Consider the following 57,671-nt stretch of genomic DNA (forward strand, 5'->3'; position numbering starts at 1 on the left):
CGTCCGAGGATTATACGCGTTACGAGGATCTGGTGAAAAAGGGGGCGGCCAGCCGCCAGAAATTCGATTACGCCAAGGCCGACCGTCAAACAGCACAGGCACAGGTGGCTGCTGCCAATGCGACCCTTGCGGTCGAGCAGGGGCGGATCGGCGTTCTGCGTGCGCAGAAGGTCGAAGCCGAACGCGCCGTATCACAGGCAGAGGCCGCGCGCGATATCGCGCAGCAGGCCCTTGATGACACGCGCATCTACGCACCCTTTGACGGTGTGATTGGTAATCGGTCGGTTCAGACCGGCGCACTGGTTCAGCCCGGCGAACAGTTGCTCGTGCTTGTGCCGCTTCCGGGTGTTTATGTTGTGGCCAATTTCAAGGAAACCCAGATCGGCCATATGGCACCGGGCCAGAAGGTCCGGATAGAAGTCGATGCCTTTCCCAATGCTGATATCACCGGCCGGATCGAAAGCTTTGCCCCTGCCACCGGCGCGCAGTTCAGTTTGCTGCCGCCCGAAAATGCCACCGGCAACTTCACCAAAATCACCCAGCGTGTCCCGGTGCGTATTGCCCTTGATAACAGTGACCTTGCCAAGGCCCTACGCCCGGGCCTGTCGGTTGTTGTGAATGTCGATGTGCGTGATGGTGACGGTGCTGAGCATGCGGCGGGTTCCGGCCTTGCCAGTGTTGTAACGCCGACCCCGGAACTCTCGGAGCGCAACTGAAATGAGCAGTGCCGCCACCAGCCCCGGTTCCATAGCCTTTCCCGATGATCCGGTGCAGCATGTCGATACCACCAAGTTTATTGGCTGGGTTGCGATGGTGGTTGGCATGTTTCTGGCGATCCTTGACATCCAGATCGTCGCAAGCTCGCTTGAAAACATTCAGGCCGGTCTGTCAGCAAGCCCCGATGAAATCGGCTGGGTCCAGACCAGTTACCTGATTGCCGAAGTCGTCATGATCCCGCTTTCGGGTTTCCTGTCACGCCTGATCTCAACCCGCTGGCTTTTTGTTGCCTCTGCAATCGGTTTTACGATTTTCAGCATCGCCTCGGCCTGTGCCTGGTCAATCGAAAGCATGATCTGGTTCCGTGCCGCGCAGGGTTTCCTTGGCGGGGCGATGATCCCGACCGTGTTTGCCACGACCTATATCATTTTCCCGGCGGATAAACGTAATACCGCCTCGGTGATGATTGGTCTGATTGCCACTATGGCGCCGACTGTGGGGCCGACTTTGGGCGGTTATCTGACGCAGTCATTTTCGTGGCACTGGCTGTTTCTGATCAATGTTGTGCCGGGCATGCTGATCGCGCTTGTCGTCGCGGTAACGCTTGATGTTGATCGTGGCGATCGGTCGCTGCTCCGTGGCTTTGATCTGCGCGGATTGCTTGCGATGGCAGCCTTTCTCGGCAGTCTGGAATATGTGCTGGACGAGGGCCCAAAAGATGACTGGTTTGATGAACGCGCCATTGTTTATGGTGCCGTGATCTGCGTGATTTCGGGACTCTACTTCTTCCGGCGGATGTTCACCTATGATCATCCGATTGTCGATCTGCGCTCGTTCAGGGATCGCAACTTTGCCATGGGCTGTATCTTCAGTTTCACCCTTGGCATCGGGCTTTATGGCAGTGTCTATATCCTGCCGCTGTTGCTAAGCCGTGTGCGCGGCTATGACAGTCTGGAAATCGGCACCATCATGGCGGTCACCGGCATTTGCCAGTTCATTTCTGCCCCGATTGCCGGGAAACTGACGGCCAGATTGCCTGCGCGTGTCGTGCTGGGCTTTGGTCTGGCGTTGTTTGCGGTGGGGGTTGCCCTGAACGGTTTTCAGAACAGTCAGGTATCGTTTCACGAACTGATCCTGCCGCAGGCTGTGCGTGGTTTTGCCCTGATGTTCTGCATGCTGCCGATCACCAATCTGGCACTTGGCACCTTGCCACCGGAAAAGATCAAAAACGCCAGCGGCCTTTATAACCTGATGCGCAACCTTGGCGGGGCGATTGGCTTGGCTGCGATCAACACCATGCTTGATAAACGCACCGACCTGCATTTCGCCCATCTGGCCGAACATATCAATACATCAAGCACGGCCTTCCAGAATTATCTGGCGACCATGACGGCACGATACGGTGCCATGGGGCTGCCCGACCCACAGGCTAGTGCGATGAAATCCATCGTCAATATCGTCACGCGCGAAGCCAGCATGATTTCGTTCAACGACGTGCAGCTTGCCATGGCCGGCATCTTCATTCTGGCTTTGCTGCTTCTGCCGCTCGCACGTCCGGCAGGATCGGGCAAACCATCCGTCGACGCACACTGAAAACAGGATATTCCCCAACCAGACAGAAAAGGCCGCACATCGTTCCCCCGACCCCGCAAGCGAAAGCTTGAGTGCGGCCTGACCGGTCCCCGTTCCCCCGGGGACCGGTTTTTTTTAGCCAACCAGCTTGATCACCTTCTGTGTGACACTTTCCGATCCGGGTTCGGCCCAGTAAAGGGTGGCGCTTATTTTGAGGTCACCATCCCGGCAATCGGCATTGATCAGCGCGAAATTGTTTTCCCCGGCAAAACGGAACATCTGTTCAAACCGACCGCCATCGAACCCGTCTATATCGGCCGATTTTTGCATGGCGGCGGTGGCAATGCCCGGTGCCGGTTTGCGTGAAATCGCACTTGACGTTACATTGAACAACCTTGCCCCGGGATAGGTTTTGCCATGCGTGATCTGAAACGCGCTGGCGCAATGGACATCCCCGCTCAGGATCACAATCGGGATGCTGCTTTCAGCGGATCGCGCCAGCAGCAATTCAAGCATCGCATTTCGTTCCTTGTGGTTGGTTTCATGGCCCCATTCATCCATGAAATCATCCTTTTGACCGCCAAAATCGAGCGTGTTTACGGCACTTTCCGTCCAGTGCACGACGGGCACGGGCGAACAGATAAAGATCGCCTTTTTCTTTTTGGTTGCGGCCGAATTGATCCAGCTTTTGAAGCGTTCGAACTGTTCCGCCCCCAATAATCGCTGTCCGTCGGGTAATTCACAATCGTGATGGCCGCGCACGTCAAGCATGTAAAAGCCATAGGCTCCCTGATCGAATTTATAATCCCAGTGGCTGGCATCGGGATCGCCATTGACGATCATGCTGTCAGGGTTATGCGCATGCTGATATTCAAGATAGGCCCGCGCTGCGGCCTTGAACATCAGCATTACAAGCGCGTAATTGGCGTCCTCGTCATCATCCTGAAAGAAATTGGCGAGCTTGGCCTTGCGCTCATCCGCGGTCAGCGAGCCCCAGCCGTCCATGATCTCGTGATCGTCCCATATCATGTATTGCGGGAAACGCCGGTAAACAGACAGCAGATGTTCGAACTGCCAGTAAATCCGGTAATAGGTGCGATAAAGCTTGGTGAAATAATCAATGATCGCGGGTTCGTCGAGGTTGTCATCAGGTGTGCTATAGGCGGCCAGCAAGGCGTTTTTGTTATTCTTTAGCCACACCCAGACGTCCTGCATGCGCGATGCGTGATTGGTATCACAATAAACCTGATCGCCGCCGCCAATGACAAAATCCGCACGGCGTTCGTTCAGGACATCATAAAACTTGTCCCATGCGCCTTCGCTGTTGGGTTTGACGCTAAACGGGTCGTGGCAGGAATAAAACCCGAACTGCAATGACTGCGGGTTTTTGGGCAATGTCCGGAACCAGTAATCATGTTCGCCGCCCATCTCGATGCAGCGCTCAAGATCAAGCTTGTCCGATGCAAGGTAATAGTAATAGCGGGTATCTGGTTCAAGGTTGTCTACCTCGAACGTCATGGTCAGGTCGGTTTCACGGGTGAATTCGCGTTCTTCCATAAAAACGATATCACTGTTTGCGGCCTTCATAGCAGCAAGGCTTTTGCCTGACAGATCATAGGCATCCTCGGGTAGTTTTTGCACAGTGACAATCAGTGTCCAGCGCCCGGTCATATAGGCCCTTACCCAGATTTTCGCCGTGTTGTCGGTGGTATGGCCGACGATGGCGGCTGTATCGATTTTGGATTTGAGTGTTTCGTAATTGTCCGGTTGTTGCAGACTTGCCATTGGAAATCCCCGCTCTGTTTGCGCCCCTTTTTTCGGGTGCTTGCTTGGCCCGTTATTGCCAGGTCTTGTTGCAGACAGTTTAGGCCAATTTACGGCGGTATCAATTTCAAGTTTCAGATGCTTGTTTGGGGCAATCTTATCGGGAAGTATCCGTTGCCATTAAACAGGAAACGCCCAGGCGGGGAACCCGGGCGTTTCGGTCCATCCGGAAGGGAGACCACCGGATGGAAACAGGGTCGGACGGCCAATTTTTTGGGAGGCTGGCCGTTTGGGGATGCGGTCAGAAGAAAGGGGCTCCTGACCGCCGGGCGACCCTGCATTGGTGGCGCAAGGGGGGCTTATTGTTCTTTTCGTTCTCAGGCCGGGGCAGTGGGGGCTGCCCCGGCCGGGGTGGTTGCACCAAGCGCCTTCAGGCGTCTGGAATGGAGACGTTTCGAATAGGTGATCTGAATAATGCCCAGCATCACCAGAAGGGCCGAAATCCAGAAAACGCTGTTATGGGTGGGGGCTGGCGTCAGTTCAAATTGCGCGGCCAGCATTTCAAGGCCCAGAAGGATGAAAGGCAGGATACTGGTCGCAAGGATGTATTTCTCCATCCCGGCTGTCTTGATCGACCGCAATGTCAGGACCATGGCAGGACCGCGCAATAGTGTGCCAAGGATCAGACCGGCCAATATGGTCTCGATCCCGAAGAACCCGTCAAGCGAGGTATAGGGGATCGGAACCGGGCTGATAAAACCGATCAGCGGCGGGAAGATCAAAAATACCGATGCGGTAATCAGCAACAAAACCCCGGTAAATCGCAGATGCGACCACGCATCTTTGATCTGGTTGTCAGGGTGTTTTTCCGCCAGAACGGATGATAAAATCGCCGTAACCTCGGACGCCAGCATCAACCACACCGCAGGGTTGGCAAGGCCGTCGGGCAGATGCCACGCCAGAAAACCGGCACCGGCAAGCAGGATCGTGTGCCCGAACCATTCCGCCTTGCCCGGTGCGCGACCAAGGATAAAGGCCGCGGCAAGGGCCGCCATCGGCATGCCGGTTTGTGATAAAATTCCGCTTTCAGGCGCGCTGATATAGACCAGTGCCGCGGTCCAGTTGACCCCGGTCAGAACGCGCAAAACCCCATATGCCCAGTTGATCGGCAAGGTGAATTGCCGCCACGGAATGAGCCTTCCAGGCGCCATCAGCACAAGTGCCAGCCCGCCGAAAACCAGCTGCCAGCAGGTCATGGCATAAACATCGACATCAAACGCTGTCAATGCAATCCGGTTGCACACCAGAAGCATCGCCCAGACGACTGTTGTGCTGACAAGCAGGATCAGAACCGGCATATGAAAAAACTTCAAAAGTTATGAACGTTGCCAGTCTGTTGGATTCAGGAATGAATAGCCATGCCCGATATTTAAGTGGCGTTATTCAAATTTGTATCGCCGGGTCAACGGGACAGCTTGCGGTTCATCTGATCCCGGCACGCAGAAATGCCTGAATGAACTGGCGCTGGAAAATCAGGAAGGCGATCAGAAGCGGCAAAATGGTCAGGATGGTGGCAGCACTGATCACCGAAATATCAACACCGGTTTCCGGCGCACCGAACAATGAAAGCCCCACGGTCAAGGGCCGGGTTTCCTGTGAATTTGTCACGATAAGCGGCCACAGGAAATTGTTCCAGTGGGTCGCCACCGACACCAGCGCATACGCCAGATAAACCGGCTTGGCCGCAGGGACATAAACCTTCCACAAAACGCCCATCCAGCTGCATCCCTCGATACGTGCGGCTTCTTCAAGTTCAAGCGGTACGGATTTGAAGGCCTGACGCAGCAGGAAAATGCCAAATGCGCTGGCCATATAGGGCAGGCCGATGCCAAGGGCGGTATCAAACAGGCCCAGTTTGGCAACTATGGCATAGTTTTCGACAATCAGAACTTCTGGCAGGATGAACAACTGCAACAGCACCAGAATGAAAAGGGCATCACGGCCGCGGAACGCAAACCGGGCAAAGGCAAAACCGGCCAATGTGCACAAAACAAGCTGACCCATCAGGATCAGGGACACAAGCGTAAGCGTATTGACGAAATAGCCGATCCAAGGCACGGCATTCCAGACATCAATGAAATTCTGCAAGGTCAGTGGTGCACTGAAATCAAGTTCCAGTGCACTGCCCGACGGTTGCAGTGCCGCCCAAAGGGCAAATAACAGCGGCGCAATCCAGACAAGAGCAAGAACCCATGCGCCCAGCGTATCGAGAATCCTGGCAAGATCGGGGAACCGAATATGTGGTTGGGCGATGTGTGATGGGCGGGTGCCGAGATGTACGTTCATCGGTAATGGGTCCGTTTTTCAACCAGTCGGAATTGCACGATTGCGACGATACCAAGTACTAGCAAAACCATCATGGTCATTGCCGCGGCATGCGGGCGGTCGAAATAGGCGAATGCCATTTCCCAGATCCAGTAAAGGATCAGTTTTGACGCATTGTTCGGCCCGCCTTTGGTGAGGATGAACAGATGATCGATCAGTTTGATCGAATTGATTAGCGCATTGACAAAGACGAATATCGTGGTTGGCATCAAAAGCGGCAAAAGCACCCGTCGTGTATAGGTCCAGCGACCGGCCCCTTCAATGCGGGCCGCTTCGCGGAGGTCCGGCGGAATGGTCTGAAGGGCTGCCAGATAGAAGATCATGAAGAACCCGGCTTCTTTCCAGATCGTCACGATGATGACCGCGGCCAGTGCCGTTTCGGGCTGCCCTAGCCAGTTGGTCGGTTCCGCGCCGAAAAATCCGGTAATACGATCAATGATGCCAAGATCGGGGGTATAGAAAAACAACCATAAATTCGCCGCGGCAATCATCGGCAGGATTGTCGGCGTGAAATAGGCGCTGCGCACAAAGCTTCGTGCGGGAATATGCGCGTTGGCCCAAAGCGCCATGATCAGGGCAAAGATGATCGAAACCGGAATTGTAACCCCGGCATAAATCAGATTGTTGCCTGCCACGGTCCAGAATGTCGGATCGGCAAACAGATCAAGATAGTTTTCAAATCCCGCAAAGCTGCTGGGGCGGCGTGTTGTGCCACGGGTAAAAAGACTGCCAAAGAAGGTCGCGATGGCCGGGTAAAATGCAAACAGGCTAAGCAACGCCAACGACGGTGCCATCAGCATCCAACCGTAAAGAGCAAGTTTGCGTCTTTGTATTGCTGCCAGATCGTTTCGAGGCTGATCACCCATCGAGGCCACGTCCTGAATTCAAAAGGATTTCAAATGAAGAAAGCAAAAGGGCCGGGACGGGGGGAAACCGTCCCGGCAGCAGATCGGCTTAGTTGAACGCCTTAAGAAGACGGTTGGCATCTTCCTGGGCGTCGATCAGGGCCTGTTTCGGCGATTTTTCTCCGGTCAGGGCCGCCTGAATGGCGTTGTTAAGAGATTCACGAACACGGGCCGTTTCATAGGTCGAGAATTCCGGGATCGCGACGTTAAGCTGATCGCGGGCAACCACAGCCTGCGGGAATTCGCTGGCATAGGATTTCAGCGCGTCGGTTTCGTAGGATGCCGGGGTAACGCCGACATAACCGGTTGCAATTGACCATTCTGCGGCACGTTCCGGCGCGGTCATGTATTTGATCAGGTCAAGCGACGCGGCCTGCTGTTCCGGGCTGGAACCCTTGAACATATAGAAGTTGCCGCCCCCGGTCGGTGAACCGGGCTTTTTGTGCGCCGGAAGCATGGCAACACCGAAGTCAAACTTGGCTTCTTTTTTGACAGCAGACAGGTTGCCTGTCGAATGCCACATCATGCCGGTCTGACCCTGCACGAAAGCCTGACGAAGTGTGCCCCACTCAATCGTGCCCTCAGGCATGATCTTTTCTTTTGTGGCGAGGCCGCGCCAATATTCAAGAGCCTCGATAACGGCAGGATCATCGAAATAGGTTTCCGTTCCGTCGGCATTCATCAGTTCCTTGCCATTCTGAATGGCGAAGCACTGGAACATCCAATAAGGATATCCGGTGGACGGAACCATCAGACCCCATTTGCCGTCTTTGGAAAGGGCCTTGCCCGCGGCAACCATTTCTTCCCAGGTCTGGGGTGGAGTTTCAGGATCAAGACCGGCTTCGCGGAACATGTCCTTGTTGTAGTACATGACGATGGTTGAACGCTGGAACGGGATGCCCCAGGTTTTGTTGTCGACTTTGCCATTGGCCATCAGCGCCGGATAGAAGCCGTTAAGCCATTCCTTGTCTTCTGCGGTTTTGACAACATCATCAAACGGAATGATCAAATCCTGTTCGATCAGGTCATAGACATCGATCGAAAACATCACCGAAAGCTGCGCCGGATCGCCGCTTTTGATTGCAGAAACCGCACGCAGTCGGGTGTCGTCATAGTTTCCGGCATAAATCGCATTGACCTTGACGTCGGGATGTTCGGCTTCAAAACCGTCAATCATGCCGTCGATTACTTCGGTCAACGCACCGCCAACGGCGATGGGGTAATACATTGTCAGTTCGGTTGCGGCAAAGGCCGGGGTTGCCGCCGAAGCAAGCAGACCGGCAGCAAAAGCGGCACTGGTAATGGAATTACGCATCGGTTTCTGTCCTTTTACGATGTCGGAATTGCTGAGTGATTGGTCGTCGTAACAAAAGATTTTTGCGTTGCATGGTCGTTCATCGCCGCCGAAAGACGATGACCGTGTTCGCGATCAAACCAGTGGGCAGCAACGCCAGCCCAACTGAGCGAGACTTGTGTCCCGGGCGAAAGATGCACACGACCGGGCAGGCGGGCCGTTGTCCCGTCGGTTCCGTCTATTGACAGATAGACAAAGGTTTCCGGTCCCAGGAACTCGCTGGATATGACCGTCGCGGAGAGGCCCGAAGCACTGTTTTGCTGGTCGGTATCAAGTTTGATGTCTTCGGGTCTGATGCCGACAATCAGATTGTCGGGTCGTGCACCGCTTGGTAGGGCGTCGGACGGGATTGCGGTTGCTGGCAATAGCCCCATTGGCGGGCTGCCGACAAAGCTTGCAGCAAAGGCGGTGGCGGGTTTCAGATAAAGGTCTGCCGGGGTTCCAGCCTGCTCGATACGGCCATTCTTCATCAGGATGACGATATCTGCCATGCTCATCGCTTCGGTTTGATCGTGGGTGACATACACCACCGTGATGCCAAGGCGTTGCTGCAGGTCGCGAATATCCTTGCGCACGGAATGCCTCAGTTTTGCGTCCAGATTGGATAGTGGTTCATCCATCAGGCACAGCGGATGCCCGGCAACGATGGCGCGTGCCAGTGCAACCCGTTGACGTTGTCCGCCCGAAAGTTCGGCAGGCTTGCGTTTCTCCAACCCTTCCAGTCCGGTCACACCGAGCGCATCGGCTAGGCGTTTCGCCATTTCAGCCTTGGCGCATTTGCGAACCTTCAGGCCAAAAACAATGTTTTCTGCGACGCTAAGGTGAGGAAACAGCGCATAGGATTGAAACACCATGGATAGCTGTCGTTTTGACGGCGGGACTGCGGTGACGTCCTGATCGTCAATCAGAATGCGACCCTGATCGGCGGTTTCAAGACCTGCAATCAGACGCAGCGTGGTTGACTTTCCGCAGCCGGAGGGCCCCAGCAGAACAACAAAGCTGCCGCGCGGTATATCAACGGAAAGGTCATGAACACCGTTTCCACCGTCAAAAATGCGTGAAACATTTTCGATCCTGATAAAGGGTCTTTGGGTGTCGGGGGTCTGAGACGTCATTTGAGAGTTTCGCCTTTTGCTATTTGCAGCCGGTCGAGGATGTCCTGGCGCTGGAACAGGGCGTTAAAATCACCACCGGGTTTTTGATCAATGACGATCATGTCGGGATCGGTGAGGTGCCCGCCCTTGGCCGGGGCCGGGCGACCGAATTTCGATTGATCGGCAACCAGAATGGAATTTCGGCAGTTTCCAATGATCGCCTGACGCAAGGCGACTTCGCGATGGTCGAAGTCGGTCAACGTTCCGTCGGTTTCAATTCCACCAACACCGAAAATACCGAAATCAGCTTTGTAGTTATGGAACATCTCTTCGGCGTCCGGTGTGATCAGGTCACGATCGGGCAGACGCACAGTGCCGCCAGGAATAACGATCCGGTTGCTGGTATTTGTGCCCAGCGCCATCGCGACATTCAGATTGTTGGTGATGACGGTCAGGTTGCGATGATCCGCCAGATTAAGCGCCAGCAATTCAAGTGTGCTGCCGATCCCGATCAGGATTGATGCCCCGTCGGGAATTTTCCCGGCAACATGCAGCGAAATGGCGTGCTTGGCGGCAATGTTGGTCACCTGGCGATTGTCATATGACAGGTTCATGCCCGGCTCGCCGGCGTATTCGGCCCCACCATGGCGTCGGCGCACCAGATTGGCGTCGCTTAAAATATTGACGTCGCGACGCACGGTTTGTGGTGTGACTTCAAACTGGTCCGCCAATGCATCAATGGATGCAAAGCCATCACGGCGCAGAATATCGATAATATGGCGTTGCCGGATTGAGATGTTCATCTGATCGCTTGATTTGTTGTTTTGAACATAACCGCGATCATATAGAGCTTCGTTGTCACTAAGATTTCAGAAGAGTGACATTCGTATGAATGTTGTTTTCGGTCCTTCTCCAGTATGATTGCGGCCACCGGGATGCCCCGATGGCCGGGTGAAAATCATGTCGCGAGATTGCTGTGATTGCGTTTCAACTATGTAAAAATCAACGACTGATGCACCCCAACCCCGGCCAGAACGCCCGCGGCCGAGGCCAGTGTGGCATTGTGGCGCGCGGTGGCGGCATCACCAGCGGCAAAGACGCCGGGGATGCTGGTTTCCTGTGATGCGTCGACCTTGATGAACGGTCCGGCAAGGCCTTCTTCGAACCTGCAACCCAGCATTTCCGCAAGTGGATTGGTCATTGAAACAGTTGGCCCGGCAAACAGGGCCTGAATGGGTTTGGTGCGCCCGTCGGCCAGTTTAACGGCATCAAGTTCGGGGGCGGTGCCGATCAGTTCGACTATCGGGCTTTGTTCAATCGTGATGCCGCGCGTATCCATCTGTGTGCGGATTTCAGGTTCCGGTTCGTATTTCCCTTGGGTGAAGAAGGTCGTTGGGCCCCAGTCCGGGATCATCATTGCCTGATGGGTGGACATCGGGCCGGTTGCCAGCACGCCAAGTTCCCGGTCACGAACTTCGTAACCATGGCAATAGGGACAATGCAGCACGGTTTTGCCCCAACGCGGCATCAGACCGGGAATGTCGGGCAGGGTGTCAACCACGCCGGTGGCAAGGATCAGGCGGCGGGCCTGAAAGCGGCGGCCATCTTCCAGCGACACCTTGAAACGGTTGCTGTCTTCGTCCCCGGTTCCGGCGGTATCCGGTTCCAGTCGGGTCGCGGTTTTTGCCATGCCATGCGCAATGCTGACGGTGGGATAGGCGCGAATTTGCCCCATCGCCAGACGGGTAATTTCGTCCGGGCTTTTGCCATCCAGCCCGAAAAAGCCATGCGATGCCGTGGCAAAACGGTTGCGCGGCAATCCGGCATCAATGATGCAAATCTCTTTGCGGGCGCGGGCCAACTGCATGGCAGCGGATAAACCGGCAAAACCGGCACCGATGATGATCGCATCATAAAGTTTTTGCGGGTCCCGCATCGAAACTGGATTGCCAGATGATGAGGGTGCGGATGTATCAGACATATCGGGGCTCCGTGCGGTAACTGAAAATGAATCATGTAACTTTATAAGTATCGTGATTTTGCAGTGTCAAGCGTCTTGAAACTTTTGGTGTTGCGAATATGCGCCAAAGCCCGATAGTCTGGCCGCAATATTGCCAGACCAAGGAAACCATCAATGCGCCGTGACAGTCGCCTTTCCCGCATGTTGCACGTCCTGATCCATATGGATCGGTTTGGCGGGGCGATGACGTCCGACATGATTGCCCGGATGCTTGATACCAATCCGGTTGTGGTTCGGCGCACGATGGCAGGGTTGCGCGATGCCGGTTATGTGCGATCCGAAAAGGGACATGGCGGCGGATGGGTGATTATTCGTCCGCTTTCGGAAATCACGTTTCTTGATATCCATAACGCGCTTGGCAACCCGTCGATCTTTGCCATGGGGGTTGCGGTCGAACATCCCGAATGTCTGGTTGAACAGGCGGTAAATGCCGCCCTTGGCAGTTCGTTTGACGCCGCCGAGAAACTTTTGCTTGAACGGTTTGCGTCGGTCACGCTGGCCGATCTTGCCGCTGACGTCGATCAGCGCTGGCCGACCGAGCCCGATGGCAAATGGACCGGACCGGGCAGCATTTTTGAACATCTGCCTCAGTCCGGCGATCCCGAATAATCATACCTTGCAAATACTTGTGGCTCTATGTCTGTACCCGCGCAACCATGGCTTGCGGGATTGGTGGTGATCCAATAATGAATAACAACGGGATTTTTTGATGATCCGTTATTCAATCCTGTATCGCGCCCCAACCACCAACCGAGGCCCCCGATGACAACCAAAAAACCGGACTGGGATCACATACGCGTGTTTCTTGCACTTGCGCGCACCGGCAGCCTCAGGGCGGCCTCTCAGGAGCTTGGCGTCAGCCAGCCGACATTGGGGCGGCATTTGTCCGCCCTTGAAGATGTCGTCGGCGTGGTGCTGTTTGATCGCCTGCCAGAAGGATTGCGCATGACCGAAGCCGGGCGCGATTTACGCCCGCGCGCCGAGGCGATGGAAGAAGCCGCCTTTGCCTTCCATCGGCAGGGCGATGCGATATCGGGCATTCGCGACCGGCAGGTTCGCCTGACCGCCAGTGCGTGGTCGGCCCTGTTTCTGGCAGGTCAGATTGATAGCAAACCCGATGGGCTTTATCTTGAAATCCGGCAATCCGATGATACGCAATTGCTGACCAAGCGCGAGGCGGACTTTGCCGTCCGGCATGGTTTGCCTTTGACCGGGGATTTCATTACCAAGCGGCTTGGCACGATTTCATGTGCGGTCTATGCGACCGAAAGATTGGCGTACGATATGCGGGGTATGGGACCGGATCGGGTATTTGCCAATGCGCCGTGGATCTGTTTTTCGGAAGAATTCGACCTTTATGAAAGCCAGCGCTGGTTGTTGGCCCATATTGACGGCAATAAACCGTTATTTCGCGCGGGCAATACCGCGATGCTGCAAAATGCATTGCGCACCGGGATCGGGGCGGGAATTTTGCCGTGCTTTCTGGGCGACAGCGACCCGGCACTGGCCCGGGTTTCGCGCCCGATCGAGACGCTGGATTCTGATATCTGGCTGATTGTTCATCGCGATCTGCGGGCCGCCGAAGGTATCAAGCAGGCGACCAACTGGGTTGCCGATATGTATAAACGCCGGGTGATGCAGTTATCAGGTGCACGGGCCTCTGGCGGTGAGGGAATGGAACTGAAATAGGCAAAAGAAATGCCGCCCGGGTTGTGTCGGGCGGCAGGTTCGCAAAGAGCGTGTCGGGGTTCGCACCTTTGCGGCTACTTTCTGCTTTTCCACACCCCTGTGGGATCAGTTTGCGACCATTGCGGCCGGTTTGGGTGTGGTTTTGCTGCTGACCGGCAGGATTGGATATTCCACCCGCGGCGCTTCCCCGGTCAGGGTCATGAGGAAGGCGGTAATCGCCTTGATCTGGCTGTTGTCAAGTTCAGCACCAAGCTGGCTTGATCCCATGATCGCAACCGCCTGCTCCAGGTCCCAGACCTTGCCGGAATGGAAATAGGGTGCGGTCAGTTCGATATTGCGGAGCGGTCCGGCGCGGAACACATAGTCATCCGTTGCCGTCTGGGTCACGGCAAAGCGGCCCTTGTCATCGGGCGGCAGGATTTCCGCACCCGGCTGTTCGACAACACCGAACGGATAATAACCGGTGCCACCGACATTCACCCCGTTATGGCAGGATGCACAACCGGTATCGATGAACAGTTCAAGTCCGGCCATTTCGGTTTTGGTCAGGATGGCATCGTTTCCTTCGAGGAACTGGTCAAACCGTGATGCCGGGGTGATCAGGGTTGCTTCGAACGCCTCGATCGCCTTGGCCATGTTATCAAACGTTACCGGGTCGCTTTCACCCGGGAAGGCGTGGACGAATTTCTGGACGTAATCGCCCATGCTTTTCAGTACCTCGACAACGCGTTCGGGGGTGCTCGCCATTTCAACTCCGGCCTGAACCGGGCCCTTGGCCTGTGCCTTCAGGTCTTCCGCACGTCCGTCCCAGAACTGTGCCTCGTTAAACACGGCATTCAGAACGGTCGGGGCGTTACGCGGGCCTTTCTGCCAGCCATGACCGATGGATGTTTCAAGGTTGTCATCCCCACCCATGCCCAGATTGTGGCATGTATTGCACGAAATCAGCGCACTGGCCGACAGACGCGGATCAAAGAACAGCATCTTGCCCAGTTCGACCTTTTCGCGTGTGACCGCGTTGCCTTTGACGGCAGGTACCATTGACGGAATGACTTCGAAATGCTCAAGGGCCGTCTTGCGCAAGTCAGAAGGTGATAGTGGTTCTGCTGCAAGGACGTTCCCGGCGACCCCCAGCATGGCAGCAATGGAAACAAGGCTGCCGACCAGACCACGATACGATTTCATTTGCTCTCTCCCAAATGATGGTGGTTCGGGAAGTAAAACAGGCGGCAAATGCAATCACGATGATATATGTCAAGTTACTAAAATAAATGTAATATCAGTATGTTGATTAGAATTTTACAAAGAAAAATCCGCAAGAATCGATATCTTGCGGATTGGATATCCTGGCCGTTAAATCGGGCTTAAAGAAGCTTTTCACGCGGATCGAATTTTGGGGCGGGTTCGGCTTCAAGCTGTTCAAACACTTCATCCAGCGTTTCGGCCACCGTAAACAGGTTGCGGTTGCTTTCACGTGCAAAGCCGTCTTCGATAATGCCATCAATCATATCAAGGCATTTGTCCCAATATCCAAGGGCGTTCATGAACACCAGCGGCTTGTCATGGATGCCAAGCTGGCGCAGCGTTAGCGCTTCGAAGGCTTCGTCAAGGCTGCCAAGGCCACCGGCAAGGGTGACGAACGCATCCGAACGTTTGAACATTTCGACCTTGCGTTCATACATGGATTTGCAGACGATCAGTTCGCTAAGCCCCTTATGGCCGACTTCGATGTCATCCAGATGGGCCGGGATGATGCCGACCACCTTGCCACCATTTTTCATGACCGCATCGGCAACTGCGCCCATCAATCCGATACGGCCGCCACCGTAAACCAGAGTGATGCCGCGTTCGGCCATCATTTTGCCAAACGCAATCGCGTTTTCCATGTGCTGGGGGTTTTTGCCGTTCGAAGCGCCGCAAAAAACACAGATCGATTTAACTCTTGTCATGGCAACCTGCCTCTTTGTTGTTATCTCGCAGGTAACTCTCGCCTGAACATCGCGCCATGTGGATGGTGCGTTTGTCGTCTGGCGACGTGGCCCGTCTATCTGCCGAGCATAGCCTATTGCGCGGTCACCCGGTCAATAGTTTCCTTTGCGAAGTTCCCGTGACATCGGGTTATCGATATCATGTGATCCTTGCCGCATTTTTGCCTTGGCAATCGCCATGATCGGGCGCGATAAGCCGAGGTGATTTTTTCGCCGATGGTTAACAGGTTCTGAACCTGATTGTGGGATGGCTATTCGCATCTGCGCGCAGGCCATGTTCGCGCAGGTTGAAATGAAACAACAAGAAGGCAGGATCGCCCAACGTGTTTGTCGACAGTCCCTTTTGGCTCGCCATTCTGGTGTCCGGTGTTATTACCACGGTCTTGATGCTTGCCCTTTGGTTGGGCCTTGACCGGGCCCTTGCGCGGCGCATGGTGCTGGCTGCGGTTATTCCGGCGGTGGTGGTTGCCGTCCCGGCGGCCATCGGTTTGCCTGCAACCGCCCGGGGCGGTGTGGGGGCAGCACTTCTGATGCTGGTGCTGGGCGGCGTTTGCGGCGCTATCCTTGATTTCGCACATTTGCGTGCGCGCGCTTGCGCGATTGTCGCAATTTTGTTGATGCTGCTTGGCGGCTGGCTGGTTCTGGCGGCCCCGGTTACCGGGCTTTTGTATCATCCGGGCGGCTTGGTGACGCTGGTGTGGATCACCTATATCCTGATCGGTGCGTCCTTTTTGTGGGTGACGCGCCCCAATTTTGAAGAGGACGAAGACCCGGCTGTGACCAAGGGCAGGGGCAAAAAGAACGGCAAATCGGCAAAATCCGCCAAAACATCGACAAAATCTGTTGTTACAAGCGACGAGGATGCGGCGAAACCGGCCCCGGTTGCGACCTTTGTCGCGCTTGCCATCGGGCAGGGGATTATCGCCGCCCAGTTTGGTCTGCACGATCATGTGGTGTTTCAGGCCGGTCTTTCGGTGGCCCTGTTGGTGGCGCTGATTTCCGAAAAGGCCGCCCCGCAATATCGCGCCGCCTTGTGGTTGGCGATCAGTACCGCCCTGATGGCAAGCGCATCGGGTGTGATGCTGGCGGCCCCGGGGGCGACATTTGCAATGGCGGTTCTGGTTCTGGTGGTGTTTGCCGGGTCGGGGGCGGCGCGGATTGCCGCCCATTTGCCTGCCGATATGGGCGCTAATGCTGGTGCGGGCGGTGCGGTTCTGGCGATGCTGGTGCGGGTATCGGTTCTGGCGCTACCAGTGCTTGTGGCGGCACTTGTGGCCTATATCGGGGCGACAATGCAGGCCATTCCGTAAGGAATTCGGCACAAGGCTTGACCAACAGCGCTGATTCTATTCATCTTTGCCTAACTGTTGCACTGTAATCTCGGTTTGTTACGTTATGGAAACTGTGTGCTGAAAGTAGTACAAGGTTCTAATTAACGCGTCGGGCGGGGCGTTTGGGGGACTTAATGACTGATAGTTATAAGGTTTCGACGCCGCCCGTAATAATCATAACCACCGTTCAAGGATATTACCGGTGAAAAGACCTTATATCCTCGTCATCATTGGCGTCCTGCTGATTGTCGCTGCGATCTCGTTGAATTATATGCTGACACAGTCGGCAGATGAAGCCGATACACCGGCAAGAACAACAGCACCGCCCGCCGTGACACCGGATGCCGCAAATACGCCGCAGGTCGCGCCGGAACAAACCGAAGCCGCACCCGAAGTTCGCACGCCGAGCTTTGACGTTGTGCGCATTGGACCGGATGGCAATGCCGTGATTGCCGGTCGCGCCGCTCCCAACAGCACCGTGCGCATCCGCGAGGGTGATGAAGTCATCGGGCAGGCAACCGCTGATGAACGCGGGGAATGGGTGGTTTTGCCTGATAAGCCGCTGGCAAGTGGTGACCGGGAATTGTCGCTTGAATCCGAAGACAGCACTGGCGAAGTCTATAAGGGCGATGACAATGTCGTGGTTCTGATCCCTGAAAAACAGGCATCAGGCGAAGCCACAACGGCCGAACAGTCCGGTGACGCGGCAAAAGACGATGACAAGGCAGAACAGCCGATCATCGCCATGCGCGTCCCCAAGAAAGGTGGTGCCGCGAGCGTCATGCAGGGCCCGGCCCCCGAAGATATGAGCGAAGAAACCGCGCGCGAACTGGCCCAGGCGATGCCGGAAGGGTCTGAAGTTCCCGCAGCAGCGATGCCGCGCCTGTCGATTGATGTTGTCGATTATGACGAACAGGGCCGGGTTGCCATGTCTGGCAAGGCCGATGACGACACCAGCATTCGCGTTTACCTTGACAACAAATTTGTCGGCAGTGCCTCGACTGGGGATGACGGCAACTGGGCCCTGACAATTGGCGAACCGATTGAGCCGGGCCAGTATCAGTTGCGCGCCGATCAGCTTGATGCGTCCGACAAGGTGACGGCACGTGTTGAACTGCCGTTTGAACGTGCCCGCCCGGATCAGATTCTGGAGCCGGGGACACGTTATGTCGTTCAACCGGGCAACAGCCTGTGGCGGATCGCGCGCCGGACCTATGGTGATGGCCTGCAATACTGGGTGATTTACAACCAGAACCGCAAACAGATCCGTGATCCCGACCTGATTTATCCGGGCCAGATTTTTGCGCTTCCGGAAAATGGAACCGCCCAGCAGTAATTGCTGTTCTTTGCGAGGGGCAAAACACATGATAATGGTGTTTTGCCCCTTTTTTTATTCAGGGCCTTTCGGGTTGCGTTGCCCTTTGTCATCACTAGATGCTAAGAACGCGACCAATCGGTAGTATCGATACCGTCATTGTTATGCCCATACCCATGGCAACCAGGGAATAAAGACTTTGAAATCCGTTCTTGTGCCGATCAATCCCGAAGGCTGGAAATTCGTTGCGATTTTTGCTGCGATCACCGTGGTTCTGTTTCTGATTGCCGAACCGCTGGGCTGGATCGGTGTGATCCTGACACTCTGGTGTGCTTATTTCTTCCGCGACCCTGACCGTATTACCCCGGTTGACGAAAATCTTGTCATTTCCCCGGCGGATGGCCGCGTCTGCATGATTTCCAAGGCACCACTGCCCAAGGAACTTGAACTGGACGACAAAACACCGCGTACCCGCGTTTCGATTTTCATGAATGTGTTCAACGTTCATGTGAACCGTTGCCCGGTCAATGGTGAAGTCGTTGGCGAGGCCTATGTGCCCGGCAAATTCGTTAATGCCGAACTCGACAAGGCATCGGAAAACAACGAACGCCAGATCCTTCTGGTGCGTGACAGGGAAGGTCGCGAGTTCGGTGTTGTCCAGATCGCGGGTCTGGTAGCACGTCGTATCCTTTGCGATGTCGGTCGTGGTTCGCAGCTTAAGGCGGGCGAACGTTTCGGCCTGATCCGTTTCGGATCGCGGGTTGACGTTTATCTGCCCGAAGGTGTCGAACCCAAGGTCATCGTTGGCCAGACCACGATTGCGGGTGAAACCATCCTTGCCGATATTGCGGCCAAGGGGGTTGAAGCGGCCGTCGGGGAGATTCGCTAATGGCAGGCGGCATCCGGCAAGATCATCGCCCCCGTCGGTTCAAGGCATTATCGCTCAGCCGTCTGGCGCCGAATGTCGCGACCCTGATGGGGATGTGTGCGGGGCTGACGTCGATCCGTTTTGCGATGCAGGATCGATGGGAAGCCGCGGTTGCCGCCATCCTGATCGCCGGGATCATTGATGGCCTTGACGGTCGTCTGGCCCGGATGCTGAACGCGTCAAGCCGTTTTGGGGCCGAACTTGACAGTCTTTCGGACTTTGTCTGCTTTGGCGTTGCGCCTGCGATGATGCTGTATTTCTGGTCGCTGCATGAATTCGGACCGGTCGGCTGGGCCTTGTCGCTTCTGTTTGCGGTGTGCATGGCGTTGCGTCTGGCACGGTTTAATACCCAGATGCTGGGTGAACCGGAATTACCGACATGGGCTTATCGCTTTTTCACCGGCGTTCCGGCCCCGGCGGCAGCCGCCCTTGCGATGTGGCCGATTGTTCTGACCTTCCAGTTCGGGCAGGGCGTGTTTGACAGCCCCTATATCGTCGCACCATATGGTGTTCTGATTGCCGGACTGATGGTTTCGCGCATGCCGACCTTTTCGTTCAAAAAGGTCAAAATTCCGCGGGCGTGGGTTTTGCCACTGATGCTGGCATTCGGGGCGTCTGTGGCGTTTCTGGTGTCCTCGCCTTGGTTGACCCTGTCGGTGATTGCCGCGGTCTATTTCGCAACCTTCCCGCTGTCCTATCGGTCCTATCGCCGGATGGGCGTTGAAAATCAGCAGGAAGAAGTCCGAGCCGAGGAAGAAGACGATGACGGTGAACCCGACGACGATCCCGACGAGGGACTTAACAGGGTCCACCAGAACTGATCACACCCGATCAAGACTTTCCCAGGCACCGTTTTTACGGTGCCTGTTTTGTTTTGCGGATGTTATTGCATCGCGGATGCAGGGACATCACGCGTTGTTTTGAAATCACGCAGTGTTTCGTTGAAACGGGCACGGTCGGCGTGACCGAGATAATCGACATAATATTCAAGCCACGGCATGTCAGGATTGCTGGCAAGGATGTCATTGATCTTGGTGATCGCACCGATTCCGGTTGATGACCGGTTGCACGCAATGGCAAGATCAAGCAATCGCGGCATTCCCCCGATAGGCAGTGCAACCGTATCGGATGCTTTGCCCTGTGCCCGGCGATGGAATTCGATTTCCGCCGGAAAGGCCAGCATCCAGTCGATCCGCCCCATTTCCATCATCAGAGGAAAACTTGATTGATTGTCGGTGCGCAGAACATTGGGGGAATCAATAGCCTCTGCCAGGATGCGATCAATATCGGGACCATAAGACCGCGATTTTGCCAGTGCGGTATAGCGCGACGTGTCTCCCAGCAGGGCTTCAAGGTCAATCGTGCCGTCCCCGAACATATAGGGCGTGAATGACACCAGCGCGCTGTCGGGGACGACAACCGACAACGGCAGAAGGGGGGCGACGGTGTTGCTCAGGATGAATTCGCGCGCCCTTTCCGGGGTATTTTGCGTTCCGGGAATACAGACCGTCTGGCCGGTATCGTCGGTCATGCGCATGGCGTCATATGCACTGCGGCGTGGCAGGATTTTCATCAAATGATGATATTCGGGCATACGCACGATAAACCAGTCCAGCATCTGCGCGCCATAACCATTCAAGCGGTCTTCGACCTTGATGAAGCCCGGCATGTCTGCATCAATCGCCCAAACGATATCGGTTTTGGTTTCAGGGCGTGATGGCCGCACGTCCTGCGCCATCACGCCCGATGGCTTCAAGGCCAGCAATGCCAATAATCCTGCAATCATCAGAGAACTGAAAAGCCGTCTGCCCATGCCAAGTCTTCCGATCGCCAAGATGCGCGGTTCGATGTTTCAATTTGTACTTATACAAAGGTGGTGGGTCGGCGGTGAGGATCAATAGCCACGCGACAGAAAATTGCGCCATAAATCCCGTTGTTGTGGAATAATTACCTGTTTTTAAAGAGTTTTGATGATCAGAATGCGCATGGTTTTTCCAGCCCCATTCATGTCATGTCGGTCACTTTAGGATAGGATGTGTGCGCATTCTGTCACCGGCTAACGCGACGCTGATGCTATTTGGTTGGTTGCAGTAACGCTTCGAACTGTTTGGTATCAATGTATTGCGCGCGGGCCGAAAGGAACCATTCGCGGTCCTGGGGGGAAAGCCACGCGGCATAGAAATTTGTCCAAGGCATATCAGGATTGGCATCGACAATCTGGTTGATCCGGGTGATGGCCTGTTGTCCGACTGGTGTTTTGGCGCAACCGATTGTGGCTTCCAGCAGATTGGTGTTACCGCGGATTGGCAATGATTTGATCTGCTGGTGTGGTGTGACATCGCGGCGGTAAAATTCGGCTTCGGACGGAAAATAGAATATCCAGTCGATCCGCCCCATTGCCAGCAACCTTAAAAGTTTGCTGTCGTCGGCCACCGGCATGATTTGCGGGGCTTTGCGATATCGTTCGACATAATTGTCAATCAGCGCCCCGTAGGAGCGCCCGATCCGAAGGGCGGTGGCCATCTCCCGGTTTGCCATCAACTGTGCAAGCTGAATATGACCATCTTCATCCATGAACGGTTTGAAATTCTGCTCGTCCCCGGCGCGGATAACGACTGAAATCGGCAAGTGCAAAAGAATGGTTTTGGCAAAGCTGATATAGTTGCGGCGTTCGTCATTCGGGATCAGGGTGGTACTGCATCGGGCATTGTTGTGCTCGTTTTCCGGGTTGCTGCTATCACGCATTTCTGCCAGAAGCCGTGCCAGAGGGACTTCCTGAATTCTGTGCTGATAATCCCCCAGTCGCGCAATAAACCAGTTCTGGGTATCGGCGGCATATCCCGTCAGTTTACCATCTTCGGAGATGAAGGCGGGCGCAAATGGCGGCACTGTCCAGATCAGTGTGCCTGGCACATCGGCATTGGCCGTTGCTGCCATAAAGGGCAGGGCTAAAAGCCCAGTCAGGCCGGAAATTGCACCACATCCAAGCCGGAACTTCATCCGCAATCCCATGTTCAGTTCCCGAGTTTACAAGGATCGTTATTGTTTTGTCGTCAGGATAGTACCCAACTCATTATCAAATTATGTAAGGAGTCCTATCCGAACGAAGGATTTATCCTATCACTTGGGGCGGTCTTGAAATGCGGTGAGTGCTCCATCGAACTATGCCCTGACGCTCTGGATTTTATGGTGTACCCCCCAAAAAAAAGCGACCGGCCCCCGGTGCGTAGCTGGGGGCCGGTCAAACCGCGCGGCGGGGTCGGGGGGAATGTCGCGCGGTTTTTACTGTTATGTCTGGCGTGGTCGGGATTATGACCTATGGTCGGCAGATTGTGGCGTGCCGCCCTTGCCAAATCTATCCGCCATCCGTGCCTTTAGCTTCCGCCAGCCGATCCCCGCCTTGTGGCGCATCATCAGTGCGCAGGGGGTAAAGACCAGTGTCAGCACGGTGGCAAAGGCCAGACCAAACGCGATGGATGTCGAAAGTTGCACCCACCACTGGGTCGAAGGGGCTCCAATCGACATGGAACGTTCGGCGAAGTCGATATTGATCTGTAACACCATCGGTACCAGACCAAGGATCGTGGTAACTGTGGTCAACATCACAGGTCGCAAACGCTGTGCCCCGGTTTGCAGAATCGCGGTTTCGATACTGTCCGCACTGTGTTTTAGCCGGTCGAAAGTATCGATCAGAACGATATTGTTGTTCACCACGATCCCGGCCAGTGCCACAACCCCGATCCCGTTCATAACGATGGAGAACGCTTGTCCGGTGATCATCAGCCCCAGGAAAACACCCGCCGTTGACATGATGATGGCCACCATGATCAGAAGCGAACTTGAGATGCTGTTGAACTGGGTGACCAGAATGACAAACATGATGAACAGCGCAACCGAGAAGGCATTTTTCAGGAAGTCCGCCGACTTTTGCTGCTCTTCATCCTGCCCCTTGAATTCGACCGAAACGCGCGGATCGATATCAAGGTTTTTCATCCATGCCTTGACCTCCTGCACCTTGGTGTCGACCAGGATGCCTTCGGCAACGTCGGCCTTGACGGTCAGGGCGCGGCGGCTGTCAACGCGTGACAATGTCCCTGTTTTGGGTTTTGCGGTGCGTTTGACGAAGTTGGCCAGCGGCACCAGCCCCTTGTCGGTCACGATCTGAAGGCTTTGCAATTCTTCAAGGGACCTGTGTTCGGCCGGGTAACGACCGACAATGTCGATTTCCTCGGTCGAATCATCCGGGCGATAGGTTGAAAAATTGATCCCGTTGGTCACCAGCTTGATCACATTGCCGATCTGGTTGATGTCCGCCCCGAATTTCAAGGCCTGCGCACGGTCAACCGTGTATTCCCAATCAATTCCCGGAGGCGATTTGCCGTCTTCGAAATTGTAAAGACCGCCCATCTCCTGCAATCCGGTCATGATTTTGGTCGCGGTTTCATCAAGTGCATCGGGATAAAGCGACCGCAACTGAATCTGGACATCCTTGCCTTGCGGGGGGCCTGCTTCGGCGGCACGAATTTCGATCTGCAAGCCGGCCAGATCGGCGGTTTCTTCAAGGATGCGATGTTCGATCTCGGTCGCCTTCGGGCGTTTCTGCCAGTCGGCATATTCAAGCTGGATGACACCGATCACGTCTTCGGGGGTGTCGTTGCCGCCGCTGCTTGCACTGCGGCCCGAACGGGCATAGACGGTATCGAACCAGTGTTCGCCTTCATGCTTGGCGTCAAGGCCAAGAATGCGATCCTCAACTTCCTTTAACAACGCATCCTGTTCATAGTAGGACATATTGCCGCGTGCGCGGACCTGAACGGCGGCGACTTCGGGCTCTACTGCCGGGAAGAACTCCACACCGCGACCAAATATACCAAATGCCGCCCAAACCCCGATCAGGATGACAAATGCCATCGGTACAACCAGCCAGTGGAACCGCAACGAGCCTTTAAGCAGACGGACATAAAAACCTGTTCCGCCCTTAAGATCGCGCAAACGATCCATCCGGCCCGCGGCAACCGCATCCAATGCCTCGCTTGAGGCAGAGCCGGGCTTGCCAAACCATGCGCCAACCGTGGGCACAAAGATCAGCGCCATTACAAGCGACGCGGACAGGGTAAACAAAACCGTGATCGGCAGGAATTTCATGAATTCGCCGACGATATCGGGCCAGAATGCCAGTGGCAGGAAGGCGGCAAGGGTTGTTGCCGTTGATGCAATGATCGGCATTGCCATGCGTTTGGCTGCCAGCGGATAGGCCTGCTTGCGCGGCAATCCGTCAAGCATTTTGCGATCGGCATATTCGGTAACCACAATCGCGCCATCCACCAGCATCCCGACCGCCAGGATCAGACTGAACAGAACCACGATATTGACCGTCATGCCCAGTGCCCAAAGCACAAGGATTGCTGTCAGGAAGGAACCCGGAATGGCAAGGCCCACCAGAAGCCCCGACCGCCAGCCCAGCGACCAGATCACCACCACCATGACTAGCAGGATCGCAAGGATAACACTGTTTTGAAGGTCGGTCAGCATGGTGCGGATATCGGATGATTTATCCTGCGAGTAGCTGACCGTGATATTGGGTGGGAAGGATTGAGCCGCTTCGGCGGTGACCGACTTTATGTGGTCAATCACATCAATGATGTTTTCGCCAACACGTTTGGAAACCTCGATCGCGATGGCCGATTGGCCGTTCAGACGGGCAAAGCTTTCGGCATCCTTGAAGGTCCGGCGGACTTCGCCGATATCGCGGAAATGGATCACCGAATCCCCGTCAACGATAAGCGGCATGTCAAGGATGTCATTGACTGTTTCAAACAGGCCGGGAACCTTGATGTTGAAGCGGCCCGATCCGGTATCGATGGCACCCGCGGCCACCAGCGCGTTCGAATTGCGCACCAGCGATACGATATCAACCCCGTTCAGGCGATAGCTTTCCACTTTCATCGGATCGATGACAAACTCGACCAGTTCTTCGCGGTTGCCGGCAAGATTGGCTTCGAGAACCGCGGGTATACCTTCGATATTGTCTTTCAGGTCGCGTGCCAGACGCAGCAAGGTCCGTTCAGGCACATCACCGGCAAGGGTGACAACCAGAACCGGAAACAGCGACAGGTTGACCTCGTGAACTTCGGGATCGTCGGTATCGGTGGGCAATTCTGACTTGGCAATGTCGACGCGTTCGCGCACATCGGCAAGGGCGTCGTCGATATCAACATCGGAATAGAATTCAAGCGTGACCGAGGCACCGTCCTGATAGGATTGTGACGTCATTTCCTTCACACCTTCGATGGTGCGAAGTTCCTGTTCCATCGGACGTAGCAAAAGCCGTTCGGCATCTTCGGGCGAAATGCCGTCATGATGCATCGACACATAAAGGACCGGGATCTGCACATCCGGGTCGGCTTCCTTGGGGATCGCGTTGTAACCCACCCAACCGGTTGCCAACAGCAGGATCAGGGTCAGGATAACGGTGCGCGAACGGTCAAGCGCAATATCAATGAGGGACATGTTTCTGTCTCCGGTTCCTCATGCCACGCTTAACGCGCGACCGTTTCCTTGGGGGCGGGGGCCATGTTTTGTAAACCTTCGGGGGTATCGCCGGTTTCAATCCGGCTGACTTCGACCGTTGCGCCTTCCTTGACCCAGTCATGGCCGACCACGATCAGGTCGATCTTTTCCGGAAGGCCGCCAATCCAGATGCCATCTCGGTTTCCTCCCTGAAGTTCGATCGGGTAAAACGCAACCTTGTTGTCATCGACAATGACGCGCACGCCGACCTGACCTTCGTCATTCAGCGTCAGGACCGACGGGGCAACGCGATGCGCCATTTTGGTGCCGATTGGAATTTGCAATTCGGATGTCATGCCATCGGGGATGCCAAGGTCGGTATTATCTATTTCGACTTCGACCCGATAGGTACGTGTCGAATTGTCCGATGCCTGCGACACATAGCGCACGACACCATCGGCCTCGCGCCCATCAAACAGGGTGATATGCGCCAACTGGCCAGTTTGGACGCTGCCGATCGAATGTTCAGGGACATGGGCAACCACCAGCATCGGGTCGGCCTGGATCAGGGTTGCGACCGGATCGTTTACCGACAGAAGATCACCGATTTCAGCCGGGCGGTTTTCCACCACGCCGTCAAAAGGGGCGCGAATTTCGGTATGGTTCAGTTCGATCTGTGCCAGTTTCAGGTCCGCCCGCGCTTCTTCCAGCAGGGCCTTGGTTTCTGCGACACCGGTTTTCGAACGGTAATTCTTTTCGGCAAGGCTTTTGGCCGCACTATTTTCAAGTTCGCGCTGGGCTACAAGGGCACGCGCCTTTTCCACGCGCGCAGCACGGTCTTCAACCGCCAGCTTGACCAGAAGATCACCCTTTTTCACGCGCTGGCCCTTGATTGCGCCGATTTCTTCGACCATGGCATCGACCTGGGCACGGATTTCAACGGAAACCACGGCTTCGGTGCGTCCGGAAATGCGCAGGACATCGACATGTTCGACGGCTTCGCTGGTTCTGACACGGACCGATGCATGTGGGGCATGCCCGGCCGAAGGTGACGCGGTCGTCACAGGCGCATCGCCATTTTTCGCGACTTGCGCACCGTCTGCGTTCTCGACCACTGACGTCGGCCCTGTTTCGGCGGAATCGTCCCCGCTTAGTAATCCGGACCCAACCCAAAGTACCGCCCCGACGGCAAGTACGATGGCGATAAGGCGTGAAGCATTCATGGTTCTATTCCCTCAGATATGCCCAAACGGAATGCGTATGGCACTTGATAAAGTGGCGCTTTGTGGTGAACCTTGCGGTTCTTGTTATTCTTGGTTCTGTTGTTATTGTTGTCGGCGGATCAGGCTTTCCTGTCTTTGCGGGTTCGCAATTCCTCGATCAAACCTGATTTGTTTTCGCGGATGAATTTCAGTGTCGCCTCGCACATTGCCTGCCCAAGTCCGGCGACGAAACGGCAACCCGGGGTCGGCTGTCCGTCTTCATCGCGGCCATGGGTAAGCGGACATTTATCCTTTTGCGGATTGTCCGGATCGATATCGAATTTCATCATTTCGTGGCGAGCAGCGAATTCATCGATCAATGCCTCGGTCAGCTCGATGGGCAGTTCCTCGGCAAAGGTCAGCATGAACAGAATATCGGACCGGTAACGATCCTCGCCCGGGCGGGTTTGCAACAATGTGCGCAGAAACGTTCGGCGGCCTTCGCTGGTCAGTTGGTAAACCTTTTTATCGGGGCGATTTTCCTGTTCGCGTTCAACAAAGGTCACCATCCCGTCCTGGGTCAGCTTGGTCAGTGCCGGATAGATCGAACCCAGAGACGCGATCTGGAAATGGCTGAAAGTGCCATCTTCAAACATTTTGCGTATCTCGTATCCGGTTGCTTCACCACCCATCAGGGCACCAAGGCACAATGTGCGTACATCCATATTCTGTTCGGTATCCATCCTGTTATGCGTCTCGATCCGATCATCGTTCCGGCGGGGGAAGATGCCAGAAAAACTATATCATTTCGATATATATCGATTCTTAGTATATCAGACTGATATAGTCAATTTATTGCACGTTTCGGTTTAATGACGACTGATAAGGGTGGTTTGTTACAAAATCGGGCGAGTGTTTTGATTCGGTTGGGGTTAACCGCGCTTATCGTTGAAACAAACTGGCTTAATTTGTCCGGCCGGGCGTCCGGTTGTGCATCGTCGGACGCCGATTGTGTTTGTTCGTGCATATTGAAACGATATAGGACGACATTTCTTCACCCCGGTAAGGGGGCACTGCCGGGCACCGATCAAACGGGATAAAGCGCGTTTATGAACGATATATATGACTATCTTGATCTGTTTGTGGCTGTCGCTGGCATCGCGCAGGCAGCATTCCTTTGTCTGCTGTTGCGTTCCGAAGGTGCGCGTGCGCTTCGCGCCAATCGCTGGATGATGCTTTTCCTTGCCGCTGTGGCGTTCAACCTGTTCGAAGATGTCGCAGAGGTTTTCTTTTCGCAGCAAGGCTATCAGGTTGTCGAAATGATATTTATTCCGGCCAATTTCCTGATTGCCCCTGCTGTTTATCTTTACTTCCGCGAAGTTTCGGGCGTGCCGTCACGTCAGCCTTGGGTGCATTTTGTGTTGGCTGGGGTGGTCCTGAATCTCATGGCATGGTCGATCACCAATGGCATGCCCATTTCCGATGATTTTCAACATAGTTTTACTGTTCCTGCCGCCATCAGCAGTTTCTGCTGGTTTGCGATTTTCGCGCAGGCGGGAACTTATGTTTTGCTGATCTGGAAGGTGGCGCATCGGTATTTCCGTCAGGCACAGGAACAGCTCGGCGTGGATCGCAACGCGATGCGCCGCTGGATGGGCGTCATTCTTGGTGGTGTCAGCCTGATCTTCCTGACGGCCCTGATCGGTAAGATTGCCGCATTTTTCTTTGTTGAAGACCTGGCGATGTCGGGAACCGGGATGGCATTTGTGCTGCTGCTGTTCGCTCTCAGTTATGAAATCGCGACCCAGCCGGTTTTGTTTGTCATGCCCGATTGGCCGGGCGAAGGTGAGGTGGATGAAGAGGACCTGACCCAGCCAGTACAAGGTTCGGCAAACAGTGCTGTTGTTTCGGTGGCTCCTGCTGCGTCTTCTGCAAGGGGGGGCGACGCGGAGCCGATCTCGCGGCCGCTGCTTGACGGTGACGGTGTGGCATCCGCGCTCAGGCGGCTTGACGATATCCGTAAACGCGGTGACTTGCTGCTGGATCCTTTGGTTTCGCTGCCAAAACTCGCCCGTGCGGTGGGGCTTTCGCCCAATCAGTTATCCTATGTTTTAAACCATCATGTCGGGCAGAATTTCTTTGATTATGTCAATGGGGCCAGGATTGAGGAAGCGCGTGCGGTGCTGATTGCCGAGCCGGAGCGGACCATCCTTGATGTGGCGCTCAGTGTTGGTTTCAATTCGAAATCGACCTTCAATCTGGCGTTCAAGAAACTGACCGGGGATACGCCAAGTGCGGTGCGGGCAAATGCGCGAGCAGCGGCAGAAAATAGGCCGTCCGGAGCGACACCTGGTGGGCCGGATGGGCAGGGCCGGACGCCGGACGTCGCACAATAGGGCAGGGTCGGCAGGATTTCACAACAGGAACCTGCCGACATGATCCGCCCCAGAAACCATCAAAGCAACCATCAAAGAAACCTTTTCAAGCCCAGCACGAAGACCAGCCATAATACCAGTACCAAACCCAGCGATAGTAATAATGGCCGAAGCACGGTTGCCCGAAAGGGTATCGTCACAAACGCCATCGATGGCCATGATGATGGCCTTCGGAATGTGCAGCATATCCGCAAGCGGACCTTTCGGATCGGCGGCCTTATGATGCTTTTTCTGGTGATGACCGGACCCTAGCCCAGAATGGTCCAGAACAGGAATACCGTCACGGTCAGAAATGAAAGCGACCCGGCGGCCATTTTCATAAACTCGATCATCTTGAAGGACATTGATGGCTCCTTTTTTTGGGGCGCGCGGGATCAGGCGATATCAAAGGGGCTATCTTGGATTGGTCGGGGTGAAACGGGCCTGATAAAGCTCGTTCCCCAAATCATCAAACAGGGCAAAGGCATCTGGTTTTTGCGGCATGCCCGCCCCTTTCAAAAGGTCTTCGGCCTGCGCAATCGCGGCCTCGATATCGGAGGTGACGCAGTCCATCCGGTTTAACCGTGCACGGGCGTCAGAGCCGTCATGCACGCGGAAAAACTCGATCCTGATCTGCATGATTTCATGGCGTCCTGTGATCGGGCTGGGAGGGACGGAAGGCAGGGCCGGGACCGGTGGTCGCGTGGCCGGGGTGATCGTCTTCTCCTGCGTCATCTGCGTCGCCGTGGTCGTCATCTTTGCCAGTTGTGCCGATCATCCGGGCGCGTTCTTCCTCGCGCAGGGGATCGGCATCCAGAACCAGGGCGCTATCAAGAATGACGGGATCAAGAACCAGCAGGCGTGCAACGGTCGTTTTGCCATCGCGTGACCAGACATGCAGGTTGCTCTGAACCTTTTTATAGCTGCGCGTCGCGGCCATCAGATCAAGTTCTTCAAGGGTTTCGACCTCGTAAGTGCCGGCCTGAAACAGCTCGTCATATCCTTCCAGCCGGAACGGATGGAAAAAGGTGACGGTCCGATGCGTGTTGCGGGTGATGGTCATGATCAAGCTCCTTGCGCCTTCGACACAGGAACCAAAACCGACGGAGGGGGCAATCCCCCCGCCTGTTTGTGAAACCGGTTATTGCGGTGGCGCGGATGGCGCGGGGTTAGCGACCGGATTTTCTGCCTGTTTGACGGTTGGCGGACCTTCAAGCGGCGAATGTTCCGGCAGGGCCACCGGCGTATCGACCGGGCGGCCTTCCAGCGGTTCTGCGGGCTTTTGCTTCCCGGACTTCACATGGTTCAGTGAAAAGCTGCGAAAAGACATTTTGTCCTGCTTTCTGTTCAGGAGGGCAAAATAGACCTCCCTATTAGAAATGGTCAGAATGGCGCGCAAAAGCAAATCGCGGGCGGCCGCAACGCCTCGGAAAACCGGCTAATTATCTGATATTGCTTGTCGTCTGCAGGATGATTTATTTTCAATTTATGGTTTATTTTTCATAAATATATGCCCGCATAACGAATGTGGCGCGGGCTTTGCCGTGCAAGGGGCAGCGGAGAATCACACCCCGCGCAGGTTGCCCCAGACATGGACGTGCCATTGCGGCAGGACGCGGATGTTAAACCAGCCGCGTTCTGACACCTGATCAACCAGCCAGCGGTAGCGTTCCGTAAGGCCGTCTATATCAACGCCGTTAAGGCCGTCCGGGTGCGGTTCGGCGGGGGTGATGTTGACCGGTTGCAGGCAGACCGGGATATCGGGATGGCGTTTGCGGACATGGTCGGCAAACATCAGATCGGCATCGTCGCGGATCGGGAATTTAAGCGTAATCGCCGGGCCGTCAAGCACGCCATTGGCTTGCGCCGCGGTGATGCAGGCGGCAAGGGCATCGGGGTCGAAATCGGTGCTGCTGCTTGGCGGTTTAGGGCTGAGTGTCAGGTAATCAAGATCGGCAAACCAGTCACGCGCGATGCTGCCCTGTGTTTCGATGGCAAAGGTAAAACCATTGCGTTTGCCAAGCGCGATCAGGCCGCCTAGGGGCTGGATCGCCGGGTTACCGCCCGAAAGGGTGACAAGGATCGGCTTGCCACCCGAAAGGGTGCGAACCCGATCCATGACCTCGGCCGCCGTATTCGGTTTCCAGTCGGCGCGAAAGGCCGGATCGACGGCGTAAAGCGTGTCACACCATGAACAGCGAAAATCACATCCTCCGGTGCGGACAAACACCGTCGGCATGCCGATCAGCGCACCTTCGCCCTGTACGGTCGGCCCGAAAATTTCCGATATGCGGATTTTGTCAGGTGCCAGAGCCAGTTCCGTCCCGCTCATGGTCGGTATTCCGCCCATGTTTTCGGGGTCTCGGACACCCGCACCGCACTGACTTCGGGCCAGCGGTCATGCGCCCAGTCGTAAAAGAACAGCGCCAGCCGTTCGGCAGTGGCGTGATCATGGCCAAGGACCTCGTTCAGATGGCGGTGATCAAACTCTTCATCGATCATTTGTTTAAGCGGTGCCAGTTCGCGGTAATCGCGGACAAAGCCGCGCGCATCAAGCTCCGCATCGCGGAGCTCTACCTCGACAATGTAATTATGCCCGTGCAGGCGCGCGCAAGGGTGATCGGCATCAAGCCCGGCCAACTGATGGCTGGCGGAAAAGGTGAATTGTTTGGTGATGGTGAACATCATAATGGCTTTCGATACGGCGCGCCCGTGCCCGCGATGCGGCGGAGGGCTTGCGGCCGGTTGGTTTTGTCTGGCTAAGTCGGTTGTGTGGGGGGGGGATATGGACTCCCGCACAGTCGGGCATCCACTTAGTTCCCGGAAGCGCCAAGGCTACGCGCCATATGTTCGGCCCGTGCCTGTTTCCAGTAATCGCGATCCACATAAACCGTTGGATCGGGCACACGGGCAAGTTCAAGCGCCTCGCGCCGCTCGACACAGGTGCCGCACCGCCCGCAATGGGTTTCACCACCCTTGTAACACGACCATGTGCGATCAATTGGCACGCCAAGCCGCCCGGCCTCTGCGGCGATATCGGCCTTCGACCCGTGGAGGAACGGCGTATAAAGCGACACGTCGCGCACACCCTCAAGGGCATGGTTCTGCATGATCTGGAACGATTTGATAAAGTCGGGGCGGCAATCGGGATAGATGAAATGATCCCCACCATGAACAGCGGCCGCCACCGCATCCGCCCCGGCCGATGCCGCAGCCCCGAATGCCACGGCAAGCATGATGGCATTGCGGTTGGGAACCACGGTGATGCGCATGGTTTCCTCGGCATAATGGCCGTCGGGTACAGCGATATCATCGCTTGTCAATGACGACCCGGTCAGCAATGCGCCAACCGGCGTCAGATCGACAATGTGATGTTTGACGCCAAGATCGCGTGCGGCACGCGCGGCGTAATCAAGTTCCTTTTTATGGCGTTGGCCATAATCGAACGAAATCAGGGAATGCAGGTTGTGCTCGGCCGCAACCTTATGGGCCAGCGTGACGGAATCCAGCCCGCCAGAACAGACGACAATCGTCTTCATATGTCATGTCTTTCGTGTTTTTAACCTGGTGCTACGACAGGGGAAGGAAACATCCCTTCCAAGGCGCGCGGTTTGACACGAAGGTTTGCGGAAATCAAGGGAAAAACGCCGCTTTTGGGGGCGGTCTTACCCCTTCACCCCGGCAAGTACATGAAAACAAATCGGAACCTGAAAATGCCCGTCCGTCACATAGGGACGCAGTGCTTCGAACATCGCGGCATCAATCGCCCCGCGTTCCGCATCCGTGGCGGCACGCAATTGCGGACCAAACAGCATTTCCATCTGCGGCTTCCAGAATGCTGCACGTTCCGGGATGCGCCCGGCGGGGCTGTGGGTGGTGAGGGTGACATCACCAAACCCGGCGCGTGCCATGTGCGCGGTGGCGGACGTGGGATCGGCAAAGCCAAACAGATCAAGCCCGGCATCGGCAAACCCGGTCCCCAGCATATTACCCAGAACCCCATCCATGGCGCTAAATAGCGGATTATCGACCAGCGGTGCCCACAACATGAAAGCCGCCCGGCCCCCAAAGCGCAACACCCGGTTGGCCTCGCCAAGGGCGGCATCGGGATCATGGCAGAACATCACGCCAAACCGGCACGAAACCGCATCCATCGTGCCCGTTCCAAAGGGCAGCTTTTCCATGTCGGCCGCAACCACCGACAGATTGCCAATCCCTTCCGCCCCGGCGCGTTCGGCCAGTCCGGCACACATGCCCGGCACGATATCAGATGCGATCACTTGGCCGTGCAGGGCGGGATCACCATCACCATTATCTCCGGCATCGGCTAGCATCTGCGCAATCCCGAATGCCGGTTCCCCAACCCCGGACGCCAGATCAAGCACGGCCAAGTCCCGCCCGTCGGCGGCACGCGTCAAAGCCGGCAGATCGAGTGCGTCGATCAGATGCCGGTTGATCTTCTGTGCTGCGGGGGCGAGTTGATCAGCCCAGTTCAGCCAGTCTGGGGAGAGGTGGTGCCATGTTTGCATACTCTTGTCTCTTTAGAGGAGGTGTCGCCTATCCTTATGAGGAGTGTTCATGTTGTAAATGCTAATATAGATTGAGCAAGCAGGCAGAATTTTAAGGATTTGGGGTGGCGGTATGGACTTCTCGTTCGATCTTACAAGCCTAATTTTAGGGGTATTAGGTGGTGGAGCAGCAGGTTGCTCTATCAGCTATTTCAAATTGAAGAAACGATTTAGCGCAAAAAGCGAAGGAAGCAATGTAGACCAATCTGGTGCCCAATCGGGTGGTGATATTGTGGGCAGAGATAAGACGACGAAGGCATGAGCAACCACACCGATCAGCGGAGAGCATCATCTGCCAGAGATATGGCTGGTAGAGATATAAACAAGAGTTATGTAGTAAATACCTATCCTCAAAGTGCAATTGAGAAATTGCTGAAGCATCTGGATGAGCAAATAAATCAGAATGATACAGTAAGTGAGACGATGGATGAGCTCGTTAGATATTATTCTAGGAGGTCGGTTGATGGAATTGATGGTCTTGAGAATAAATTGAATGCTGCTGGTATGTCTCATGTTTATCTAGATGCAATTGAGAAAAAAGAGATGTTCTCAAAATTACTTTATAGATTCTCCATGTACTCTACAGCTCAACAGATATTTGTTCGATTTTTGGCGAAGGCAGAGAATGAGTTTAACTCTGTTATATACCCAGAAATAAATAATATTAGTGAATCTGAAATTAACAGATTGGTTCTGGATCGCATTGTCAATCCAATAGTTGGAGATTGTGTCTCGGACAATTTCTATGTTTCTCACAATCATGTGATTGGAATGGTCTATTGGCTTGCCGAGCAATGCTTTATCAGGTGGCATCGATAAAATGCATATCACTTATGAAGAAGCATATGACAGTTATCACACAATGTTTCGGATGTTCCGGCAGAGGGAAATATTCCGGAATGAAGAAAATATCCGTGTTGAATATTTTCAAATTAGAGATTTCTATATTTTGTTTCCATTCTTTGTCTCGGATATAAGACTAAGGAATGAAGATAAATGGTTGAGGGCTTTAGCGAAAAAATGGAGAAGGCCTTATGGTTGTACTCCGAGTCCATATACTATTTTTAGTAAAATGATTGCTATACAAAGGGCTGCGCTCACGACGCTTGCGGCGAATGAGTATTTGAACTCATCGGCTCTAGAAAATGGAGTGGTAGAGTTTTCCGAAAAGGAGCCGCCAAGAGAAATTCATGAATTATGTTCCAAGGTAAACTTGGAGAATGAAGAGCAGGTTTCTGCAGTAAAATATATATATGATCACTATAAATTAAATGGTGAAAACGGAATAAAATCGCGATCCGGTCTTATGGAGTACAAGTATGACCTTATTTAAGCCGACGCTTATTTTGAAAAGGCTTGCTATTTATTCTGGAAGCTATGTTGCATACGATGAAAATTTCCATTCAGGGGTTAATGTCATTAGAGGAGCTAACTCCTCTGGAAAATCTACGATTCTGAATTTCATTTTTTTTGCGCTTGGTGGCAGCCTTGTTCATTGGAGTGAGGCTGCTTTGAGATGTAGTCATTGTGTTGCCGAAGTTGAGGTCAATGGAAAGGCGGTTACGTTAAGGCGTTATGTTGACGAGGGTTCGAATGCACCGGTAGATATGTTTGGTGGCTCGTTTGCTGACGCGATGTCTGCGCCGCCAGATGATTGGAAGAGGTATCCATACAGGCGTAGTCAAGGCAAAGAGAGTTTCTCTCAAGTAATGTTCCGTTTGCTCGAGATGCCAGATGTTGCCCTTGAGTCAACTGGGAGCGTTACAATGCATCAAGTTTTGCGGTTGCTATACGCTGATCAGCTAAGTCCAGTAGATGATTTATTTTATCAGGATGGGATAGACTTTCCGCAAAATAGAGAGGCGGTAGGCAACCTTATCTGCGGTGCCTTTGATGAGAAAATATATGATCTTCAGCTTACACTAAAAAGGAAAGAAAAAGAATATCAGTTAGCGAGCGCAGAACTTAGAAGTATCATTCTTCTGTTGGGGGGCGCTGGGCAGAGCTTTAGTTTGGAAACAGTGATGGCTCAAGCCACTGCTCTTGAGGAGAAGCGCGATAAGATTTCTGCTGAAATCAATGTTGCGGAAGAGGCTCTTTATAATAGCGAAAACGAAGATAAAATCACTCTTAGTGCTTACCAAAAAGAATTCAAAATCGTGACAGGTCTGCAATCTGAGTTGAAGAATGTGGATGATAGTATCTCAAGTGTTGAATTGGATTATGCTGATTCTCAGCAATACATCAATTTTTTGAAAGATAAAATTAGTGCTCTACAGCAGTCTGGAGAAGTTGCGAAATATATCACGGAGGTGAAATTTGGAAGTTGCCCTGCGTGTCATGCGGAGATTCACGAGAATGATGGTATCGCATGCTGCAGCTTGTGTAAGGCGCCTTTTGATAAAGAAAGGGCGCAAGAGAGAATTGTTGGTATAATAAACGAAACCGCAATTCAGTTGAGGCAATCTGAAATACTTCAATCAAAAAGATTGACTAAAATTGAAGAGTTAAAAGAATCTCGTGATATTCTTAGAAATAAGTGGAGAACTTCTTCTAAACGTTTGCAGTCATTGCAGGTTCTTCCATCTTCAGAGAAACGTGACCATCTTAGAGAACTGCACAAGAAAATTGGCTATGTAGATCACCAGATTGATGACGTAGCTAACAAACGAAAATTAGCAGAGAAAGTAACGTCACTTACTGAAGCGAAAGAGCGCCTTCGTGGTGAAGTTGAATCTCTGACGACTTCAATCGAAAAAATTAAGGCAGAACAGGCTGCTAGGCTGCAGAAATCCTACAAGGATGTTGCTGATGAGGTGATTGATCTTCTCAAAAAAGATTTGTTGAGAGAAGACGCATTTGAAAATCCTCAATCCGTATATTTTTCTTTCGCTAAGAACGAATTGACAGTTGATGGAAAGCAATATTTTTCGGCAAGTTCTAGGGTGATACTGAAGAGTAGTTTTTTAGTTGGAATGATGGCTGCAGCATTGAAGAAATCTTACTTCCGACATCTCAGATTTCTGTTGATTGATATTACAGAGGATAAAGGAATGGAGGTTGTAAGAACCTATAATTTCCAAAATCAGGTGGTTAATATTTCGAATGAATCAGAAGTTGATCACCAGTTTATTTTAGCAACCTCGATGCCTTCTCCTGAGCTTAACGAAGAATTGTTTGTTGGGAAATATTCCTCAAGGGATGAGCAGAGCCTCAGGTTGATTTAGTAGGTTGAAAATAATTTTCTCAGTATGCGATGATTTACTTGTGCACTTACCGAAGATTAACTGAAATTGTTATTTTCCAGGCCAGACAAGATTAATCTCTATCTGACCAAAGGGGGTTCATTCAATCACCGCACAAGCAATCCGATCCCCGGCATCACCTGAGGGCTGGGATTTATAGTCGTCGGCGCCGGCATGGATGATGACGGCCTTGCCGTGAATGTCGGTTTCGCCGGTGCCATCAAAGCGCACGGCGTTATTGAGAATCTGGGCGTAAAGTTCGCCCTTGTCATTGACATACTGGTTCATCATGTCGCCCGCATGCGGGCCGTCGGCAAATTCGTGGCCGTGGGATTTGTTGGTTGGGTTGAAATGGCCGCCAGCGGATTTAAAGCCTCCTTTCGCATCGCATTCCCCGTTTTCATGGATATGAAACGCCACCCACTGTCCGGGAGGAAGGTCGCGAAGCTCGATCTTCAGGATCGCGGCATCCGGCACGCCATTGACCGTCAACGTCCCGATTTCCTCGCCGTTTGTATTGATAAAGCTTGATTGGGCTTCCTCGCCCGCCCTCGCATGGCCGGGCACAAGTGCCATCGCCGCACCAAGGGCGAGAAGTGCTGCCGTGGCGGCAGTCGCCAGTGCCATGTGGCGGGCATCATTGGCATTGGTGGTGGTGGGAATGGCGGTGGCATTTGATTTCTGGCGGCAGATGTTTTCGCGATGGAACATGGGAAATCCTCTGCTGTTGCGGGCGGGTCAGTGGGCGGCATGGTGCAGGTTTGGCCGTTCTTTGAAAACCTGTCTTTGTAAAACCGGTGGGACCGGGTTTTGTTCCGTAAATCTTTGACCTGTTGGTTGAATTGCGGCCGGAGTATTGGCGGGGTTTGAGGCTATTTTGTGGGACGATGGGGTCGATCCCGCGTGGGAGCGCGGGGCGGCATGGACTCCCGCCTTCGCGGGAGTGACGAAAGGGGAGCGGGGAGTTCGGGAGTGATTGTGACGACGGCAAGTGCATGAGGGAAAGGCCGCCGTCACAAGGGCGGGTCTGGGAGCGTCAGGTTTGAGGCGGCGCGGGCCGCCGTATCACGGCATAACCAGACGGAGTGCAGGCGCAGACCATGGCAGAGGAGAATGACCGGCAATCTTCGGGGGCTCCGGCACGGCCGCCGTTATCTGGTGCATCTGGCAGCGGCGTAGGCGCAAAAGGATTGGGAGATCTGATCCGGCGTGTTCTGTTTGGCCGGGTTTTATATGTTCGCGGGGCGGCGATTTTGGGCTCTGTCATGCTGATCGGGTTGGTGGTGGTTCTGTATGTCGGGTTTGTCGTGACCCTGTTCGCCGGATTTACTGCCGATATCCAGCGCGAGCTTCTGAGCCGCGAGCTTGAGCTAAGCTCGCCCGGCGATCTGGAGCGGCTGGTGTTTCAGGGCTATCACGAGGCGCAGCTTAAGGGCGACATTCATGCGATGCGCACCGAAATCAGGATGCTTGACGCAAGCGGCCTTGCCGCCGCCCGGCACGGATTGGCCCTGCGCCAGGATGCGATTGCCGCGTGGCGGGTGGCGTTTGATCTTTATGCCGGATTGGGGGCGGTGGTGGCCGAACAACCGGGCAGGTTCGACCCGGACTTTCGCACGGCTTATCTTGGGGCGCTTAATCAGGCGTTCGCCTTTCTGGCGCAAAGCGATTTCAGTGCCGAGGACGGGCGACCATCGCCCGACAATGCCCGCACCGACGAGGGCAAGGAGGTGATTGCCAACCTGGATAATGCCCTGTCGCAGATGGCATTGGCCCCGGGGGTAAACGAGGGCTTTGCGACCGATATCCGCAGCCGGATTGAGGCGATCAAAAATGCGGTGATGAGCTTTGGCGAGAAGGCGGCGCGCGCCCAGGTGACCTGGGCCAATATCACCGCCGAACAGGAGCAGGCCGACCGGCTGCGCGCCAGCCTGAGTGCGGAGCTTGCCGACCTTAGAGAAGAACATGCCGCCCTTTGGGCGGACGAGGATGCGACAGATGAGGGCGGGCGACGGTCGCTGGTCGCCCTGTTTCAGCAGCCGCTTGGCGGGGTATTGTCGCTTCTGCTTCAGATGCCTGGCATTGTCCTGACGCTTTTGGTCACGGTGGCGGCGGGCGGCCTTGGCTCCGTCGTAAGCTTTACGCGTCGCTATCGCCGGGTTGGGGGGGCGAATGTGGCGGACAGGGATGAGGATGGGGCAGAGGTAGCAGAGGTGGCGGTGGTGGCACCCGAAACCGGCTTTGCCGCCGCAGGCCACCTGATGGTGATGACGGGGGAGGGGATTGCGGCCGCCATCGCGATTTTCCTGTTTACCGAGGCCGGGATGCTGATGGTCACCCAAGGAGGCCCGGACGGATCAGGCAATATCGAAATCAGCGCGTTCCTTGTGACCTTCATGGCGTTTGTGTCGGGCTTCATGGCCGAGGATGCGTTTAACAAGATACAGGATGCCGGCCGGAAGCTGTTTCGCGTTGGCGGCGATGACGGGCCGGGGGCGGCGGGGATGTGAGGGCGCAAAACAAAACCGGCAGGGGATGTGCCTGCCGGTTTGGATGGGTGAGGCTATGATCGCGAAGATCAGATCGCGGAAGTGCCGTAACGCGGGGCGTTACGCTGCGCATTGGTGCCAGCCTCGGCATAGGCCTGACTTGCCTGTGCGGTCTGGGTGATCTGCGACTGGAGCACCTGCTCATCGCGTTCCGGCGTTGTATCGGCCGCTTCCTTGGCCGGGCTGCTTTCAAACAGTTCGGTCAGGCGGGCTTCGATGGATTTCAAGCCTTCATTCAGGCGGTCTTCGGTTTCGTTGATATTGCCATTGATCGTGTCATTGAGCGCGCCAAGGCCGTCAAGGAAGTCGCGGGCCTGTTCCAGACCCTTGGCGATGCCCTCGCTGGCCTGATCAAAAATCTCGCGGGCTTCTTCGGGGCTGGTGGCGTTCGAGGCGATCAGATCGCCGACACGGGCCAGAATGCGATCAGCAACTGCTTCGGGGGTGTAATCGGTGGGATCGACGCCCTGGATCGACAGGCCGGTCGAAGACAGGCTTTCATTGATCGCCGAAACGATCTGATCGGCCGAAAGAAGATTGCCTGACTCAGAGGACAGCGAAACCGAGGTCGCGCTGGCGAAGGCGGAGGCAATAGAATTGTTCGACCCGGATTTCGAGTCGTCATTACCGGGCAGGTAAGACTGCGCGCTGCGGCTTGAGCCGTTTGCTGCCTGCGATGTCAGTCCGCCGATGGTGATATCCATGCCGTCCTCCCTGGACGCGGGTTGTGGGTGTATAAGTCCTTGATCGGGCTTGATACACGGTGATTTCCTGATGGCCTGCGCGGGCACCTTCTTGGTGCGGATCGCGCGCCGGAAGTCTTTACGTGCGGATAATATCGCACAATCAGGGCGAAAAGGCCATAGCCAGTTATATTAGGTTCGGTTGGGCGATGTGCAAACCCGCCATGCGTGATACGCGGGTTTTCGGGCTTGCATCCGGGCCGGTTGTGGCGGTTATCCTGCACTCTGATATTGCAACAGGGGCCAAGCCCGATTATTGAACAGGGTTTGGTTAATCAGAATTGATGATCCGGATCGTGTCGAGGTTTACTCCGCATCCGGTATTTTGAGCTTAGGAGCTGTTTGACGGTGGCGAACTATCAGGAAAGTGCGCGCGAATTTGAAAAGCGCTGGCAGGATTACTGGCGGGAAAACGATACCTATCGTACCCCCAATCCGGGCGATGCCGATTTCGACGCCGCCAAAAAGAAAAAAGTCATCCTCGATATGTTCCCCTATCCAAGCGGGGTCGGTCTTCATATCGGTCATCCGCTGGGCTATATCGCCACCGACGTCAAGGCACGGTTCGAACGCATGCGCGGCTTTAACGTGCTGCATTCCATGGGATTTGATGCGTTTGGCCTGCCGGCCGAACAGTTCGCGATCCAGACCGGCCAGCATCCGCGCATCACCACCGAAGCCAATATCGAAAACATGCTGCGCCAGTTGCAGGTGATCGGCCTTGGCCATGATCCGCATCGTCGCTTTGCATCGACCGATGTCGATTATTACAAATGGACGCAGTGGATTTTCCTTCAGCTTTTCAATAGCTTCTATGATCCGACCGTCGAATGGAAAGGCCCGCAGGGGCAGACCATCACCGGGCGGGCCCGCCCGATTGCCGAGCTTCGCGGGCTGCTTGAAAGCGGGGAATGGCTGTTGGACGAGGACGGTGTGCCACAGCCAAAATCCGTCATTGGTGAGGGCACGAAGGCAGAAGGCAAAGAGATCGACCGCGCGATTGATCGTGGGCGTCTGGCCTATGTCGATGAGGTTCCGGTCAACTGGTGCCCGATGCTGGGTACGGTCCTGTCGAACGAGGAAGTCACCAACGAAGGCAAGTCCGAACGCGGTGATTACCCGGTTTACAAGCGCCCGCTGAAACAGTGGATGTTGCGGATTACCGATTATGCCGATCGTCTGGTGGGCGACCTTGAAGGGCTTGACTGGCCCAACGGCGTTGTCGAGATGCAGAAAGGCTGGATCGGCCGTTCGGTCGGCGCGCGGGTCAATTTCCCGGTGGCACTTGCCGGTGGCGGCAAGAACAAGATCGCGGTTTATACCACGCGTCCCGATACGATTTTTGGCGCGACCTATATGGTGCTCGCCCCCGAACATCCATTGGTCGATGCGCTGACCTCAGCCGATCAGAAGGATGCGGTTGCTGCCTATCGGGCCGAGGTCAAATTGGCCGGTCCGGTATCGTCCAAGGACGAAGCCAACCGGGAAAAGACCGGCGTGTTTATCGGGGCCTATGCCACCAACCCGGCCAATGGGCAGCAAATCCCCGTCTGGATTGCCGATTATGTCCTGATGGGCTATGGCACCGGCGCGATCATGGCGGTGCCGGCCGGTGATCAGCGCGATTTTGAATTTGCCCATAAATTCGGCCTGCCGATTGTCGCCACCACCAAACCGTCGGAAAGCTGGCTTCGGGCCAATGCACCGGATGATGCGACCGATCTTGACGATGCGGCATTGCTGGCGCGCTATGAAACCGCACCGGGCGATTTCAAAATCGCGCAGACCGATATCGGCGATACGATCAATTCCGCCAATGACGAGGTCAGCCTGAACGGGCTTTCGACCCCGGATGCCAAGGCGAAAATCATTGAATGGTTGGAAACCAAGAACATTGGCCGTGGTCGGGTGCAGTATAAACTGCGCGACTGGCTGTTCTCGCGCCAGCGTTATTGGGGCGAACCGTTCCCCGTGCTGTTTGATCAGGAAACCGGACAGGTGCATGGCGTGGCCGAGGCGGCATTGCCCGTCGTCCTGCCGGAAATGACCGATTTCAAACCGCAATCAAACGAAGACCCGAATTCGGAGCCCGAACCGCCGCTGGCACGCGCCAAGGAATGGATGGAAGTCACCGGGATCGTGCTTGCCGATGGTTCGGTCCTGCCGGTGGATGCGGCGGTGGGCTCGACCTACAGCCATGCCGGTGCGGATTACGAAGTGCGTTCGTTCCGTCGTGATGCGAACTCGATGCCGAACTGGGCCGGGTCGTGCTGGTATTATCTGCGTTATTTCGACGCACAAAACGATCAGGCCTTTGCATCGGATGCGGCAGCGGCCTATTGGGCCAATACTACCGACGAGAATGGTAATGCCAAGCCCGGTGCGGTCGACCTTTATGTCGGCGGGGCGGAACATGCGGTGCTGCATCTGTTGTATTCGCGTTTCTGGCACAAGGTGCTCTTTGACCTTGGCTATGTTGCAACGCCCGAACCGTTCCAGAAGCTGTTTAACCAAGGCATGATCACAGCCGATGCCTACACCGACGCGCGCGGCGTTTATGTCGACATCCATGATGTTGAAATGCGCGATGTTGACGGCAAAAAGCAGCCGTTCAATGCCAAGACGGACGAGGCACTGATCACCGTTCCGGGCAAGATGGGCAAGCGCTATAAAAACGGCATCCCGCCGGAAGAAATTTGCGATCAGTATACGATTGATACCTTCCGGACGTATGAGATGTATATGGGGCCGCTTGACAGCTCCAAACCGTGGCAGTCTGACGCGATTGTTGGCATGATGCGCTTCCTGTCGAACGTCTGGAAGGTCGCAACCCAGATGGAACGCACAAGCGACGTCGATGGCAAGATCGAAACGCTTTTGCATAAAACCATCGCCAAGGTGACCAACGACATCGCTGAATTGCGGCTGAATACTGCGATTGCGGCATTGATCGAGCTGACCAATGCCATGACCCGCCAGAATGCGGTGCATGACGATCATGTTCGTGCGCTTGCCCTGATGGTCGCGCCCTTTGCGCCGCATCTGGGCGAAGAGCTTATGAGCCGTATGGCAGAGGCCGAATTTGGTTCCAAAAAATCGGTGATCAAGTTTGACTGGCCGGTATTTGATGCAGAAAAGGCCAAGGACGACGAATTTGAAGTCCCGGTTCAGGTCAATGGCAAAAAACGCGGCTCGATCATGGTGGCGGCGGATGCCGATCAGGCAACGGTCGAGGCAATGGCAAAGACCGATGAAAATGTTGCCCGCCATCTTGAAGGCATGCAGATCGTCAAGGTGATCTATATCGCCAAGCCGACCCCGAAACTGATCAATATCGTGGTCAAGGGGTAAGCCCAGCCTTAACCGACAATGATGATGAAACGGGGTGCGTCAGATATGGCGCACCCCGTTTTGCATACTGGATCGTTGGTTGTTTAGCGGGTGTAACCCGAAAGGGAGGGGAGGCAATCGTTACGCCAGCTTTCAGGTGGCAGATCACGTTCGAGCAAGGAAATATCGGGTAAAACGTCGCTTCGTCCGAAAATTCCCGCCAGCGTTCCGTCACACAGCATGTCGTAAACAGCCCGGTTAAATATGGCGCGATTTTCAATACCTTCGCGGTTGGCCTGAAACAGGGAAAAGACATTTTCTGTTGTGAGCGGGATGTCGAGAGTATCGATAACCCCGGCAAGTCCTAGCTGATCGCGAATGTGAAGCCCCGAAGACCTCTCGATGAGCAGCATCAAGCCGGTTGTTGGCAATCATGCTCAGCAAGGAATGGTCGCTGGGAACCCGTTCGAAATCGACATCCTGACGATTGATGATGGCGGGTGGATAATGATAGGCCGAAAGCCCGACCCGCAATTCGGCCAGACCGTCGGGTGAGGTGATCGCGTTCTGACCAAATTGGCCCGGTTTGTAGAAAATCAGATTCTCGCGCAGGTAATACGGCACGGATGCCAGCGAAACCGGTAATTCGCTAAGCGACGGGAAGGCGCCCAAGGCATCGTATTCGCCGACAATAAAGGACTGTACCGCTCGGCGGGGTGGTAGAATATCAATGATGATTTCCTGACCGGTTCGCGCAGCCACTTCTTCATACATGCGAATGAATGTCCCACGCGCCGGACTTTCGGCCATCATCGGGATATAAGGCATTACAACGCTTATGCGCGCAGCTCCTGCCCGGCCTGTGGCGGGCATTCCTGCAACAAGACAAAACAGGAAAAGGCAAATCAGATAGGGGATTTTATGCATGGATAACAGTCTGAGTTCGGATGCTTGCAGGGTAGCACATATTTTTTGATTGCCTAAATCGGATGCTGTTCCGTCTTTTATTGACGATTGTATGTGTGCTGGCTAGAAGTCAGGCAGAATTCAATTTCAAGGGTTGAGCAATGAGCCACGGTCGCAAGATTTCGGTTATCGGTCTGGGATATGTCGGTTTGCCGGTGGCGGTGGCCTTCGGGACGGAGATCGGTCGAACAGTCGCGTTTGATATCAACAAGTCGCGCATTGCACAGCTTAAGGAAGGGCATGACGCAACCGGCGAGGTTGATGATCATGAACTGGCAGCCGCCGATTTGTTGCTGAGTGATAATCCCGAAGATTTGCGTCAGGCCGATTTCCATATCGTGACTGTGCCGACCCCAATTGACAAATCAAACCGTCCTGACCTGTCGCCGTTGCGATCTGCATCGAAAACCGTTGGTGTAATCCTTAAGAAGGGCGACATCGTTGTTTATGAAAGCACGGTTTATCCCGGCGCGACCGAGGAAGAATGCGTGCCGATCCTGGAACAGCTTTCGGGGTTGAAGGCGGGGATCGATTTCACGGTGGGTTATTCGCCTGAACGCATCAATCCTGGAGACCGTGAACATCGCTTTACCACCATAACCAAGGTTGTGTCGGGGCAGACGCCCGAAACGCTTGAAATCGTTGCGGCGGTTTATGGATCTGTCGTCAAGGCTGGGATCCACAAAGCACCGACGATCAAGGCCGCGGAGGCCGCCAAGGTGATTGAAAATACCCAGCGCGATCTGAATATTGCGCTGATGAACGAACTGTCGCTGATCTTTGATCGGGCGGGTATCGATACCCGTGATGTTCTGGATGCCGCGGGCACCAAATGGAACTTCCTGCGCTTTACGCCCGGCCTTGTCGGCGGGCATTGCATCGGGGTTGATCCCTATTACCTGACCCACAAATCAGAGGAACTTGGTTATTACCCGCAGGTGGTTCTGGCCGGTCGTCGGGTTAATGACGGCATGGGCGAGGTTGTCGCAAATAAGGTCATTCGGGCGTTGTTGCGCGAAGGAGCGACCAAGAACCCTACTGTGACGGTGCTTGGCCTGACCTTTAAGGAAAACGTGCCCGACATTCGAAATACGCGCGTGATCGATATCATCCGCTCGCTCGAAGATGCCGGGATAAATGTTCAGGTCCATGATCATCATGCCGATGCCGAGGAAGTTCTGCATGAATTCGATGGTCTGAAATTGTGTGGTGATGCCGACCTGAAGCCGGCGGATGCCGTCGTGCTGGCGGTGTCACACCGGGAATATGTTGCCAAGGGTTGGCCACTAGTGGAGGGGCTTTTGAAGGGTGGCACCGGCTTCGTTGCCGATGTGCGCGCCATTCTGCCGCGCGACGACGTGCCCGCAGGCATCGACCTTTGGCGGTTGTAAAAGCCGCGCCGTTTATTCCTGATACAGATTAAGCTCGCGCTGCATCTTTTTGGTCAGGCCGCGCGAGACGATTTTGTGGGATTCTGCCAAATGGTCACGCAGGCTCGCATCATCAAGTCCCGGTGCGTCATAATGCTGGATCCATTTCATCCCGCGCGAGGCAAGATACGGGGCAGGGCGCAAACCGGGTCGTTCCTTTAAAACCTCGTAGGCGATGTCGGACACCTTGAAGGTAATGCCAATCGTATGGCCCTTGGTCCAGCCGCCAATCGCAAAGACCTTGCCGCCGACTTTCCAGACATCCGCCCCGCCCCATTGCACGACATGCGTTGTCACGGGCAGCGATTGGCAAAATGCGTTGAATTCATCGCGGGTCATGACGGTATCTTTCACGATTGAGGCTTGCTGGATATTTGGGCAGGCGTGGTTAAAGAGATCAAGAAATGATTTCCTTGATCAGTTGTTGAAGTTCCTTCTCAAACCGATTTGCCCGGAAGTGCTGGTTGCAAAAGGCCTTTGCAGCCCGCGCCATTTCGTGGGTTTCGGTTGGTTGGGTCAGGGCATCTGAAACAATATTTGCCAGCATTTCCGGATTGCCGGGCTGGCAGATGCGGCCGGTTTCGCCATCGCGAACGATATCAACCAAAGTTCCGATGGTGGAGCTGACGACGGGAACTCCTGCGGCCATGGCTTCGAGCACGACAAGAGGTTGAGCTTCGTTCGGGTAGCGTGACGGAAACAGAAAGAGGTTGGCGTTGGATAGAAGTTTGGTGCGGATATCCGCATCGACCGGACCGTGATAACGGCAGTGATCCGAAAGATTCAAATTGTGGATCAATTGTGAAAGTTCGCAGGTTGAGAGGTCGCCTTCGGTGCCGGCGATATCAAGCGCGAAATCGATATTACGCTGTTTGAGAATTGCACAGGCCGCCAGCACATCATCGATACCTTTGCTGCGAAAAAGGTTTGATAGATAAAGCAGACGCGGCGTTGTGGTGCTGATCGGGTCGTGATTGATCTTGAAGGCCGTATCGGGCAGGCAATTGGCGATGATTTTTGATCGGCATTGAAGGCCATCAATTTCAGTGCGCAACGCCTTGCCCAGAATAATGGCGGTTTGCCCGGCAAAGGCATGGCGTTGCAAAAATGCGATTAACCATTGGCTGCGCCCGGTTTGCAATCCACGGCCATGCAGATGCAGTATGGTTGCGATGCCAAGGATTTTGGCTGTCATCACATAAAGACAATCTCGATAAAACGCGCCCCCAGTTGGGGCAAAGCAGATATAAAGTGCATCGGGTTTTCGCCGGAGTGCGAGCAATAGTTTTAGCCAAAGTCCCAGAGCCATAACCAGTTTACCCAATCTCATCCTGGCAATATCGCGGGGATTTTTGGCAAAGCGCATTTCAAGCACTGTCACATCACAGATTTTGCGAAGCGCGACCGAAGCCCGTTCATTCATGGTTGCCGCCCCGTGCATCGGCGGGGGCAGTTGCACCAAGGCAATGATCCGCGGTGGTTTCGTCATCGGCCAATCCCCGACAAACGTTTCAGATCGAAAATGCGCATCCAATGTGGTGGCGCGATAGCCCGGCGATGTCGCGCCAGAACAATGCGCAAAGTTTCTTGATAGACAGGGTCGGGGATGGATGCAAAATAGCGTGTCGCGGGATTAGTGTTTCGCGTAATCAATTGTCGGCGAAACTGCCAGATGGAGGTCATGGGCAGGCTTGCTGTGCGCAGATAAAAATCAAGATCAATGCAGCACGGCAGTACCGTGTCATAGCCACTGGCCATTTCCCATATATCGCGATGAAACGCCAATGACGAGTGATGCAGCGGGTTGCTGCGATAAAGCCGTGTGGCCGGGATTTGTTGCCACGGGTTGCTGGCGTTTGGCGTGGCTGTTTTTTGTCCTGCGGCGAAGGCAAGGGCGTTTGGAAGATCCATGAGAAAGGCCGCCTGTATCGACAGGCGATCCGGGTGAGACACATCATCGATATCCTGAATGGCAATCAGGCGGGTTGTCGCATTGGAAATGGCAAGATTAAGGGCGGCTCCCCTGCCAATCGGAGTGCTGCGGATCAGTTTGATCTTTGCAGGTTGGTCGGGAAGCATGACCGGGTTTACCGAACCATCATCGACAAGGATGACACCATCCTGCGGGCGCAGAATTTTGTAAAGATTGGCAAAATAGCGTTCCAGAAAGGCATCGCCATCCCGAACCGTAGTGATCACGGTGATCGCATCATCCTTGGTCATGAGGGTCTCCAGAGGATGCGAAGTGCTGCGGTGCCTTGGTTCGGGACAAAGATCGTTCTGACCGGGCCGGTCACGGCAAACAGGCCATCATCGGTGATATGGAGCGGTTGGTCCGCGATCAGATGGAGGTTCAAATCGGGAAAATCAATCCGGTTTTCGCCGGGTTTTTCGAAGGCCAAACCGGCGGGGACCAGCAGGCGGAACAGATGCAGGTCGGATAGGCTGTCTGTATCGACCTGATCATGAATGACAATTTCGTTCTCGTTGAATGTGATGTCGCGCTGGCCCCGGCGGCCTGCCAGTCTGAATAAGATCTTTGCGGTGCTATCGCTTATCGTGCCGGATGTGAAGGTGCTGCACGCCTGTTGATCGGCAAAGGCCGGAAGTGGCAGTGATGCTGGGCCATAAAGGCTTGAAAAGTCTTCTTCTCCGCCGGAGGGAGGCAGGAACACATGACCGTTTGTGATCAACACCGGCGCGGGGGTGATCTCATAGGACGACTTTCCGCGCAGGCACATTCGGGCGTGATAATGATCGGTGTCGTGTATCAGCAGGAAATCGGCATTGGCGCCAATTGTTGGTGCATGTTCGGGCGAACTATCGATTGCTGCGCGCAGCAGCCAGAATCCGGTGAAAGCCAGATAATCGTAATGCCGGTTATAGCTGTACCAGCCCGGTGTTTGTGGATTATCCGGGCCTGGATCATCTGGCAAAGGATTGGAGGCAAGCAGGTTGAGTGGCAGTGTTTCGGTTTGCAGCAATGTCTGTTCAAGGCGAAACAGGATGGCTTCGGCCTCAGCGCGATAGCCGTGTTTGAGCAGGGCATAAAGGGCGGTCATTGCGCCAAAGCTCTGTCCGGCACCGCGCCCGACAAGGTTGGGGATGCCTGTTGTTGCGCAAAGTCGGGCAATCAGATCAGTGGCCTTCGCCGCGATTTTGCGTTGGGCTGGCATAGGGCTATCGGTCAGCAAGGCGACGCACAAGGCATGATATTGCGCGGAAAAACAGCCGGGGCGGTCCATGAAGACTGGTGCGCGCCAGAAGCGGGTACGAATATAAAGCCAGTCCAGTTTTGCACGCAGTTTATCCCGCCATGAACCGGATTGGCGGATGTGCATTGCAAGGATGTGCCAGTTTGCGACATTGGGCGATTGGTATGGGGCGTTTCGCAAGATGGCATTACGGGTTTCGGCGTTTATGTCCGGGCAGTTTTCCAGTGCGTATTCGATGAATTCGCGATGATAACTGTGGTCCTGGATTTCGGTTTTCAGCGCATTGACGGCCGCCCTAATTTTCGCAGTGTAGTGATCGTCACCAAGGTTTTGCCAAAGGGCGACGGCATAGGCCTTGGCGTAAAAGCTGTGCTGGGGGAAATCGCCATTTTCGAACTGCTGATTGGCCAGTTGATCGGCAATCAAACGCGCAAGGCGAAGGCAGCGTTCCTGCAAATCAGATTGTACTAAGCGAAACGACATGTGACCTCCAGCATCAGGGACTGACTTGATTTCAGCCTGTTAAGCGGGACTGCCTGTATTTCGGGACAGCGTCGGCCAAGTCGTTCGCGCAAGCGCCAGAAAACAGCTTTGCCACCCGGAAAATTCCAGACCAGATGCGCCAGCCAATCCGGGGCGGACAGAGTGAAAAATCGGTTGGCCCAGCGCAACCAGACGTGATCAACCGGGGCGATTGGCAGCAGGCGGGCGTGAATGATCCAGTGATCGCCGCGATCACGCAGGTACATATAGGGCGCAAAGCGACCGGCCCCGTCATAACGATCAAGCGTGACGGAAATGATTGTGCCATCGGTTCCCATCAGTCGGACGGTGCGGACGGGATACAGGCGGTATCTGTCACTGTCGGTGTGGTGATATTTGCGACCAGCAATTTCGCCGGTTTGAATGGTGGGTTTGTCAAAGATCAGCCGGATGACGGCATCCTGTAACAGCCCATCTCGGCGGGCGGAGAGTGTTGTCCGGATGCGAAGCGTTGCGGGATCAATCCGGCTTGTCTGGTAATCAAGCGCCCAGTCGCCTTCGGCCAGTTGCCAGTGATCGCCAACCTGGCGTGTGTTGCGGCATTGATCGCTGAGTGTGACGAAAGAGTACCTATCAGAGCATTCAAAACTCCAGGGCCCGAAACGGATATCGCCATACTGGCCGGTGATGAGGCGGTTATTGATGATTTCGGCCTGCAATTTCTTCATGCCGGTTTGTTCCGCAAAATGGGATTGCGGTGACATATCGCGATCAGGATCAGGCAGAGGCTCAGGCGAAGCTGCATAATGATCACAGCATCGGTTTCATGAGGGGAAGCCGGAAGAAGCACGCCTGAGACAACCATAAGGGCAAGGCAAATCCAGCCGGGGAAGAACTGGTTTTCGGTTTCCTGCGATATCAGGATTTGACGCGAGACCATCGCAAGCAGCACGGGCCAGAAGGCCCCTGTGCGCAACAAGGCGACGAGGTCGGCATTGACAGTGCCGTAAAAAAGCAGGGCAAGCGTTTTGGGCAGCATCATAAGTATTGCAGTCATGGCAAGCGGTGGTGCGATCAGCCAGATATCGCGGAGCAGCCCGGCCTGCTTTTTGGCAAATAATGCCGCCGAAATGCTGGCGATGATCGCCGCCGTGATCAGGAAGATGCGTTGGGCCAGCATCAGATTGGCGTGCGCTGCGTCGGGCAGATTTCTGCCGAGCAGCACGAAATCAAGATTGGGGAGTGCGCCAGCCAGCAGCGTGAAGCCGATCAGATTGATCATCGGGCTGCGGGTGATTTTGGTTATGGCAGTTGGGTGAGTGGCATGATCGCGAAGGGCAAGCAAGGCACCAGCGATCAGGCTTGCCAGTGAGATTGCTGGTGCGATGGCAAAGAGGGCCAGATTGCTTTGGGTGACGATGGCAACGAAAGCGACGGTGATTCCGGCGATTTGTCCTAGAACGGCGATCAGGGCGATTTTGGAAAGCTGACCGCGTGCCGTGATGATCCAGTCCGGGGCAATAGCCGCGACCATGGGCATCAGAAGGATCGGCGATGGGGGGATGTCTGTCATGATGACGACAAACGCGGTTGCCGCGATAGCGAGTGTGAGGCGAAGCGCACAAAGTGCGAAGGCGGCGCGGCGCTGGTTTGCCTGATAGAGCCGGATCAGAAGCAGGCCGCATCCGGCCTGCGCGATGGTTACGGCAAGGCCGATGGTGGCAACGGCCGCGAAATAGGCCCCTAACTGATCGGGGGCGAAATGATGGCCGATCAAAAGCAGAATGATCATTCCGCCAAGGCGTGTGATCAGATTGGCTGAGAGCATCCAGAGCGGATAAATATACGTGCGGAACCTATGCATGGTGGGCAAGAACCCTTTCATAGGCGGCTTCGGATCGGGTGCCGTAATCCATGGTGATATTGGTTGCGATCAGGTCGCGGGCGGCGACGCCAAGTGCCTGAACACGTGCCGGTGCGGCATGCAGGGCCTGGATGGCGTCAATCAGAGCGTTGCTATCGCGGGGCTGGATCAGGAGCCCATTTTTTTGATGGGTAATTGGGCTTCCGGCATCTGGGGTCGTGATCACGGCACAGCCAGCCGCCATGGCTTCAAGCACGGCAAGACTGCTGCCTTCGGACAGGCTGGGGAAGACGAATATATCGTCGGAGAGCAAGTGCTCGGCAAGCTTCGCCTGTGGCATTGCGCCGTGCCAGACGCAACCTTGCGGCAGTTTGGAAAGATAGGCGAACGCACAGGGCTGTGCCGCACCGATCAGATCAAGCGTGATGGACGGCCCAAGACGGGTGCGCAGCGCACGGAAGGCTTCGATCAGAATTCGGATGCCCTTGGCAATCGAGATATTGCCGACATAGAGAAGGCGGGTGATGCCGGGATTTTGTGTCGTTCGTTCGGCCTTGACCAATTGAGAACACAGGCCGGACGCAAAGGGAACCAGATGAATGCGTGCCGGATCAATGCCGCATTCTTCAAGTCCGGCGGCAACCACGTCGGAGGGGGCAAAAACGCCATCGGCAAATCGGGCTTCTGCGATGCGGCGGCGGGCAAGGAAGTTTGATATCTCGCGATAACGCAAACCGTGATGGTGATATTCGTCGGCGAGCTGGCGATGGCGGACCGGGGCAAGCTGGCCGGTGACATCCGAAATGATCGTCATGCCATGTGCACGGGCAGCTCGCATGGCGGGAAGGCTGTAATTTCCCTGACCGTGGAGGATGCGGGCATCGGGCATATGGAGCCGCGCCAGCCACGACAGAGGCAGATCGGAATAGAGGTTTCGCGCGGGAAGGTGAAGCTTTTGTGCGAGCTTTCCCATAATATCGGGCAAGAGATGTCGGCCGGGAACATTGGAAAGATGTGGTTCCACCCGCCGGGCCGGGGGGGTGAGAAAACCGCTACCGTCATGACGCCAGAAACTGTCCCAGCGGACCAGCCGGTTATGGTGTGCTAGATGGGCGGCGAGAATGCGGAGCTGGTCATTGCGGCCAATCATCCAGACCGGGGCATCACGGGCCAAAACGCGGTTATGCATCAGGCACCTCCGCGCTGTTTGCCATCTTGCAAGCCCGCAAGATGGTTTCGGCGTGATGGGCTGGGCTGTTGTTGGCGATGCGGGAATGCTGCCGGGCTTGGGTTTTCTGCCATGCGGCGCGATCACTTAGCAATCGCGCGCAGGCCGTCATCCATGCGGGCACGATGTTGCAAGGCAGAATTTCGGCGGTGCCGAGAATATCGGGAACGCAGCCGACCCGGTTGCTTGCGAGGGCGACAGTGCCGCATGCAATGGCCTCGATCACGGTGACGCCATAGGCATCATTGCGGCTGGGCAGGAGGCAGAGTTTGGCCTGCTGATAGATGCCGGGCAATTTCGCCGGGGGGATTTCGGGCATATGGTCGGTGGCCTTGCTCAGGCCTAATCCAGTAAGCCGGTTTGCAAGGTCATTCTGGTCGCAGGCCCCGACGATTTGTATACGCTTTGCGTGGCCTTGGCGGTGTAGTCCGGCTGCAATTTCAAGGAAGGTTTCGAAGCCCTTGGATAATGTTGGTCTTCCGCACCATAAAAGATCGACAGGACGGTCATCAAAGCCGTGAAGATGATTGGGAGCCTTGAAGGAAGGCGGGATGGGGGCGATCAGGATATTATTTCTGACCTTGCCGGATTTGACAAACCAGTCTTGGCCATTTTCCCCGGCGGCAATGCAGATTTTGGCATGCGCGATCATCGTTTTCCGGATGCAATCGCGAAGACGGTTTTGATAGGTGGCGTCCGATCCGGCCCAACCATCAAACTGTAAAATGGTTGGGATATTGTGTCGGCGGGCATAAAGATGTGCCTGCCATTGTGCCAGTCCGAAACCGGCAATGATCAGGACATCAGGCCGGGCGGCGTCAAGGGCGCGGATTAAGCCGAAATTAATCGGGATCACGCGATTTTCACCAAGCGGGATTTTGATGCCGGGCAGGATTGATTGGGCGAAATCGCCGGTCAGCATCGGCCACGCGCGTTGGGGTTCTTGACGCTGGGTGCAGATGACGTGGAAGTCGCCATCTGGATTTCGGGCCGGGTTGCAGGCATGAACAAGGCTGGCCAACATGCCATAGGCGCGTTGCCGGTAGGGCGGAACGATATTCGTAAGCAGAATGATCTTCACGCGCCATCACTCTTTGGTGTTTGTCTTGATGACAAAACAATCATAAGTTACTTTGAATTTCAATGCTTTGTCAGATGGTTGTCGGGGTGCGAACAATTGCAGCCATCATATAAAGGGACATTGGGGAGAGATCGGCGGGGATGACCAGCGACCGGGGGGACTTTTTCGGCCTGACGCTTGATTTGCGCAGGCAGGCGTCATTGGCCGATCACATCTGTTCCAATATCCATCAAGAAGGCTGTTTCCGCCATTTGTCGTTAAATGCGGTCAAATTCGCACAAGCGTGTCGGGATGGCGATCTTTGGCGTGTTTTGGCACAGGCCGATTGCCTGTCGGCGGATGGGATGGGGATTGTCTGGGCGGCGCGATTGCTGGGCCTTGCGGTGCCCGAACGGGTGACAGGCATTGATTTGATGGAAAGCCTTTTGCCAAGGTTTGAGGCGGCGGGATATTCGGTCTTTTTGCTAGGCGCACGCGATGATGTTCTGCATCGCGTGCAAGCACGCCTTCGCCGCGATTTTCCCGAACTGATCATTGCCGGGGGCCATCACGGTTACGACCCCGATGATTCCAAACTGGCCGAAAAGGTTCGAGCCAGCGGTGCGGACGTGGTGTTTGTTGCCCTTCCCAGTCCGCGCAAGGATGCGTTTGTGGTGAATTACGGGCCGAAAACCGGATGCCGTTTTATCATGGGGGTTGGGGGGGCCTTTGATGTCCTGGCCGGTGATATCAGGCGGGCACCAGCGATGATGCAGCGATGCGGGCTGGAATTTGCATGGCGCATTGCCATGGCACCGCGCACGATGGGGCCACGGTATGGCCGCGGGCTTTGGCGGTTTGCCGGGGGTATCATTCCGGCAATCTTGCGGGCATGGGCTGGACGATTTTACCGCGCGGCAGGTTGGGTCGTGACTGTCGGATTTGCGATCTGGCTTGTGTTGACACCTGCCGATGCCAGCGGACAGGTGGTTTTACCCCCACCTGAAATCGAAGCGGCTGAGGCAAATGCAAGCCAGATCATGCAATTCCTGACCGATCAGCTATCCGAAAACGACACTGTGGAAATTGACGATACGGTCGATGCCCTGATTGCAAGATTGTTGGGCCGGGATGTGGTGACAAGCGAAGGCAATCTGGGGCCAGAGGATTTCAGGATGGTCTTGCTGGCTCTGGATCGGGTTCTGGCATTGACGCAGATGCTCATGCCCGGCGGGACAGGCAGTTTTCTGATGGAATTGATCGTTATGAAGGCGGTGCTTCGGGTGGTGGCAATGTATCCCGAACCCATGATGCGTGAAGCGATGGCAGCAGGAACGATGCCTGAAATCTCAAGACGGTTTTTTGATGCGGGATATCGCGCGCAAGCCGTTGTGTCAGAGACAACCGACAATACCAGTCCCGGATCAATATCAAAGCCACCCCAGCCCTTTTTGCCAATTCGTTTCAGCACGTATTACAGGCAATGGGACCCGGCGGCGACGCAAAGCTGGAACACGAGCCTCACGGAAGAAAGGGCAGATACCGATCAGTCGGACTGGATTGAACAGCCATCGGTCAGCCCGCGATGAGGCATTCGGATCAACTGCAAACCGACAAGGATACAGACTTGACGTTGATTGATCTGTTCGCGGTGCTGTGGCAGCGCCGCGGGATTGTGATGCTGGTTTTTGTTGCGGTGTTGATGGTGGCCGCGGCTCTTATTCCCCGACTAATGCCAACCTATCGTTCGGTGGCCGAAATTGCCTTTGTGATTGATCGCGAAGATGCCCCGATAAACGGGGGCGGGGTTGCGCAGCATTTGGAAACCGCAATGACGGAGCTTCGCGGGAATGAAGTACTGGCAACCGCACTTTCGGTCCTGCGCGGTGAGGGCGTTCAGATCGTGCCGGCGATTGAAGGAAGTGAGGGAAATGAAGCAGGCGATAACCGCGTACTTGGTGCCCTGCGATCACGGATCGAGGTGGTGCGCATTGGCAATGCGTCCGTGATCGAGGTTAGTGTGACCGATCATGATGCGGCGCAAAGCCAGAAAATCCTGAATGCCGTTATCGACAGTTACCTTTGGCAGCGCGAAAGTACACGCAAACAGGGACTTCGCGCGAGGTTGATGGAAACGTCCGAACAGCTTTTGGCCGCGAACGCAAAGCTGGCGCAGGCCGAAACCGATCTTTCGGTGTGGCAGCAGCAGGCAGGCTTTATCGAACCCGATGAAAGCCGTTTGATGCTGGACCGGATTTATCAACTGAATGGCATGCTGGAGGTTGCGCGGCGTGATCTGGAACGGGCACGCCTGATGGCAGATGCGCGTAAAAATGCGCAGTCGATTGATGCCCTTCTGGCCCTGCCACCGATTGCCAATAATGAAACGGTTCGAAGGCTTTCTGGGCAATATGACGAGGTGCGTCGAAATCATGCGGCATTGGATCAGCGATACGGTCCCAAGCATCCGGCGATGATTGCTGTTCATCGTGAACTTGAAACCGTGCAGCGGCATCTGCGCGACGCCGTGTTGGTGGCGGCAGAGAAGATCGCGCTTGATCTGCGAGATGCGCAAAAACAATATGATGTGATCAGAAGCCAGCGTGATGACTGGCAGGAAAAATTGACTGTCCGCCATGAAAAGGCACAGGGGCAGGCCGCCCTTTTGCGCGCGGTGGAACTGATGCGCAGCGAAGCCGACACGCTTGGCACAACGGAGCAGGAACTTCGCATCGCATTGGCTGCATTTCAAAGTGATGTGACGGTGATGCAGGCCGCAAGCCTGCCTGAAACGGCGGAGTTTCCGACCAGGCGCGATTTGTGGATGGCGGCAGTTCTGGTCGCGCTTTTTGCCGCCGTTGTTGCGGGGATGCTTAGACACTATTTCGATCAGGCGATCCATGATGACGGGAAGTTGGAAGACCGGTTTGGTATTCCGCTTTATGCCCGGACTCCGCAAGTTGATGCCCCCTTTGCCAGTGCGGTTTCGATGGAGGAAGCGGTTGGCCATCTGGCGGTTTTGATCAATATCCTTGCCAAAACGCGCGTGCATGCGGGTCGCGCCCATGTCAGTTGCATCGGGTCGGCTGTGCCTGGCGAAGGCAAAAGCAGACTGGCGCGTGATCTTGCGACAAGCTTTGCGACTGCGGGGATGAAGACGATTCTGCTTGATGGCGACCTGCGCCACCCAGCGGGATTTGCGCGTGTCGGCAACGTGTCGGATTTGACGGCGGCTCTGGCCGGTGAAGGGACGTTGGAGGACGCCATTCAAAGCTGGGAAGATCGCGAATCCTTTGACTATATCGGTGCGCGGGCATCCGTACCGGGAAGCTTTGCGACCGGCTTGCTTCAGAATGGATTACGGGATGTTCTGGATCATCTAGGCGGTCGTTATGACCGGATCGTGATTGATAGTCCGCCGGTTTTATCGGTGGCCGATGCGATACTGCTGATGGGAGCGGCGGATGCACGGCTGCTGGTGCTGCGCCGTGGTTACAGCAAACGCAGTGATGTGCGCGATGCCATCAGTCAGTTGAACGCCGCCGGGTTGGTGCCCGATGGCCTTGTCCTGGCTGCCACACGGGGCAGACCGGCGTATGGTGGGGACAATGCCGACAGGGCGGAGAACGCCTGATGCGTTTTCGCCGGACCCCTATATTTGCCGGGCTGGTTTTGATCGGGATCGGTTTGGGCCGCCTTGGGGCTGAGATGGCGGCCTTGCGGAATGTGCCGGATATCGAAGCTGCTTTGCGTGATGGGGATGGAGTTGCCGATTACGAAAAGCAGCACGCGGTCACGGCAG

51 protein-coding genes and 1 pseudogene (1 of these 52 cut by a window edge) are annotated in these 57,671 nt (G+C 55.1%); 18 read left to right on the forward strand and 34 right to left on the reverse strand.

What is annotated here, in order from left to right; translation table 11 throughout:
- Together IT971_RS03845 and IT971_RS03850 are read left to right on the forward strand one after the other, a co-directional pair.
- Positions 1-716: the 3' portion of an HlyD family secretion protein gene (locus tag IT971_RS03845; protein ID WP_223305005.1), read on the forward strand. 388 nt of this gene lie to the left of the window's left edge; only the last 716 of its 1,104 coding nucleotides appear in the window; its start codon lies beyond the left edge, outside the window; it ends in the stop codon at positions 714-716.
- 1 nt (position 717) lies between these two features.
- On the forward strand, positions 718-2,310 hold the full coding sequence (locus IT971_RS03850; RefSeq protein WP_063092769.1) for a DHA2 family efflux MFS transporter permease subunit: 1,593 nt from the start codon (positions 718-720) through the stop codon (positions 2,308-2,310).
- Between the two features lie 114 nt (positions 2,311-2,424).
- On the opposite strand, the gene IT971_RS03855 is transcribed toward IT971_RS03850, so the two are convergent.
- The 8 genes from IT971_RS03855 to IT971_RS03890 all read right to left on the reverse strand — a co-directional run bounded on the left by IT971_RS03855 (position 2,425) and on the right by IT971_RS03890 (position 11,772).
- Positions 2,425-4,074 (reverse strand): alkaline phosphatase D family protein, encoded by a 1,650-nt coding sequence (locus IT971_RS03855; RefSeq protein ID WP_063092770.1) that lies wholly within the window; start codon positions 4,072-4,074, stop codon positions 2,425-2,427.
- Between the two features lie 356 nt (positions 4,075-4,430).
- Positions 4,431-5,411 carry an EamA family transporter gene (locus IT971_RS03860; RefSeq protein WP_063092771.1) on the reverse strand — a complete coding sequence of 327 codons (981 nt, stop codon included), beginning with the start codon at positions 5,409-5,411 and terminating at the stop codon, positions 4,431-4,433.
- A 124-nt stretch (positions 5,412-5,535) separates the two neighbouring features.
- Entirely contained in the window at positions 5,536-6,399 is an 864-nt protein-coding gene (locus IT971_RS03865; RefSeq protein ID WP_196871108.1) for a carbohydrate ABC transporter permease, read from the reverse strand.
- On the reverse strand, positions 6,396-7,304 hold the full coding sequence (locus tag IT971_RS03870) for a carbohydrate ABC transporter permease (protein ID WP_007090528.1): 909 nt from the start codon (positions 7,302-7,304) through the stop codon (positions 6,396-6,398). The genes IT971_RS03865 and IT971_RS03870 overlap by 4 nt, the downstream gene beginning before the upstream one ends.
- Before the next feature lie 88 nt (positions 7,305-7,392).
- Entirely contained in the window at positions 7,393-8,658 is a 1,266-nt protein-coding gene (locus IT971_RS03875; protein ID WP_063092773.1) for an ABC transporter substrate-binding protein, read from the reverse strand.
- 14 nt (positions 8,659-8,672) lie between these two features.
- Entirely contained in the window at positions 8,673-9,812 is a 1,140-nt protein-coding gene (locus tag IT971_RS03880) for an ABC transporter ATP-binding protein (RefSeq protein WP_063092774.1), read from the reverse strand.
- Entirely contained in the window at positions 9,809-10,594 is a 786-nt protein-coding gene (locus IT971_RS03885) for a DeoR/GlpR family DNA-binding transcription regulator (protein ID WP_007090525.1), read from the reverse strand. Before IT971_RS03885 ends, IT971_RS03880 begins: the two co-directional genes overlap by 4 nt.
- 188 nt (positions 10,595-10,782) lie before the next feature.
- Positions 10,783-11,772 (reverse strand): NAD(P)/FAD-dependent oxidoreductase, encoded by a 990-nt coding sequence (locus tag IT971_RS03890; protein ID WP_082822599.1) that lies wholly within the window; start codon positions 11,770-11,772, stop codon positions 10,783-10,785.
- Between the two features lie 153 nt (positions 11,773-11,925).
- On the opposite strand from IT971_RS03890, the gene IT971_RS03895 reads away from it, so the two are divergent.
- Both IT971_RS03895 and IT971_RS03900 read left to right on the forward strand, forming a co-directional pair.
- A complete protein-coding gene (locus IT971_RS03895) occupies positions 11,926-12,420 on the forward strand; it encodes an Rrf2 family transcriptional regulator (protein WP_007090523.1) in 495 nt (164 codons plus the stop codon).
- Positions 12,421-12,573: 153 nt separating this feature from the next.
- On the forward strand, positions 12,574-13,500 hold the full coding sequence (locus tag IT971_RS03900; RefSeq protein WP_007090522.1) for a LysR family transcriptional regulator: 927 nt from the start codon (positions 12,574-12,576) through the stop codon (positions 13,498-13,500).
- A gap of 105 nt (positions 13,501-13,605) precedes the next feature.
- Here the strand turns inward: IT971_RS03900 and IT971_RS03905 are convergent, their stop codons facing one another.
- On the reverse strand, positions 13,606-14,685 hold the full coding sequence (locus IT971_RS03905) for a cytochrome-c peroxidase (protein WP_063092775.1): 1,080 nt from the start codon (positions 14,683-14,685) through the stop codon (positions 13,606-13,608).
- 179 nt (positions 14,686-14,864) lie between these two features.
- Positions 14,865-15,449, reverse strand: coding sequence for a TIGR00730 family Rossman fold protein (locus tag IT971_RS03910; protein ID WP_063092776.1), 585 nt, complete (start codon positions 15,447-15,449; stop codon positions 14,865-14,867).
- A 362-nt stretch (positions 15,450-15,811) separates the two neighbouring features.
- On the opposite strand from IT971_RS03910, the gene IT971_RS03915 reads away from it, so the two are divergent.
- From IT971_RS03915 to pssA, 4 genes and pseudogenes are all read left to right on the forward strand, one after another.
- Positions 15,812-16,798, forward strand: coding sequence for a hypothetical protein (locus IT971_RS03915; RefSeq protein WP_063092777.1), 987 nt, complete (start codon positions 15,812-15,814; stop codon positions 16,796-16,798).
- A 223-nt stretch (positions 16,799-17,021) separates the two neighbouring features.
- The gene (locus tag IT971_RS03920; protein WP_063092778.1) at positions 17,022-18,155 is read left to right on the forward strand and encodes an Ig-like domain-containing protein; all 1,134 of its coding nucleotides are present in this window, start codon (positions 17,022-17,024) and stop codon (positions 18,153-18,155) included.
- Positions 18,156-18,318: 163 nt separating this feature from the next.
- Positions 18,319-19,023, forward strand: a pseudogene (locus IT971_RS03925) (phosphatidylserine decarboxylase); the annotation flags it as partial.
- Complete coding sequence (pssA, locus tag IT971_RS03930; RefSeq protein ID WP_063092780.1) at positions 19,023-19,883, forward strand: CDP-diacylglycerol--serine O-phosphatidyltransferase; 861 nt, start codon at positions 19,023-19,025, stop codon at positions 19,881-19,883. The pseudogene IT971_RS03925 and the gene pssA, both read left to right, overlap by 1 nt.
- Positions 19,884-19,945: 62 nt before the next feature.
- Here pssA and IT971_RS03935 read toward each other — a convergent pair whose 3' ends face one another.
- The 5 genes from IT971_RS03935 to IT971_RS03955 all read right to left on the reverse strand — a co-directional run bounded on the left by IT971_RS03935 (position 19,946) and on the right by IT971_RS03955 (position 27,517).
- Positions 19,946-20,875, reverse strand: a complete 930-nt coding sequence (locus IT971_RS03935) for a hypothetical protein (RefSeq protein WP_063092781.1) — start codon at positions 20,873-20,875, stop codon at positions 19,946-19,948.
- Between the two features lie 260 nt (positions 20,876-21,135).
- Positions 21,136-22,074: a transporter substrate-binding domain-containing protein gene (locus tag IT971_RS03940; protein ID WP_063092782.1), complete on the reverse strand. Its 939-nt coding sequence runs from the start codon at positions 22,072-22,074 to the stop codon at positions 21,136-21,138.
- A 297-nt stretch (positions 22,075-22,371) separates the two neighbouring features.
- Positions 22,372-25,572 carry an efflux RND transporter permease subunit gene (locus tag IT971_RS03945; RefSeq protein WP_063092783.1) on the reverse strand — a complete coding sequence of 1,067 codons (3,201 nt, stop codon included), beginning with the start codon at positions 25,570-25,572 and terminating at the stop codon, positions 22,372-22,374.
- 29 nt (positions 25,573-25,601) lie between these two features.
- Complete coding sequence (locus IT971_RS03950; protein ID WP_063092784.1) at positions 25,602-26,795, reverse strand: efflux RND transporter periplasmic adaptor subunit; 1,194 nt, start codon at positions 26,793-26,795, stop codon at positions 25,602-25,604.
- Between the two features lie 119 nt (positions 26,796-26,914).
- The gene (locus tag IT971_RS03955) at positions 26,915-27,517 is read right to left on the reverse strand and encodes a PadR family transcriptional regulator (RefSeq protein ID WP_007090511.1); all 603 of its coding nucleotides are present in this window, start codon (positions 27,515-27,517) and stop codon (positions 26,915-26,917) included.
- A 366-nt stretch (positions 27,518-27,883) separates the two neighbouring features.
- Between IT971_RS03955 and IT971_RS03960 the strand changes: the two genes are divergently transcribed.
- On the forward strand, positions 27,884-29,170 hold the full coding sequence (locus tag IT971_RS03960; RefSeq protein ID WP_063092785.1) for an AraC family transcriptional regulator: 1,287 nt from the start codon (positions 27,884-27,886) through the stop codon (positions 29,168-29,170).
- Positions 29,171-29,188: 18 nt separating this feature from the next.
- Here IT971_RS03960 and IT971_RS03965 read toward each other — a convergent pair whose 3' ends face one another.
- The 8 genes from IT971_RS03965 to IT971_RS04000 all read right to left on the reverse strand — a co-directional run bounded on the left by IT971_RS03965 (position 29,189) and on the right by IT971_RS04000 (position 33,717).
- Positions 29,189-29,368: a hypothetical protein gene (locus IT971_RS03965; protein ID WP_139190002.1), complete on the reverse strand. Its 180-nt coding sequence runs from the start codon at positions 29,366-29,368 to the stop codon at positions 29,189-29,191.
- Between the two features lie 234 nt (positions 29,369-29,602).
- On the reverse strand, positions 29,603-29,827 hold the full coding sequence (locus tag IT971_RS03970; RefSeq protein ID WP_037990276.1) for a hypothetical protein: 225 nt from the start codon (positions 29,825-29,827) through the stop codon (positions 29,603-29,605).
- A gap of 4 nt (positions 29,828-29,831) precedes the next feature.
- Positions 29,832-30,251: a hypothetical protein gene (locus tag IT971_RS03975; protein ID WP_037990279.1), complete on the reverse strand. Its 420-nt coding sequence runs from the start codon at positions 30,249-30,251 to the stop codon at positions 29,832-29,834.
- Positions 30,252-30,329: 78 nt separating this feature from the next.
- A complete protein-coding gene (locus IT971_RS03980) occupies positions 30,330-30,518 on the reverse strand; it encodes a hypothetical protein (protein ID WP_007090506.1) in 189 nt (62 codons plus the stop codon).
- Positions 30,519-30,752: 234 nt separating this feature from the next.
- Entirely contained in the window at positions 30,753-31,520 is a 768-nt protein-coding gene (gene queE, locus IT971_RS03985; protein WP_007090505.1) for a 7-carboxy-7-deazaguanine synthase QueE, read from the reverse strand.
- Complete coding sequence (gene queD / locus IT971_RS03990) at positions 31,517-31,876, reverse strand: 6-carboxytetrahydropterin synthase QueD (protein ID WP_223305007.1); 360 nt, start codon at positions 31,874-31,876, stop codon at positions 31,517-31,519. Before queD ends, queE begins: the two co-directional genes overlap by 4 nt.
- 125 nt (positions 31,877-32,001) lie before the next feature.
- Complete coding sequence (queC, locus tag IT971_RS03995; RefSeq protein ID WP_063092787.1) at positions 32,002-32,727, reverse strand: 7-cyano-7-deazaguanine synthase QueC; 726 nt, start codon at positions 32,725-32,727, stop codon at positions 32,002-32,004.
- Positions 32,728-32,853: 126 nt separating this feature from the next.
- Complete coding sequence (locus tag IT971_RS04000) at positions 32,854-33,717, reverse strand: class I SAM-dependent methyltransferase (RefSeq protein WP_063092788.1); 864 nt, start codon at positions 33,715-33,717, stop codon at positions 32,854-32,856.
- Positions 33,718-34,014: 297 nt separating this feature from the next.
- Here IT971_RS04000 and IT971_RS04005 point away from each other — a divergent pair, with 297 nt between their 5' ends.
- The 3 genes from IT971_RS04005 to IT971_RS04015 are packed head-to-tail and all read left to right on the forward strand — an operon-like array spanning position 34,015 to position 36,983.
- Positions 34,015-34,575 (forward strand): ABC-three component system protein, encoded by a 561-nt coding sequence (locus tag IT971_RS04005; protein ID WP_063092790.1) that lies wholly within the window; start codon positions 34,015-34,017, stop codon positions 34,573-34,575.
- Between the two features lies 1 nt (position 34,576).
- Positions 34,577-35,089, forward strand: a complete 513-nt coding sequence (locus IT971_RS04010; RefSeq protein WP_063092791.1) for an ABC-three component system middle component 5 — start codon at positions 34,577-34,579, stop codon at positions 35,087-35,089.
- Positions 35,076-36,983, forward strand: a complete 1,908-nt coding sequence (locus IT971_RS04015; protein WP_063092792.1) for an AAA family ATPase — start codon at positions 35,076-35,078, stop codon at positions 36,981-36,983. Before IT971_RS04010 ends, IT971_RS04015 begins: the two co-directional genes overlap by 14 nt.
- Before the next feature lie 117 nt (positions 36,984-37,100).
- Here the strand turns inward: IT971_RS04015 and IT971_RS04020 are convergent, their stop codons facing one another.
- The gene (locus IT971_RS04020; RefSeq protein WP_223305009.1) at positions 37,101-37,712 is read right to left on the reverse strand and encodes a superoxide dismutase family protein; all 612 of its coding nucleotides are present in this window, start codon (positions 37,710-37,712) and stop codon (positions 37,101-37,103) included.
- 389 nt (positions 37,713-38,101) lie between these two features.
- On the opposite strand from IT971_RS04020, the gene IT971_RS04025 reads away from it, so the two are divergent.
- On the forward strand, positions 38,102-39,511 hold the full coding sequence (locus IT971_RS04025; protein WP_063092793.1) for a hypothetical protein: 1,410 nt from the start codon (positions 38,102-38,104) through the stop codon (positions 39,509-39,511).
- A 68-nt stretch (positions 39,512-39,579) separates the two neighbouring features.
- Here IT971_RS04025 and IT971_RS04030 read toward each other — a convergent pair whose 3' ends face one another.
- Positions 39,580-40,254 (reverse strand): DUF5610 domain-containing protein, encoded by a 675-nt coding sequence (locus IT971_RS04030; RefSeq protein ID WP_063092794.1) that lies wholly within the window; start codon positions 40,252-40,254, stop codon positions 39,580-39,582.
- A gap of 387 nt (positions 40,255-40,641) precedes the next feature.
- Between IT971_RS04030 and IT971_RS04035 the strand changes: the two genes are divergently transcribed.
- Positions 40,642-43,644 carry a leucine--tRNA ligase gene (locus IT971_RS04035; RefSeq protein ID WP_063092795.1) on the forward strand — a complete coding sequence of 1,001 codons (3,003 nt, stop codon included), beginning with the start codon at positions 40,642-40,644 and terminating at the stop codon, positions 43,642-43,644.
- 83 nt (positions 43,645-43,727) lie between these two features.
- Here IT971_RS04035 and IT971_RS04040 read toward each other — a convergent pair whose 3' ends face one another.
- The gene (locus tag IT971_RS04040) at positions 43,728-44,036 is read right to left on the reverse strand and encodes a hypothetical protein (RefSeq protein ID WP_139190003.1); all 309 of its coding nucleotides are present in this window, start codon (positions 44,034-44,036) and stop codon (positions 43,728-43,730) included.
- Here IT971_RS04040 and IT971_RS04045 point away from each other — a divergent pair.
- Positions 44,026-44,178 carry a hypothetical protein gene (locus IT971_RS04045; RefSeq protein ID WP_156487980.1) on the forward strand — a complete coding sequence of 51 codons (153 nt, stop codon included), beginning with the start codon at positions 44,026-44,028 and terminating at the stop codon, positions 44,176-44,178. The genes IT971_RS04040 and IT971_RS04045 overlap by 11 nt on opposite strands.
- 512 nt (positions 44,179-44,690) lie before the next feature.
- Positions 44,691-45,980 carry a nucleotide sugar dehydrogenase gene (locus tag IT971_RS04050; RefSeq protein WP_063092797.1) on the forward strand — a complete coding sequence of 430 codons (1,290 nt, stop codon included), beginning with the start codon at positions 44,691-44,693 and terminating at the stop codon, positions 45,978-45,980.
- Between the two features lie 12 nt (positions 45,981-45,992).
- Here the strand turns inward: IT971_RS04050 and IT971_RS04055 are convergent, their stop codons facing one another.
- The 8 genes from IT971_RS04055 to IT971_RS04090 are packed head-to-tail and all read right to left on the reverse strand — an operon-like array spanning position 45,993 to position 53,890.
- Positions 45,993-46,358 carry an MmcQ/YjbR family DNA-binding protein gene (locus IT971_RS04055; protein ID WP_063092798.1) on the reverse strand — a complete coding sequence of 122 codons (366 nt, stop codon included), beginning with the start codon at positions 46,356-46,358 and terminating at the stop codon, positions 45,993-45,995.
- Between the two features lie 58 nt (positions 46,359-46,416).
- Positions 46,417-47,508 (reverse strand): glycosyltransferase family 4 protein, encoded by a 1,092-nt coding sequence (locus IT971_RS04060; RefSeq protein ID WP_063092799.1) that lies wholly within the window; start codon positions 47,506-47,508, stop codon positions 46,417-46,419.
- Positions 47,505-48,242, reverse strand: coding sequence for a glycosyltransferase family A protein (locus IT971_RS04065; protein WP_063092800.1), 738 nt, complete (start codon positions 48,240-48,242; stop codon positions 47,505-47,507). Before IT971_RS04065 ends, IT971_RS04060 begins: the two co-directional genes overlap by 4 nt.
- Complete coding sequence (locus IT971_RS04070) at positions 48,239-49,717, reverse strand: hypothetical protein (RefSeq protein ID WP_139190004.1); 1,479 nt, start codon at positions 49,715-49,717, stop codon at positions 48,239-48,241. The genes IT971_RS04065 and IT971_RS04070 overlap by 4 nt, the downstream gene beginning before the upstream one ends.
- Complete coding sequence (locus IT971_RS04075) at positions 49,702-50,445, reverse strand: hypothetical protein (protein WP_063092802.1); 744 nt, start codon at positions 50,443-50,445, stop codon at positions 49,702-49,704. Before IT971_RS04075 ends, IT971_RS04070 begins: the two co-directional genes overlap by 16 nt.
- Complete coding sequence (locus IT971_RS04080; RefSeq protein ID WP_063092803.1) at positions 50,442-51,581, reverse strand: hypothetical protein; 1,140 nt, start codon at positions 51,579-51,581, stop codon at positions 50,442-50,444. Before IT971_RS04080 ends, IT971_RS04075 begins: the two co-directional genes overlap by 4 nt.
- Positions 51,574-52,770, reverse strand: coding sequence for a glycosyltransferase family 4 protein (locus tag IT971_RS04085; RefSeq protein ID WP_063092804.1), 1,197 nt, complete (start codon positions 52,768-52,770; stop codon positions 51,574-51,576). The genes IT971_RS04080 and IT971_RS04085 overlap by 8 nt, the downstream gene beginning before the upstream one ends.
- Positions 52,763-53,890 carry a glycosyltransferase family 4 protein gene (locus IT971_RS04090; RefSeq protein WP_063092805.1) on the reverse strand — a complete coding sequence of 376 codons (1,128 nt, stop codon included), beginning with the start codon at positions 53,888-53,890 and terminating at the stop codon, positions 52,763-52,765. Before IT971_RS04090 ends, IT971_RS04085 begins: the two co-directional genes overlap by 8 nt.
- A 140-nt stretch (positions 53,891-54,030) precedes the next feature.
- Here IT971_RS04090 and IT971_RS04095 point away from each other — a divergent pair, with 140 nt between their 5' ends.
- Together IT971_RS04095 and IT971_RS04100 are read left to right on the forward strand one after the other, a co-directional pair.
- Entirely contained in the window at positions 54,031-55,458 is a 1,428-nt protein-coding gene (locus IT971_RS04095) for a WecB/TagA/CpsF family glycosyltransferase (RefSeq protein WP_063092806.1), read from the forward strand.
- A 38-nt stretch (positions 55,459-55,496) separates the two neighbouring features.
- Positions 55,497-57,503: a tyrosine-protein kinase domain-containing protein gene (locus tag IT971_RS04100; RefSeq protein WP_158526675.1), complete on the forward strand. Its 2,007-nt coding sequence runs from the start codon at positions 55,497-55,499 to the stop codon at positions 57,501-57,503.
- Positions 57,504-57,671: the final 168 nt, after the last annotated feature.

The sequence above is a fragment of the Thalassospira sp. B30-1 genome (assembly GCF_015767575.1).
Lineage (GTDB): Bacteria > Pseudomonadota > Alphaproteobacteria > Rhodospirillales > Thalassospiraceae > Thalassospira > Thalassospira xiamenensis.

What these genes read in the sequence shown, in the direction of transcription:
- IT971_RS04025 (WP_063092793.1), top strand. Translation starts at nt 38,102, where the DNA reads ATGGCAGAGGAGAATGACCGGCAATCTTCGGGGGCTCCGGCACGGCCG.
- IT971_RS03890 (WP_082822599.1), bottom strand. Translation starts at nt 11,772, where the DNA reads ATGTCTGATACATCCGCACCCTCATCATCTGGCAATCCAGTTTCGATG.
- IT971_RS03865 (WP_196871108.1), bottom strand. Translation starts at nt 6,399, where the DNA reads ATGAACGTACATCTCGGCACCCGCCCATCACACATCGCCCAACCACAT.
- IT971_RS03870 (WP_007090528.1), bottom strand. Translation starts at nt 7,304, where the DNA reads ATGGGTGATCAGCCTCGAAACGATCTGGCAGCAATACAAAGACGCAAA.
- IT971_RS04020 (WP_223305009.1), bottom strand. Translation starts at nt 37,712, where the DNA reads ATGTTCCATCGCGAAAACATCTGCCGCCAGAAATCAAATGCCACCGCC.
- IT971_RS03960 (WP_063092785.1), top strand. Translation starts at nt 27,884, where the DNA reads ATGAACGATATATATGACTATCTTGATCTGTTTGTGGCTGTCGCTGGC.
- IT971_RS04010 (WP_063092791.1), top strand. Translation starts at nt 34,577, where the DNA reads ATGCATATCACTTATGAAGAAGCATATGACAGTTATCACACAATGTTT.
- pssA (WP_063092780.1), top strand. Translation starts at nt 19,023, where the DNA reads ATGGCAGGCGGCATCCGGCAAGATCATCGCCCCCGTCGGTTCAAGGCA.
- IT971_RS03880 (WP_063092774.1), bottom strand. Translation starts at nt 9,812, where the DNA reads ATGACGTCTCAGACCCCCGACACCCAAAGACCCTTTATCAGGATCGAA.
- IT971_RS04045 (WP_156487980.1), top strand. Translation starts at nt 44,026, where the DNA reads ATGAGCAGCATCAAGCCGGTTGTTGGCAATCATGCTCAGCAAGGAATG.
- IT971_RS04080 (WP_063092803.1), bottom strand. Translation starts at nt 51,581, where the DNA reads ATGCATAGGTTCCGCACGTATATTTATCCGCTCTGGATGCTCTCAGCC.
- IT971_RS03850 (WP_063092769.1), top strand. Translation starts at nt 718, where the DNA reads ATGAGCAGTGCCGCCACCAGCCCCGGTTCCATAGCCTTTCCCGATGAT.
- IT971_RS03905 (WP_063092775.1), bottom strand. Translation starts at nt 14,685, where the DNA reads ATGAAATCGTATCGTGGTCTGGTCGGCAGCCTTGTTTCCATTGCTGCC.
- IT971_RS03855 (WP_063092770.1), bottom strand. Translation starts at nt 4,074, where the DNA reads ATGGCAAGTCTGCAACAACCGGACAATTACGAAACACTCAAATCCAAA.
- IT971_RS04005 (WP_063092790.1), top strand. Translation starts at nt 34,015, where the DNA reads ATGAGCAACCACACCGATCAGCGGAGAGCATCATCTGCCAGAGATATG.
- IT971_RS04075 (WP_063092802.1), bottom strand. Translation starts at nt 50,445, where the DNA reads ATGAAGAAATTGCAGGCCGAAATCATCAATAACCGCCTCATCACCGGC.
- IT971_RS03970 (WP_037990276.1), bottom strand. Translation starts at nt 29,827, where the DNA reads ATGCAGATCAGGATCGAGTTTTTCCGCGTGCATGACGGCTCTGACGCC.
- IT971_RS04065 (WP_063092800.1), bottom strand. Translation starts at nt 48,242, where the DNA reads ATGACCAAGGATGATGCGATCACCGTGATCACTACGGTTCGGGATGGC.
- IT971_RS03935 (WP_063092781.1), bottom strand. Translation starts at nt 20,875, where the DNA reads ATGGGCAGACGGCTTTTCAGTTCTCTGATGATTGCAGGATTATTGGCA.
- IT971_RS04050 (WP_063092797.1), top strand. Translation starts at nt 44,691, where the DNA reads ATGAGCCACGGTCGCAAGATTTCGGTTATCGGTCTGGGATATGTCGGT.
- IT971_RS03860 (WP_063092771.1), bottom strand. Translation starts at nt 5,411, where the DNA reads ATGCCGGTTCTGATCCTGCTTGTCAGCACAACAGTCGTCTGGGCGATG.
- IT971_RS04060 (WP_063092799.1), bottom strand. Translation starts at nt 47,508, where the DNA reads ATGACGAAACCACCGCGGATCATTGCCTTGGTGCAACTGCCCCCGCCG.
- IT971_RS03900 (WP_007090522.1), top strand. Translation starts at nt 12,574, where the DNA reads ATGACAACCAAAAAACCGGACTGGGATCACATACGCGTGTTTCTTGCA.
- IT971_RS03965 (WP_139190002.1), bottom strand. Translation starts at nt 29,368, where the DNA reads ATGGCCATCGATGGCGTTTGTGACGATACCCTTTCGGGCAACCGTGCT.
- queC (WP_063092787.1), bottom strand. Translation starts at nt 32,727, where the DNA reads ATGAAGACGATTGTCGTCTGTTCTGGCGGGCTGGATTCCGTCACGCTG.
- IT971_RS03875 (WP_063092773.1), bottom strand. Translation starts at nt 8,658, where the DNA reads ATGCGTAATTCCATTACCAGTGCCGCTTTTGCTGCCGGTCTGCTTGCT.
- queE (WP_007090505.1), bottom strand. Translation starts at nt 31,520, where the DNA reads ATGAGCGGGACGGAACTGGCTCTGGCACCTGACAAAATCCGCATATCG.
- IT971_RS04095 (WP_063092806.1), top strand. Translation starts at nt 54,031, where the DNA reads ATGACCAGCGACCGGGGGGACTTTTTCGGCCTGACGCTTGATTTGCGC.
- IT971_RS03955 (WP_007090511.1), bottom strand. Translation starts at nt 27,517, where the DNA reads ATGGATACCGAACAGAATATGGATGTACGCACATTGTGCCTTGGTGCC.
- IT971_RS03975 (WP_037990279.1), bottom strand. Translation starts at nt 30,251, where the DNA reads ATGACCATCACCCGCAACACGCATCGGACCGTCACCTTTTTCCATCCG.
- IT971_RS03980 (WP_007090506.1), bottom strand. Translation starts at nt 30,518, where the DNA reads ATGTCTTTTCGCAGCTTTTCACTGAACCATGTGAAGTCCGGGAAGCAA.
- IT971_RS04030 (WP_063092794.1), bottom strand. Translation starts at nt 40,254, where the DNA reads ATGGATATCACCATCGGCGGACTGACATCGCAGGCAGCAAACGGCTCA.
- IT971_RS03950 (WP_063092784.1), bottom strand. Translation starts at nt 26,795, where the DNA reads ATGAATGCTTCACGCCTTATCGCCATCGTACTTGCCGTCGGGGCGGTA.
- IT971_RS04070 (WP_139190004.1), bottom strand. Translation starts at nt 49,717, where the DNA reads ATGTCGTTTCGCTTAGTACAATCTGATTTGCAGGAACGCTGCCTTCGC.
- IT971_RS03895 (WP_007090523.1), top strand. Translation starts at nt 11,926, where the DNA reads ATGCGCCGTGACAGTCGCCTTTCCCGCATGTTGCACGTCCTGATCCAT.
- IT971_RS03910 (WP_063092776.1), bottom strand. Translation starts at nt 15,449, where the DNA reads ATGACAAGAGTTAAATCGATCTGTGTTTTTTGCGGCGCTTCGAACGGC.
- IT971_RS04040 (WP_139190003.1), bottom strand. Translation starts at nt 44,036, where the DNA reads ATGCTGCTCATCGAGAGGTCTTCGGGGCTTCACATTCGCGATCAGCTA.
- IT971_RS03945 (WP_063092783.1), bottom strand. Translation starts at nt 25,572, where the DNA reads ATGTCCCTCATTGATATTGCGCTTGACCGTTCGCGCACCGTTATCCTG.
- IT971_RS04085 (WP_063092804.1), bottom strand. Translation starts at nt 52,770, where the DNA reads ATGCATAACCGCGTTTTGGCCCGTGATGCCCCGGTCTGGATGATTGGC.
- IT971_RS03885 (WP_007090525.1), bottom strand. Translation starts at nt 10,594, where the DNA reads ATGAACATCTCAATCCGGCAACGCCATATTATCGATATTCTGCGCCGT.
- IT971_RS03940 (WP_063092782.1), bottom strand. Translation starts at nt 22,074, where the DNA reads ATGGGATTGCGGATGAAGTTCCGGCTTGGATGTGGTGCAATTTCCGGC.
- IT971_RS04015 (WP_063092792.1), top strand. Translation starts at nt 35,076, where the DNA reads ATGACCTTATTTAAGCCGACGCTTATTTTGAAAAGGCTTGCTATTTAT.
- queD (WP_223305007.1), bottom strand. Translation starts at nt 31,876, where the DNA reads ATGATGTTCACCATCACCAAACAATTCACCTTTTCCGCCAGCCATCAG.
- IT971_RS04055 (WP_063092798.1), bottom strand. Translation starts at nt 46,358, where the DNA reads ATGACCCGCGATGAATTCAACGCATTTTGCCAATCGCTGCCCGTGACA.
- IT971_RS04000 (WP_063092788.1), bottom strand. Translation starts at nt 33,717, where the DNA reads ATGCAAACATGGCACCACCTCTCCCCAGACTGGCTGAACTGGGCTGAT.